Origin of the sequence: Nonomuraea monospora, from assembly GCF_039531895.1 — a bacterium.
Taxonomy (GTDB): Bacteria; Actinomycetota; Actinomycetes; order Streptosporangiales; family Streptosporangiaceae; genus Nonomuraea; species Nonomuraea monospora.
The window spans coordinates 52,583-108,285 of sequence record NZ_BAAAQX010000041.1 but is presented as its reverse complement, the minus strand read 5'-3'; the positions used below and the strand labels follow the sequence as shown (position 1 = coordinate 108,285).

Annotated in this window: 54 protein-coding genes (1 of these 54 cut by a window edge); 26 read left to right on the top strand and 28 right to left on the bottom strand. The window is 72.9% G+C overall.

All coding sequences use genetic code 11. The features are described from left to right. The 4 genes in view from ABD331_RS49390 to ABD331_RS49375 are tightly spaced (at most 10 nt apart) and all read left to right on the top strand, a layout consistent with a single transcriptional unit that may run on beyond the window. Positions 1-1,142 carry the final stretch of an amino acid adenylation domain-containing protein gene (locus ABD331_RS49390; protein WP_344492218.1) on the top strand. 2,725 nt of this gene lie to the left of the window's left edge, so 1,142 of the gene's 3,867 nt are visible here — the last part of the coding sequence; its start codon lies off the left edge, out of view; the stop codon is at positions 1,140-1,142. Next, positions 1,142-1,372, top strand: coding sequence for a tautomerase family protein (locus ABD331_RS49385; protein WP_344492215.1), 231 nt, complete (start codon positions 1,142-1,144; stop codon positions 1,370-1,372). The genes ABD331_RS49390 and ABD331_RS49385 overlap by 1 nt, the downstream gene beginning before the upstream one ends. After that, positions 1,369-2,298, top strand: coding sequence for a pseudouridine-5'-phosphate glycosidase (locus ABD331_RS49380; RefSeq protein WP_344492212.1), 930 nt, complete (start codon positions 1,369-1,371; stop codon positions 2,296-2,298). The genes ABD331_RS49385 and ABD331_RS49380 overlap by 4 nt, the downstream gene beginning before the upstream one ends. Positions 2,299-2,308: 10 nt before the next feature. Beyond that, positions 2,309-3,445, top strand: a complete 1,137-nt coding sequence (locus tag ABD331_RS49375; protein WP_344492209.1) for an LLM class flavin-dependent oxidoreductase — start codon at positions 2,309-2,311, stop codon at positions 3,443-3,445. A gap of 39 nt (positions 3,446-3,484) precedes the next feature. Here the strand turns inward: ABD331_RS49375 and ABD331_RS49370 are convergent, their stop codons facing one another. After that, positions 3,485-4,303 (bottom strand): nitroreductase family protein, encoded by an 819-nt coding sequence (locus tag ABD331_RS49370; protein WP_344492206.1) that lies wholly within the window; start codon positions 4,301-4,303, stop codon positions 3,485-3,487. A gap of 81 nt (positions 4,304-4,384) precedes the next feature. Here ABD331_RS49370 and ABD331_RS49365 point away from each other — a divergent pair, with 81 nt between their 5' ends. The 6 genes from ABD331_RS49365 to ABD331_RS49340 all read left to right on the top strand — a co-directional run bounded on the left by ABD331_RS49365 (position 4,385) and on the right by ABD331_RS49340 (position 11,451). Next, the gene (locus tag ABD331_RS49365; RefSeq protein WP_344492203.1) at positions 4,385-5,584 is read left to right on the top strand and encodes an acyl-CoA dehydrogenase family protein; all 1,200 of its coding nucleotides are present in this window, start codon (positions 4,385-4,387) and stop codon (positions 5,582-5,584) included. 150 nt (positions 5,585-5,734) lie between these two features. Further along, positions 5,735-6,859 carry an acyl-CoA dehydrogenase family protein gene (locus ABD331_RS49360; RefSeq protein WP_344492200.1) on the top strand — a complete coding sequence of 375 codons (1,125 nt, stop codon included), beginning with the start codon at positions 5,735-5,737 and terminating at the stop codon, positions 6,857-6,859. Then, positions 6,856-7,899, top strand: coding sequence for a BMP family ABC transporter substrate-binding protein (locus ABD331_RS49355; RefSeq protein ID WP_344492197.1), 1,044 nt, complete (start codon positions 6,856-6,858; stop codon positions 7,897-7,899). Before ABD331_RS49360 ends, ABD331_RS49355 begins: the two co-directional genes overlap by 4 nt. Before the next feature lie 2 nt (positions 7,900-7,901). Beyond that, entirely contained in the window at positions 7,902-9,428 is a 1,527-nt protein-coding gene (locus ABD331_RS49350) for an ABC transporter ATP-binding protein (protein WP_344492194.1), read from the top strand. Further along, complete coding sequence (locus ABD331_RS49345) at positions 9,425-10,555, top strand: ABC transporter permease (RefSeq protein ID WP_344492189.1); 1,131 nt, start codon at positions 9,425-9,427, stop codon at positions 10,553-10,555. The genes ABD331_RS49350 and ABD331_RS49345 overlap by 4 nt, the downstream gene beginning before the upstream one ends. Further along, on the top strand, positions 10,543-11,451 hold the full coding sequence (locus ABD331_RS49340; protein WP_344492186.1) for an ABC transporter permease: 909 nt from the start codon (positions 10,543-10,545) through the stop codon (positions 11,449-11,451). Before ABD331_RS49345 ends, ABD331_RS49340 begins: the two co-directional genes overlap by 13 nt. Here the strand turns inward: ABD331_RS49340 and ABD331_RS49335 are convergent. Further along, positions 11,423-11,956 (bottom strand): OsmC family protein, encoded by a 534-nt coding sequence (locus ABD331_RS49335; protein ID WP_344492183.1) that lies wholly within the window; start codon positions 11,954-11,956, stop codon positions 11,423-11,425. The genes ABD331_RS49340 and ABD331_RS49335 overlap by 29 nt on opposite strands. A gap of 77 nt (positions 11,957-12,033) precedes the next feature. Between ABD331_RS49335 and ABD331_RS49330 the strand changes: the two genes are divergently transcribed. Then, positions 12,034-13,047: a helix-turn-helix domain-containing protein gene (locus ABD331_RS49330; RefSeq protein WP_344492180.1), complete on the top strand. Its 1,014-nt coding sequence runs from the start codon at positions 12,034-12,036 to the stop codon at positions 13,045-13,047. On the opposite strand, the gene ABD331_RS49325 is transcribed toward ABD331_RS49330, so the two are convergent. Continuing rightward, on the bottom strand, positions 13,004-13,822 hold the full coding sequence (locus tag ABD331_RS49325; RefSeq protein ID WP_344492177.1) for an SDR family NAD(P)-dependent oxidoreductase: 819 nt from the start codon (positions 13,820-13,822) through the stop codon (positions 13,004-13,006). The two genes, ABD331_RS49330 and ABD331_RS49325, sit on opposite strands and share 44 nt — an antisense overlap. Positions 13,823-14,349: 527 nt before the next feature. Here ABD331_RS49325 and ABD331_RS49320 point away from each other — a divergent pair. Then, positions 14,350-15,174 carry an alpha/beta fold hydrolase gene (locus tag ABD331_RS49320; RefSeq protein ID WP_344492174.1) on the top strand — a complete coding sequence of 275 codons (825 nt, stop codon included), beginning with the start codon at positions 14,350-14,352 and terminating at the stop codon, positions 15,172-15,174. A 55-nt stretch (positions 15,175-15,229) separates the two neighbouring features. After that, positions 15,230-15,682 carry a Dps family protein gene (locus tag ABD331_RS49315; RefSeq protein WP_344492171.1) on the top strand — a complete coding sequence of 151 codons (453 nt, stop codon included), beginning with the start codon at positions 15,230-15,232 and terminating at the stop codon, positions 15,680-15,682. 10 nt (positions 15,683-15,692) lie between these two features. On the opposite strand, the gene ABD331_RS49310 is transcribed toward ABD331_RS49315, so the two are convergent. Both ABD331_RS49310 and ABD331_RS49305 read right to left on the bottom strand, forming a co-directional pair. After that, positions 15,693-16,184: an SRPBCC family protein gene (locus tag ABD331_RS49310; RefSeq protein ID WP_344492168.1), complete on the bottom strand. Its 492-nt coding sequence runs from the start codon at positions 16,182-16,184 to the stop codon at positions 15,693-15,695. A 39-nt stretch (positions 16,185-16,223) separates the two neighbouring features. Then, entirely contained in the window at positions 16,224-17,015 is a 792-nt protein-coding gene (locus ABD331_RS49305) for a class I SAM-dependent methyltransferase (RefSeq protein WP_344492165.1), read from the bottom strand. On the opposite strand from ABD331_RS49305, the gene ABD331_RS49300 reads away from it, so the two are divergent. Then, positions 17,003-17,128: a hypothetical protein gene (locus ABD331_RS49300; RefSeq protein ID WP_344492163.1), complete on the top strand. Its 126-nt coding sequence runs from the start codon at positions 17,003-17,005 to the stop codon at positions 17,126-17,128. The genes ABD331_RS49305 and ABD331_RS49300 overlap by 13 nt on opposite strands. Before the next feature lie 2 nt (positions 17,129-17,130). On the opposite strand, the gene ABD331_RS49295 is transcribed toward ABD331_RS49300, so the two are convergent. Then, positions 17,131-17,589 (bottom strand): cyclophilin-like fold protein, encoded by a 459-nt coding sequence (locus ABD331_RS49295; protein WP_344492161.1) that lies wholly within the window; start codon positions 17,587-17,589, stop codon positions 17,131-17,133. Between the two features lie 114 nt (positions 17,590-17,703). On the opposite strand from ABD331_RS49295, the gene ABD331_RS49290 reads away from it, so the two are divergent. Continuing rightward, on the top strand, positions 17,704-18,558 hold the full coding sequence (locus ABD331_RS49290) for a helix-turn-helix transcriptional regulator (RefSeq protein WP_344492158.1): 855 nt from the start codon (positions 17,704-17,706) through the stop codon (positions 18,556-18,558). 17 nt (positions 18,559-18,575) lie between these two features. Here ABD331_RS49290 and ABD331_RS49285 read toward each other — a convergent pair whose 3' ends face one another. Next, a complete protein-coding gene (locus ABD331_RS49285) occupies positions 18,576-19,418 on the bottom strand; it encodes an SDR family oxidoreductase (protein ID WP_344492155.1) in 843 nt (280 codons plus the stop codon). A gap of 170 nt (positions 19,419-19,588) precedes the next feature. Between ABD331_RS49285 and ABD331_RS49280 the strand changes: the two genes are divergently transcribed. Together ABD331_RS49280 and ABD331_RS49275 are read left to right on the top strand one after the other, a co-directional pair. After that, positions 19,589-20,482, top strand: coding sequence for a helix-turn-helix transcriptional regulator (locus ABD331_RS49280; protein ID WP_344492152.1), 894 nt, complete (start codon positions 19,589-19,591; stop codon positions 20,480-20,482). Next, the gene (locus ABD331_RS49275; RefSeq protein ID WP_344492149.1) at positions 20,479-20,877 is read left to right on the top strand and encodes a hypothetical protein; all 399 of its coding nucleotides are present in this window, start codon (positions 20,479-20,481) and stop codon (positions 20,875-20,877) included. Before ABD331_RS49280 ends, ABD331_RS49275 begins: the two co-directional genes overlap by 4 nt. Here the strand turns inward: ABD331_RS49275 and ABD331_RS49270 are convergent. The 5 genes from ABD331_RS49270 to ABD331_RS49250 all read right to left on the bottom strand — a co-directional run bounded on the left by ABD331_RS49270 (position 20,826) and on the right by ABD331_RS49250 (position 25,707). Then, positions 20,826-21,221, bottom strand: a complete 396-nt coding sequence (locus ABD331_RS49270; RefSeq protein WP_344492146.1) for a MerR family transcriptional regulator — start codon at positions 21,219-21,221, stop codon at positions 20,826-20,828. The genes ABD331_RS49275 and ABD331_RS49270 overlap by 52 nt on opposite strands. 426 nt (positions 21,222-21,647) lie before the next feature. Then, positions 21,648-22,340, bottom strand: a complete 693-nt coding sequence (locus tag ABD331_RS49265; RefSeq protein ID WP_344492143.1) for an aspartate/glutamate racemase family protein — start codon at positions 22,338-22,340, stop codon at positions 21,648-21,650. 14 nt (positions 22,341-22,354) lie between these two features. After that, on the bottom strand, positions 22,355-23,728 hold the full coding sequence (locus tag ABD331_RS49260) for a UDP-N-acetylmuramoyl-tripeptide--D-alanyl-D-alanine ligase (protein ID WP_344492273.1): 1,374 nt from the start codon (positions 23,726-23,728) through the stop codon (positions 22,355-22,357). Between the two features lie 5 nt (positions 23,729-23,733). Further along, the gene (locus tag ABD331_RS49255; RefSeq protein WP_344492140.1) at positions 23,734-24,690 is read right to left on the bottom strand and encodes a D-alanine--D-alanine ligase family protein; all 957 of its coding nucleotides are present in this window, start codon (positions 24,688-24,690) and stop codon (positions 23,734-23,736) included. A gap of 105 nt (positions 24,691-24,795) precedes the next feature. After that, the gene (locus tag ABD331_RS49250; protein WP_344492137.1) at positions 24,796-25,707 is read right to left on the bottom strand and encodes an aldo/keto reductase; all 912 of its coding nucleotides are present in this window, start codon (positions 25,705-25,707) and stop codon (positions 24,796-24,798) included. 86 nt (positions 25,708-25,793) lie between these two features. Here ABD331_RS49250 and ABD331_RS49245 point away from each other — a divergent pair, with 86 nt between their 5' ends. Continuing rightward, positions 25,794-26,420, top strand: a complete 627-nt coding sequence (locus ABD331_RS49245; protein WP_344492134.1) for a TetR/AcrR family transcriptional regulator — start codon at positions 25,794-25,796, stop codon at positions 26,418-26,420. A 45-nt stretch (positions 26,421-26,465) separates the two neighbouring features. On the opposite strand, the gene ABD331_RS49240 is transcribed toward ABD331_RS49245, so the two are convergent. Beyond that, on the bottom strand, positions 26,466-27,551 hold the full coding sequence (locus tag ABD331_RS49240) for an NAD(P)/FAD-dependent oxidoreductase (protein WP_344492130.1): 1,086 nt from the start codon (positions 27,549-27,551) through the stop codon (positions 26,466-26,468). A gap of 102 nt (positions 27,552-27,653) precedes the next feature. Here ABD331_RS49240 and ABD331_RS49235 point away from each other — a divergent pair, with 102 nt between their 5' ends. Beyond that, positions 27,654-28,361, top strand: coding sequence for a sulfotransferase family protein (locus tag ABD331_RS49235; protein WP_344492127.1), 708 nt, complete (start codon positions 27,654-27,656; stop codon positions 28,359-28,361). A gap of 90 nt (positions 28,362-28,451) precedes the next feature. Here the strand turns inward: ABD331_RS49235 and ABD331_RS49230 are convergent, their stop codons facing one another. From ABD331_RS49230 to ABD331_RS49220, 3 genes are all read right to left on the bottom strand, one after another. Continuing rightward, the gene (locus tag ABD331_RS49230; RefSeq protein WP_344492124.1) at positions 28,452-29,636 is read right to left on the bottom strand and encodes a lactonase family protein; all 1,185 of its coding nucleotides are present in this window, start codon (positions 29,634-29,636) and stop codon (positions 28,452-28,454) included. A gap of 81 nt (positions 29,637-29,717) precedes the next feature. Further along, a complete protein-coding gene (locus ABD331_RS49225; RefSeq protein ID WP_344492121.1) occupies positions 29,718-32,738 on the bottom strand; it encodes an AAA family ATPase in 3,021 nt (1,006 codons plus the stop codon). A gap of 8 nt (positions 32,739-32,746) precedes the next feature. Then, a complete protein-coding gene (locus ABD331_RS49220) occupies positions 32,747-33,142 on the bottom strand; it encodes a hypothetical protein (protein ID WP_344492118.1) in 396 nt (131 codons plus the stop codon). A 317-nt stretch (positions 33,143-33,459) separates the two neighbouring features. On the opposite strand from ABD331_RS49220, the gene ABD331_RS49215 reads away from it, so the two are divergent. From ABD331_RS49215 to ABD331_RS49195, 5 genes are all read left to right on the top strand, one after another. After that, the gene (locus ABD331_RS49215; protein WP_344492115.1) at positions 33,460-34,386 is read left to right on the top strand and encodes an ABC transporter ATP-binding protein; all 927 of its coding nucleotides are present in this window, start codon (positions 33,460-33,462) and stop codon (positions 34,384-34,386) included. Then, positions 34,383-35,147, top strand: a complete 765-nt coding sequence (locus ABD331_RS49210) for an ABC transporter permease (protein ID WP_344492112.1) — start codon at positions 34,383-34,385, stop codon at positions 35,145-35,147. The genes ABD331_RS49215 and ABD331_RS49210 overlap by 4 nt, the downstream gene beginning before the upstream one ends. 25 nt (positions 35,148-35,172) lie before the next feature. Beyond that, entirely contained in the window at positions 35,173-36,435 is a 1,263-nt protein-coding gene (locus tag ABD331_RS49205) for a sensor histidine kinase (RefSeq protein ID WP_344492109.1), read from the top strand. Beyond that, positions 36,432-37,091: a response regulator gene (locus ABD331_RS49200; protein ID WP_344492106.1), complete on the top strand. Its 660-nt coding sequence runs from the start codon at positions 36,432-36,434 to the stop codon at positions 37,089-37,091. Before ABD331_RS49205 ends, ABD331_RS49200 begins: the two co-directional genes overlap by 4 nt. 122 nt (positions 37,092-37,213) lie before the next feature. Beyond that, positions 37,214-37,444, top strand: a complete 231-nt coding sequence (locus ABD331_RS49195; RefSeq protein WP_344492103.1) for a DUF6289 family protein — start codon at positions 37,214-37,216, stop codon at positions 37,442-37,444. 4 nt (positions 37,445-37,448) lie between these two features. On the opposite strand, the gene ABD331_RS49190 is transcribed toward ABD331_RS49195, so the two are convergent. The 9 genes from ABD331_RS49190 to ABD331_RS49150 form a co-directional block, all read right to left on the bottom strand. Further along, entirely contained in the window at positions 37,449-38,471 is a 1,023-nt protein-coding gene (locus tag ABD331_RS49190; protein WP_344492099.1) for an LLM class flavin-dependent oxidoreductase, read from the bottom strand. Positions 38,472-38,514: 43 nt separating this feature from the next. Beyond that, positions 38,515-39,585: a serine hydrolase domain-containing protein gene (locus ABD331_RS49185; RefSeq protein WP_344492096.1), complete on the bottom strand. Its 1,071-nt coding sequence runs from the start codon at positions 39,583-39,585 to the stop codon at positions 38,515-38,517. Positions 39,586-39,620: 35 nt separating this feature from the next. Beyond that, positions 39,621-42,290 (bottom strand): hypothetical protein, encoded by a 2,670-nt coding sequence (locus ABD331_RS49180; RefSeq protein ID WP_344492093.1) that lies wholly within the window; start codon positions 42,288-42,290, stop codon positions 39,621-39,623. Positions 42,291-42,382: 92 nt separating this feature from the next. Continuing rightward, on the bottom strand, positions 42,383-43,537 hold the full coding sequence (locus ABD331_RS49175; RefSeq protein ID WP_344492270.1) for an MFS transporter: 1,155 nt from the start codon (positions 43,535-43,537) through the stop codon (positions 42,383-42,385). 65 nt (positions 43,538-43,602) lie between these two features. Then, entirely contained in the window at positions 43,603-44,895 is a 1,293-nt protein-coding gene (locus tag ABD331_RS49170; protein WP_344492090.1) for a TfuA-like protein, read from the bottom strand. A gap of 1 nt (position 44,896) precedes the next feature. Then, complete coding sequence (locus ABD331_RS49165; RefSeq protein WP_344492087.1) at positions 44,897-46,018, bottom strand: YcaO-like family protein; 1,122 nt, start codon at positions 46,016-46,018, stop codon at positions 44,897-44,899. Next, entirely contained in the window at positions 46,015-46,923 is a 909-nt protein-coding gene (locus ABD331_RS49160; protein ID WP_344492084.1) for a SagB/ThcOx family dehydrogenase, read from the bottom strand. Before ABD331_RS49160 ends, ABD331_RS49165 begins: the two co-directional genes overlap by 4 nt. Before the next feature lie 209 nt (positions 46,924-47,132). Further along, positions 47,133-47,261, bottom strand: coding sequence for a hypothetical protein (locus ABD331_RS49155; RefSeq protein ID WP_262380127.1), 129 nt, complete (start codon positions 47,259-47,261; stop codon positions 47,133-47,135). A gap of 111 nt (positions 47,262-47,372) precedes the next feature. Further along, complete coding sequence (locus tag ABD331_RS49150; RefSeq protein ID WP_344492080.1) at positions 47,373-48,227, bottom strand: SDR family oxidoreductase; 855 nt, start codon at positions 48,225-48,227, stop codon at positions 47,373-47,375. A gap of 58 nt (positions 48,228-48,285) precedes the next feature. Between ABD331_RS49150 and ABD331_RS49145 the strand changes: the two genes are divergently transcribed. Further along, positions 48,286-48,876: a TetR/AcrR family transcriptional regulator gene (locus ABD331_RS49145; protein ID WP_344492077.1), complete on the top strand. Its 591-nt coding sequence runs from the start codon at positions 48,286-48,288 to the stop codon at positions 48,874-48,876. A 17-nt stretch (positions 48,877-48,893) separates the two neighbouring features. On the opposite strand, the gene ABD331_RS49140 is transcribed toward ABD331_RS49145, so the two are convergent. Next, positions 48,894-49,637, bottom strand: a complete 744-nt coding sequence (locus tag ABD331_RS49140) for a neutral zinc metallopeptidase (protein ID WP_344492074.1) — start codon at positions 49,635-49,637, stop codon at positions 48,894-48,896. A 105-nt stretch (positions 49,638-49,742) separates the two neighbouring features. Between ABD331_RS49140 and ABD331_RS49135 the strand changes: the two genes are divergently transcribed. Continuing rightward, entirely contained in the window at positions 49,743-50,321 is a 579-nt protein-coding gene (locus ABD331_RS49135; RefSeq protein ID WP_344492071.1) for a dihydrofolate reductase family protein, read from the top strand. A gap of 225 nt (positions 50,322-50,546) precedes the next feature. Here ABD331_RS49135 and ABD331_RS49130 read toward each other — a convergent pair whose 3' ends face one another. Together ABD331_RS49130 and ABD331_RS49125 are read right to left on the bottom strand one after the other, a co-directional pair. Further along, positions 50,547-53,633, bottom strand: a complete 3,087-nt coding sequence (locus ABD331_RS49130; RefSeq protein WP_344492068.1) for an RNA repair domain-containing protein — start codon at positions 53,631-53,633, stop codon at positions 50,547-50,549. After that, on the bottom strand, positions 53,633-55,588 hold the full coding sequence (locus ABD331_RS49125; protein ID WP_344492065.1) for an RNA ligase family protein: 1,956 nt from the start codon (positions 55,586-55,588) through the stop codon (positions 53,633-53,635). The genes ABD331_RS49130 and ABD331_RS49125 overlap by 1 nt, the downstream gene beginning before the upstream one ends. Positions 55,589-55,703 lie beyond the last annotated feature (115 nt).

The following is a 55,703-nucleotide window of genomic DNA, read 5'->3' as shown; positions in this document are numbered from 1 at the left end:
TGCTGCCCGACTACATGCTGCCGAACCGGGTGCTGATCGTGGACGCGCTGCCGCTCACGGCCAACGGCAAGGTGGACGCGGCGGCGCTGCGGTCGCTGGCCGGGGTGCGGCCTCCCGAGCCGTACGCCGAGCCGGTGACGAGGACCGAGCGGTGGCTGGCCGCCGAGTGGGGCAGGGCGCTGAAGTACGAGGAGGTGTCGGCGTCCGACGACTTCTTCGCCTGCGGCGGGAACTCGCTGACGGCGGTGGCGCTGATCAACCGGATCAACGCGGAGTTCGGCACGCGGCTGCCGTTCCAGGTGCTGTTCGAGTCGCCGCGGCTGAGCGACCTGGCGGGCCGGATCGACGCCGGGCTGGGCACGCCGTCCTCACGGCTGGTCCCCCTCTCGGAGCCTGGTGTGCTGGAGGGGCGGCCGGTGTTCTGCTGGCCCGGGCTGGGCGGCTACCCGATGAACCTGCGCCTGCTGGCCCGGCGGGCCGTCCCCGACCGGCCGTTCTACGGGATCCAGGCGTACGGCCTCAACCCGGGCGAGGTGCCGTACCCGACGATCCGCGACATGGCCGCCGCCGACCTGGCCGAGATCCGCCGGACGCAGCCCGAGGGCCCGTACACGCTGTGGGGCTACTCCTTCGGCGCGCGCGTCGCGTTCGAGACGGCCCGCCTGCTCGAACGGGACGGCGACCGCGTGGACCGGCTGGTGCTCATCTGCCCCGGCAACCCGCGCGTGCGGGCGGGCCGGACGGCCGCGGACCGCCCGAGGGAGGCGTCGTTCGCCGACCCGGAGTACGTGGCGATCCTGCTGTCCGTCTTCACCGGCACCGTGTCGGGCCCCGACCTGGAGCGCTGCCTGGAGCAGGTCCGCGACCAGGACACCTTCGCCGACTTCGTGCACGGCCTGCTGCCCGCGCTGGACCGGCCGCTGGTGCTGCGGATCGCCCGCCTGGTGGCCAGGACCTATGCCTTCCCGTACACGTTCACCGGCCTGAGCGCGCCCGTCACCGTCATCAGGGCCGCAGGGGACGACCGGCCCGGCATCGACGGCACCCTCATCGACCTGGCCACCGACCATTACGGCGCGTTGCGGGAGCCCGGCGTGGCCGAGCTGACCGCCGCGATCCTGACGACCTCGAAGGAGTCGTGATGCCCCACATCACCATCCAGCACTTCCCCGTGGACCTCGCGCCGGACCAGCGGCAGCGGCTGGCCGACACGCTCACCGCGATCGTGGTGGACTCGTTCGGCACCTACGAGGGCGCCGTGTCGATCGCGCTCGAACCCGTGGAGCCCGGCGACTGGGCGGGCACGGTGTACGAGCCGCGCATCGCCGCCCGCCCCGATCTGCTGATCAAGGCGCCGGAGTACCGCAGTTGACCGGCATCCCCCTGGTGGTCGCGGAGGAGGTGGCGCAGGCGCTGGCCGAAGGGCGAGCCGTGGTGGCGCTGGAGTCGAACGTGATCACGCACGGCCTGCCGTACCCGGACAACGCGGCCACCGCCGCGAAGGTGGAGGCCGCGGTCCGGGCGGGCGGGGCGGTCCCCGCGACGATCGGGGTGGACGGGGGGCGGCTGCTGATCGGCCTGGGCGAGGCGGACCTCGAACGGTTCGCCTCGGCCTCCGGCATCCCGAAGGTCAGCAGCCGCGACCTGCCCGTGGCGCTGGCGCGGGGCGGGCTCGGCGCGACCACCGTGGCCTCCTCGCTGGTCGCCGCCGAACTGGCGGGCATCCCGTTCTTCGCCTCCGCCGGGATCGGCGGGGTGCACCGGGGCGCGCAGGCCACCATGGACGTCTCCGCCGACCTCATCCAGTTCACCCGTTCCAAGGTGGCCGTGGTCTGCGCGGGCGCCAAGAACATCCTCGACCTGCGCCTCACCCTGGAGTACCTGGAGACGCAGGGGGTGCCGCTGGTGTCGTACCGGTCGGACGACTTCCCCGCCTTCTACTGCGCGTCCAGCGGCCTGCGCAGCCCGCACCGGATCGACGAGCCGGACGTCATCGCCCGGGTCGTGGAGCACCACTGGGCGGCGGGCGCGCGCGGCGCCGTCGTCATCACCACCCCACCCCGCCCTGAGGACGCCGTGGACTCCGCGCTGGCCGAGAGCGCCGTGCGCGAGGCGCTGGCCGCCGCCGAGCGGGACGGCGTCGAGGGCAACGCGATCACCAAGTACCTCATGCGAGCCGTGGACGAGGTCACCGGCGGGCGGACCTCGCAGGCCAACATGGCGGTCCTGATCAGCACGGCCGAAGTCGGCGGCGTGCTCGCCGCCGCGCACGCCCGCCACCGATCCGCTCTCCGATAAGGACGCTCACATGCCCGTGGAGTTTCTCGGCATCGCCTACACCAACAACGCCTCGGAGACCACCGCCCGGTCCGGGCTCTCCTTCGACAAGGACTACACGCTCAGGCTCGCCCGCGCGCACGAGGACCACGGCTGGGACCGGGTCCTGTTCGCGTACGGCTCCGACACGCCGATCCCGACGCCGGCCGCGGGGTGGCTGGCGGCGAAGGTGGAGGGGCTGCAGATCCTGCTCGCGCACCGGCCGAACGTGTCGTACCCGACGTACGCGGCCCGCTCGTTCGCGACGCTGGACCACATCAGCGACGGGCGGCTGACCATCCACTTCATCACCGGCGGCAACGACCACGAGCAGCGGCGCGAGGGCGACACCCTGACGAAGGACCAGCGCTACAGCCGCACCAGGGAGTACATCCAGATCGTCAAGAAGGTGTGGGCCAGCAGGGAGCCGTTCGACCACGAGGGCGAGCACTACCGCTTCCACGACTACGTCAGCGACGTCTTCCCCGTGCAGAGCCCGCATCCGGGCGTCTCGTTCGGCGGCTCCTCCCCCGCCGCGTACGCCGCCGGGGGCGCCGAGGCGGACGTCTACTGCCTGTGGGGCGAGCCGCTGGCCGACACCGCCCAGCAGATCGAGTCGGTGTGGGCGGCGGCGCGGGCGGCGGGGCGTACGGACCGGCCGCGCATCCAGGCGGCCTTCCGGCCGATCATCGCGGCCACCGAGGAGCTGGCGTGGGACAAGGCCCACCGCACGGTCGAGGCGATCCGGCGGCGGCGGGCCGTGCGGCAGCCGCCGCGCGGCCACGCGCCTGACGGGCCGGAGAACACCGGCGCGCAGCGGCTGATCGCCATCGCCGGGCGGGGTGAGCGCTTCGACCGTGCTCTGTGGACGCCCACGTCGGCCGCCACCGGTGGCGAGGGCAACTCCAACGCGCTGGTCGGCACGCCCGAGACGGTGGCCAGGGCGCTGCTCGACTACTACGACCTGGGGGTGGACATCATCTCCGCGCGCGGTTACGACCTGCTGGGGGACGCGATCGACTTCGGGCGGCACGTCATTCCGATCATCCGGGAGGAGGTGGCCAGGCGCGACCGCGAGGGGGCCGAGCGCGGGCCGCACCTGCTGGAGAAGATCGTCGCCGGCATCTGACAGGGGGGCGCCGCCCGGCCTGACCGGGCGGCGGCCGTCTCACCGGAGGGGGAAGCCCTGCCGGTGGAAGGAGTCGCGGATCGTGTGGCGGCCGTCGAGCCCGCCCTTGTCGGCGATCCGCCACGCCAGCCGGTCCAGCACCCAGTCGGCGGGCTTCTCCTGCTCGGTGTAGTACCGCCCGATCCGCTCGCGGTAGTCGGCGATGGCGGCCGGGTCCGGCCGGGTGTAGGTCTCCTGGTGCAGCACCACGTCCTGGCCGAGGCGCGGTTTGACGTCGGCGGGGTCGTCCGGCGCGGGCACCCCGATGGCCAGCCCGAACAGCGGGAACGTCCATGCGGGCAGCTCCAGTTCGGCGCACACCTCGTCCACCCGGTTGCGCAGCGCGCCGACGAACGTGATGCCGTAGCCGAGCGACTCGGCCGCGACGGCGGCGTTCTGCGCGGCGAGCGCCACGTCCACGATGCTGGAGACGGTCGAGTCGAGGTAGTCGGCGCCCTGGGCGGGCAGGTCGTGCGCCCGCGCGATCGACACCGAGCGCGACCAGTCGGCCACCCACACCAGGAACGCGCCCGCGTCCCTGACGAGCTGCTGGTCGCCCGCGTAGGTGGCCAGCCGGTCGCGGCGGGCGGCGTCCCTGACGCTGACGACGCTGGTGAACTGGAAGTTGGCGGAGGTGGACGCCGACTGCGCGGCGGCCACGATGAGCCGCAGCACCCGCTCGTCCACGGGCTCGGGCAGGAACGTCCTGACGGTGCGGTGGTCGAGCAGCAGCTCCACCACGCCGTTGCCGAGGTCCTCGTGCACTCCTTCCGCCGTGCCGAAGCGCCGCTCCAGCAGGTCTCTCACCGTACGACCCATCCCATCCTCCTAAAGCAGGACTTGCTAAATTCCGTACATGTCGGAATTATCTAAAGCTGTACTTTAGATCAGGAGGACCGCATGGTGAATCCCCGCAAGCAACCGATCCCCATCCCCACGACGACGGAGCAGGCTCTGGCGATCGCCCGCGAGGTGGCGGCCGAGCTTGCGCCCGGCGCGGCGGGCCGCGACACGCGGGCCGAGCCGCCCGCCGAGGCGCTGGCGCTGATCGCCGGCAGCGGCCTGCTGGGCGTCTCCGTCCCGCGCGAGCTCGGCGGCGGCGGCCTGGGCGGCGCCGACGTGATCGAGATCCTCCGGATCCTCGCCGTCGCCGACTCCTCGGTGGCGCAGACCCTGCTCCCCCACTTCGTGCTGCTCGGCGCCGTCACCGGCCTGGCCTCGGAAGAGCTGCGCGAGCGCGTGCTGCCCGACGTGCTGGCCGGCGGGCTGATCGGGAACGCCACCTCCGAGCGCGGCACCAAGCACGCCTGGGACCCGCACACGACCGTGGTCCTCGACGGCGGCGAGGCCGTGGTCAACGGCCGCAAGTACTACGCGACCGGTGCGCTGAGCGCCGCGTGGGTGTCGGTGCTGGCCAAGGACGAGCAGGGCCGGCTGGTCACGGTGTTCGTGCCGCGCGAGGCCAAGGGGCTGGAGCTGACCGCCGACTGGACGTCCTTCGGGCAGCGGGCCACCGTCAGCGGCAGCGCCGTGCTCGACGGCGTACGCGTCGGCGCCGGGCACGTGGTGCCGCTGTACCGGGCGTTCGAGGGTCCGGCCGTCGGCGGCGCGTTCGACCAGCTCCTGCACATCGCGATCGACCTCGGCATCGCCCGCGCGGCGCTGGAGGACGGCGGCGCGTTCGTCCGGGCGCACGCCAGGCCCTGGTTCGAGTCGGACGCCGAGCGGGTCACCGGCGAGCAGAGCGCGGTGGTCAGGTTCGGGCAGATCGCCGGGCGGGTGATCGTGGCCGAGCTGGCGCTGGCGCAGGCGGGCCGCCGCTTCGACGAGGTCGCCGCCGCCCCCGACGACCACACCACGGCGCTGCTGTCGGCGCAGGTCGCCGCGTTGAAGACGCAGGCCGCGCAGGCCGCCGTGGCCACCTCCAGCGACGTGTTCGAGCTGGCCGGCACCCGCGCCACCGACGCCGCCCACGGGCTCGACCGGCACTGGCGCAACGCCAGGACGCACACCCTGCACGACCCGGTCCGCTGGAAGGAGTACCACCTTGGCAACTTCCTGCTCAACGACGTCCGCCCGCCGCGCAACCCGCTCAACTGAGGGATCCCCGCCGTGTCCGTGACCCCAGACGTGCCCCCCGGCCCCGCCGCGACCCCAGACGTGCCCCGCGACCCCGCCGCGACCCCAGACGCGCGCCCCGATTCCGCCGCGACTTCAGCCCCGCCCCCGGGCCTTGACGCGATCAGGGCCGTGATCCGTGACCTGTACGATGACGCGCCGCGCCGCGAGCAGGAGCGCGAGCTGCCCGCCAAGCAGGTGCGCGAGCTGGCCGAGGCGGGCCTCGGCGCGCTGCGCGTGCCCGCCTCGCACGGCGGCCCAGACCTGCCCGTCACCACCCTGGCCGAGCTGCTCGTCGAACTGGCCGCCGCCGACTCCAACCTCAGCCAGATCCTGCGCGGCCACCTGGGCCTGGTGGAGCTGCTGCGGCAGCGCCCCGCCGGCCCTGGCCGCGACCGGCTGCTGCGCGCCGCCGCGGCGGGCGAGCTGTTCGGCCCCGCCGGGACCGAGCGCTCGGGCGCCGACCTGCGGACGCTCTCGACGTACCTGGCCACCGAGGGCGAGGCACTCTACCTGCACGGCGAGAAGTTCTACACGACCGGCAGCCTGTTCGCCGACCGGCTCAACGTGCTCGTCCGCTACCGCAACGGCTTCGCCTCGGCGATCGTGCCCCGGCACGCGCCGGGCGTCGAGATCACCGACGACTGGGACGGCTTCGGGCAGCGGCTCACCGCCAGCGGCACGGCCGTGTTCACCCGCGTCCCGGTGGACCCGGAGCTGCTGTTCCCGCACGAGGACACGTTCACCAACGACTACCTGGACGCCTTCTACCAGTTCGTGCACTCGGCGACGCAGGCGGGCATCATCCGTCGGCTCGCCGACGACCTGTCGGAGCTGGTGCGCGGCCGGGTGCGCAGCTACCCGCTGGCGCCCGTGCCGTCGCCGCGCTCCGACCCGCAGGTGCTCGCGGTGGTCGGGCAGGTGCACAGCCACGCGTTCGCCGCGCGGGCGGCCGTGCTGTCGGTGGCCGAGGCGCTCGACGCCGCCGGGCGCGACCCGGCGCTGCTGCCGGAGGCCGTGGTGCGCTCGGCCGCCGCGCAGGTGCTCAACACGCGGCTGGCGGGCGAGGCGTCGTGGACGTTCTTCGACGCCGCCAGCGCCTCAGCCGTCAAGACCTCGCTCAACCTCGACCGGCACTGGCGCAACGCCCGCACCGTCTCCTCGCACAACCCGGCCATCTACAAGGCCGCGCTGATCGGCGAGTACGCCGTCAACGGCACCCTGCCCGGCGGCTTCCTGAACAGAGGCATCTCATGAGACCCCGCACCAGGGCCCTGCTCCTGCCCCTGCTCCTGGCCCTGCTCCTGGCGACCGCCGCCTGCGGCAGCGGCACGCCGCAGGGGCAGCGGAAGCAGGGCCCCGAGTTCATCTACATCACCGACGCGCCCATCGGCGTCAACCAGTTCCTGGAGCTGGGCAAGACCGGCACCGGCGGCGCGGCGGCCGCTCTCGGCGGCACCTCCAGGACGTTCGAGAGCAACGACACCGACCAGTCGCGCCGCACCAACATCGAGGCCGCCGTCGCCGCCTGGCCGAAGGCGATCGTGCTCATCACGTTCGAGTTCGACGACCTGTCGGTGGAGTACGCCGAGGCGCACCCGCGCCAGCAGTTCGTGCTCATCGACTCCTGCCCCGACGGGGAGATCCCGGCCAACCTGCGGTGCGGGGTCTTCAAGGAGTACGAGGCGTCGTACCTGCTCGGCGTGGAGGCCGGGCTGCTCACCAGAAGCGGCAGGATCGGCACGGTCGCGGCCATCGACATCCCGTTCTTCCACCGCTGGTCAGACTCGTTCGCGCTGGGCGCCAGGAGCGTCAACCCGAAGCTGACCGACCAGCAGCTCTTCGTCGGCGGCGACAACCCGGTGGGCGACCCCGCGCGGGCCAAGGAGCTGGCGCTGACCATCACGCAGTCGGGCGCCGACCAGGTGTTCGCCGTCACGGGCGGCGGCAACGGCGGGGTGTTCGAGGCGGCTAAGGAGAGCGGCGCGCTGGCGTACGGGGTGGACGTCGACCAGTGCCCGCAGGCGCCCGGCAGCATCGTGGACAACGCGATCAAGCGCATCGACGTGGTGGTCAAGGACCTGCTGACGGCCGTCGTGCAGGGCAAGGCGGGCGGGACGAGCACCGCGTACGGGCTGGCCGAGAACGGCTCTACGGTGACCAGCCTGACCGACGGCGCGGCGTCCGGCCAGTGCGTGATCATGAAGCATCCGGACATCCTGGAGCGCGTCCGCCAGGCTCGCGACAAGATCGTCAGCGGTGAGATCGTGGTGCCCGACCCGGTGCGGGCCGGCTGAGCATGGCCGCCCTGGAGCTGCGCGGCATCACCAAGAGGTTCCCTGGGGTGCTCGCCAACGACGGCATCTCGCTGACCGTCCCCGCCGGGCAGGTGCACGCGCTCATCGGCGAGAACGGCGCGGGCAAGTCCACGCTGATGTCCATCCTGTACGGGCTGCTCCGGCCGGACGCCGGGCACATCCTGCTCGACGGCGCCGAGCGGACGTTCGCCTCCTCGCAGGACGCCATCCGGGCGGGGCTCGGCATGGTGTTCCAGTCGTTCAAGCTGTTCGAGGAGCACACCGTCGTGGAGAACGTGGTCTTCGGGGCCGAGCCGCGGCGCGGCTGGCTCCTGGACCGCCGCCGCGCCCGGCGCGAGGTCGCCGGGATCTCCCGCACGTTCGGCTTCGACCTGCCGCTCGACGCCCTCGTCCGCGACCTGCCGGTGGGCGTGCGGCAGCGCGTCGAGATCGTCAAGGCGCTCTACCGCAGGGCGGAGGTGCTCATCCTGGACGAGCCCACCGCGGTCCTGACGCCGCAGGAGGCGGAGGCGCTGTTCGCGGTGCTGCGGTCGCTGGCCGCGTCGGGCCGGTCGGTCATCTTCATCACCCACAAGCTGGAAGAGGTGATGGCGGTCGCCGACCGGGTCACCGTGCTGCGTGACGGGCGGGTGGTCGCCACGCACGACGTCGCCCGTACCTCGCCGCGGAAGATCTCCGCGGAGATGACCGGGCGGGAGGTCACGTTCGCCGAGCGGCGGGCGCCGCGCGCGCCCGGCCGGGTCGTGCTGGAGGTGTCCGGCCTGCGGGCGGCGGCCGGCGACGGGACGCGGCTGGACGGCGTGTCGTTCCAGGTGCGCGCCGGGGAGATCGCCGGGATCGCCGGCGTGGCGGGCAACGGGCAGGACGTGCTGGCCGCCGCCCTGGCCGGGCACGCCGCCGTCACCGGCGGGACGGTCACGCTGCTCGGGCACGACGTCACCCGGGCGGGCAACGCGGCCCGCCGCGCCGCCGGGCTCGGCCACATCCCCGAGGACCGCAACCGCGACGGCACCGCCGCCCAGGGCGACGCGATCGTGAACCTGGCCATCGGCTACCACCGCGAGCCGCCGCTGCTGCGCTCCGGCCGGCTGCGCTCCCGCGAGCTGCGCGCGCACGCCGAGCGGCTGATCGGCCGGTTCGGCGTCAGGATCGCCTCGCCCGGCACGGCGGTGGGCACGCTGTCGGGCGGGAACGCGCAGAAGCTCGTGGTGGCCCGCGAGCTGGGCAGGCCCACGGACTTCCTGCTGGCCGAGCAGCCGACGCGCGGGGTGGACATCGGCTCGATCGAGGCCATCCACGCCGAGCTGGACGCCTATCGCGCGCGGGGCGGGGCCGTGCTGCTGATCTCCAGCGAGCTGTCGGAGATCCGCAACCTGTGCGATCGCGTCCTGGTCATGTTCGAGGGGCGGTTGACAGCCGACCTGCGGACGGACGACGTCACCGACACCGGCCTCGGCCTCCTCATGACGGGCCTCTCCGCCGACGACCATCAAGGGGCGCCGTCGTGAGGACGGACGGAGGCAAGAAGTGGCAGCGTGTGGGGCGGGGCGTCGACTCGGTCCTGGCGGAGGGCACGCTGGTCGCGGCGGCCCTCACCGTCGCGATCGTCGCCGCCCTCCTCCTCGCCACCGGCTATGCGCCCCTCGACGTGTACGCCACCATGCTCACCGGCTCCCTCACCGGCGCGGGCCTCGTCTCGACGCTCCAGCAGGCGGTCCCCGTGATCGGCCTGGCGCTGGCGCTGTGCTTCTCCTTCCGGGCGGGCGTGTTCAACCTGGGCGGCGAGGGCCAGTTCGTGATCGGCGGCTGCGCCGGCACGATCGCGGCCCTCACCCTGCCCGGCCCCGGCCTCGTGGTGATCGTCGCCTCCCTGGCGGTGGCCGCGCTGGCCGCGACGGCGTGGGCGGCGATCCCGCCGCTGCTCCAGGAGCACCTCGACGCGCCGATCTTCGTCACGAGCCTGCTGCTCAACTATCCGGCGATCGCGCTGACCTCGTACGCGGTCAAGACCTGGCTGAAGGACCCGGCCAGCTCCCTGATGGCGACCAGGCGGGTCGGCGAGACCCGCAGGATCGGCCCGCTCGCCGACCCCGAGTCGGGCCCCGGCCTGGCGATCGCCGCCCTGTTCGGCCCGGACGGCGCGGTCACGCTCATCACGTCGGGCCTGAGCTGGTCGCTGCTGGTGGTCGCGGCCGTCCTGGCGTTCACCATCTTCGTCAACACGCGGCTGCCCATCGGCCTGGAGGCGCAGGTTCTCGGCCTGAACCCGCGCCTGGCCCGCCACACCGGCGTGGACGTGGCCCGCGTGGTGCGCGTGCACATGCTGATCGGCGGCGCCATCGCCGGCGTCGTCGGCACGCTGGTGGTGCTGAGCAGCCACTACCGCTTCATCGACGGCGCGCTCGACGGCACCGGCTACGCCGTCACGGCCCTGCTGGTGGTGCTGCTCGGCCGCAGCCGCCCGTGGGGCGTCGTGGCGGCCGGGTTCTTCTTCAGCGCGCTCATCGTGGGCGGGCAGGCCATGGAGCGCGAGTACGGCCTGTCGTCCTACCTGTCGATCATCATTCAGGCGCTGGTGATCTTCCTGGTGACCCTGCGGCTGACCCGGGCCTGGAGGCGCCGATGGACGTCCTGACCGCGCTGCTGTCGGAGGGGACGCTGGCGTCGCTGACCCGGGCGCTGGCCCCGCTGCTCCTGCTGGGCATGGCCGGGCTGCTGTGTCACCGGGTGGGCGTGTTCAACATCGCGCTCGAAGGGTTCATGCTGATGGGCGCCTTCGCGGCCGTGGCGGGCAGCGCGGTGACCGGGCAGGCGTACCTGGGGGTGGTCGCGGCCGGGCTGAGCGGCGGGGCGGTGGCCACGGCGTTCGCCGTCGGGGTGGTCTGGCGGCGCGGCGACCCCATGGTGCTGGGCATCGCGGTCAACCTGCTGGTGGCGGGGCTGACGACGTACCTGCTGTGGGCGGTGTTCGGGGTGCGCGGCACCTTCCAGTCGCCGGAGGTTCGGCCGCTGCCGCAACTCGGTGCGGCCGTGGCCGGGCTGCCGGTGCTCGGGCCCGCGCTGGCGACGCTGAGCGTGCTCGGCGTGCTCGCGCTGGCCGGGCTGCCCGCCATGAACGCCTTCCTCGACCGTACGGTGTGGGGGCTGCGGCTGCGCGGGGTCGGGCTGGACGCGGAGGCGGCCGGGTCGCTGGGCGTGGACCCGCGCCGCTACCGGTTCCTCGTGATCACCTTCGCCGGGGTGCTGGGCGGCTGGGCGGGGGCGCAGCTCTCGCTCGGCTCGGTGGCGCTGTTCACCGAGAACATGTCGGCCGGGCGCGGCTGGGTGGTGGTGCTCGCGCTGCTGCTCACCAACGGCCGGGTGTGGCCGCTGGTGGGGGTGCTGGCGGTGTTCGCGCTGGCCGACGCGGTGGGGATCAGGCTGCAGACGTACGGGTTCCCCGTGCAGCTCTCGGACGCGGCCCCGTACCTGGCGACGCTGGCCGTGATCGTGGTCGTGGGGGTCACGCGGCGCCGTGAGGCACGTCGATGAGGCGCAGGGTGGCCAGCACCGGGGTGGGCCGCCGGATCGTGTTGGCCACGGGCGAGCCGCCGACGACGCGGTCCCACAGGTCCCTGACGACCTCGTCGTCGGCCTCGGCGCCGACCGTGCCGATGACCTGCAGCGCCATGTGGCCGGCCGTGTCCGCGGCGGGCGGGTGGCCGGGCTGGAGCAGGTTGTCGAAGCCGCCGGTCACCTCGACGCTGAGGTGGCGCAGCACGATGCCGCGCACGGTCGCCTGCAGCACCATGCCGGCGGCGACGCAGGAGCCCAGCGCGCCCAGCACGTGCTCGTACGCGGTCGGCGCGGTGTCGGCGGCGCCGAAGTCGACGGTCTCGTCGGCGTCCATGCGGTGGCCACGGGCGGTGGTGACCGTGTGGAAGCCGTCGTCCCACGTGGTGAGCGTGGTCCAGGGGCGGCTGACGGGCTGGATCCGCAGCGCGTCGGTCAGCCTGGCGCCTGCTTCCAGGCGGAGCGGGGAGTCGATGCCGTTCACCGGGTGATCCCATCTGTTGATAGCCTGCTCGACGAGTCCGGGGGCCCGGACGATCCACGACGGCGAAGGTCTGACACGTGAGCTCAGCCCAGTTCGGCATCGGTCGGCTCGACGACCTGTTCCGCGGGCTCATCTGGGGCGAGAACGTGGTCTGGTCGCTCACCGACGGCCCGCCGCCCGGCTTCGTCGCCGCGGTGGCGGATGCGGCCCGCGCCGCCAACGCCGACGTGCGGCTCTTCGGCCTCGACGGCGCCCGCCTGGCCGCCAGGGACGGCGGCGACGACCGGGTGGACGCGAGCCGTCGGGCGGTCTACGTCCTCGACCTCACCGACGCGGGGGGCGACGACCTGGAAGGCCTGGTCAGGGAGGTCGCGGGGCAGGTGTTCCGCGGGCAGGCGGTGGCCCACTGGTTCGTGCCGGGGCCCGGCGACCCCAGCGACGGGCTCGCGCAGTGCGTGATCGCGGTGGACAAGGACCAGCTCCGCGTCGAGCGCGCCGACGCCAGGCCCAGCACCATCCGGGGCGTGCTGCTGCCGTTCGGCCTCGACGCCGACGGGCTGCTGCGGGTCGGCTCCGCGTCGGCGGCGTCGCTGCTCGGGCGCGGCATCCGGGCCGTGCGCAAGGAGCGCAACTGGAGCCAGAGCCAGCTCGGGGCGCTGATCGGGGTGTCGGGCAGCGCGATCTCGCAGGCCGAGCGGGGCCAGCACGCGCTGTCGCTGGAGAGCGTGCTGGAGCTGTCGGAGAAGACCGGCATCCCGCTCGACCAGCTCCTGCGTGACACGCCCGCCGCCGAGGCGTACGTGCACCGCCCGCGCGACGCCGACGCGCCCGGCGTGCTGGTGGACGACCCGCGCCACGGCCTGCGGATGGCGAGCCTGTCCATCCCGCCGCGCGGCTCGGCGGCCCCGCCGACCGCCGGTCACGGGTCGTGCCTGCTGCTCGTGGCCGACGGGTTCGTCCGGGTCGTGCATTCGTCCTCCAGGTACGTGCTGCGGCACGGTGACGCGTTGCGGGTGACGGAGGGCAGCGTGCTCAGCATCAGGAACCTCAGCGACGCGAACGCGCTGATCTTCTGCGTCTCCTACGGATGACCGCCGCCGCGGGCACGGCGAGGTCCGGCGGCGGCAGCAGGCCGAGGCTCGCGTCGAGGCCGCCGTCCACGACCAGCGTCGCGCCGGTGACGTAGGAGGCGGCGGGCGAGAGCAGGAACCTGATCGCCTCGGCCTGCTCGCGCGGCTCGGCGTAGCGCCGCAGCGGCACCCGCCGCGCCGTCCGGCGCTCGCCCGGCCCGCCGCCCATCCGGGTGCGGGTCAGGCCGGGCGCGACGGCGTTCACCCTGATGCCGGCGGCGGCGTAGTCGAGCGCGGCGGCGCGCACGAGGTTCAGCACCGCGCTCTTGGACGCGTTGTACGCCCACGTGCCCGGGTCGGCCCGCAGCCCGGCCACGGAGGCGGTCACCACGATCGCGCCGCCTCCCGCCTGCCGCAGCGCGGGGACGGCGGCCCTGATGCCCAGCATCGGCCCGCGCAGGTTGACCGCGAAGATCCGCTCGGCCGCCGCGACCGCGCGCGGGTCCTCCCACGGCAGCGTCCCGCCGGTCCCGGCGTTGAGCACCACGCCGTCGAGCCGCCCGTACGTCTCGACGGCCAGCTCCACGGCGGCCCGGTTCGTCCCCTCCTCCGCCACGTCGCCCGCCAGCGTCACCACCCCGGCCAGGCCGCCCAGCTCGGCCAGCGCGCCGCCGTCGAGATCGACGGCCACGACGCGGACGCCCTGCGCGAGCAGCAGCTCCACGGTGGCACGGCCGATCCCGGACGCCGCCCCGGTGACGAGCACCGCGGCGTCCGCGGTCAGATCCTGGCTCATGGCCTCGACGGTACGAGCAGCACTCCCCAAAAGTCAACATTACCTACTGGCTTTACATGAAATTCTGCCGTGCCTCCTTGCGGACCCGGCGGTGGCCCGGCTAGATTCCTACTATGCCTACGGGGAAAACCAATAATGCCGTGTTCCCCGGCCTGGCTCTCGCGGGAGGGGAAGGACCGGACCGGCGGGATCGCCCTCAACGGCGCGGGCGAGGAAACCGGATCGGAGGGCACATCGGGGCCGGGCCGGCCGACGACCGGCAGGATCGTCGCAGGGCCTGATCAGGTCACGGGCGGCGCGGTGCCACCATGCGGCACCGCGCAGAACGCGCCAGGCTGGGGCGCCCGCCCACCCGGCCCCGTCCCCCGCCCCTCGACCGGCGAACGAACCTCTTCCCACCAGCCGATCGAGATCGTCAGATCTCCGCCGCCGTTCCAAGTGCAGTCAACTGACCGATTTCGGGCCAGGGGCCCCGCGCCTAACTTCTGAGGCACAGCGAACAACGCCCACCTCAGAGAGGGGCCGAGATGCCCTACATCACCGCCGACGACGGCGCCCAGATCTTCTACAAGGACTGGGGCACCGAAGGAACCCCGGTCCTGCTCAGCCACGGCTGGCCGCTCAACTCCGACGCCTGGGAGGCGGCCGCCCTCTTCCTCGCCCAGCACGGCCACCGCGCCATCGCCCACGACCGGCGCGGCCACGGCCGCTCCGCGCAGACCTGGCACGGCAACGAGATGGACACCTACGCCGACGACCTCGCCTGCCTGATCGAGCAGCTCGACCTGCGCGATCTCACCCTGGTCGGGCACTCGACCGGCGGCGGGGAGGTCGCCCACTACCTGGGCCGCCACGGCAGCGACCGCGTCTCGAAGCTGGTCCTGGTCTCCGCCGTGCCGCCGCTGATGCTGCGCGGCGAGGACAACCCGGACGGCCTGCCCATCGAGGTCTTCGACGCGATCAGGGCCGGCGAGGCCGCGAACCGCTCCCAGCTCTACCGCGACCTGGCCGACGGCCCGTTCTTCGGGCACAACCGCGGGCAGGACGTGCCCCAGGGGTTCCGGGACGCGTTCTGGCTGCAGAGCATGGCGTGCGGGCACAGGGGCGCGTACGAGTGCGTCGCGGCCTTCTCCGCCACCGACTTCCGGCCGGACCTGGCCAAGATCAACGTGCCCACCCTGGTCGTGCATGGGGACGACGACCAGATCGTGCCGTTCGAGGTCGGCGGGAAGCGGTCGGCCGAGATGATCAGCGGCGCCGTGCTGAAGGTGTACGAGGGCAGCGGGCACGCGCTGCCCGACACCGACCGCGACCGCCTGCACGCCGACCTGCTCGCCTTCGTGAACTCCTGAAGCCACCGGAGAACCGGCCGGGGATCCCTTCCCGTCGAAAGGAACGACCACGCCCATGACCAGCACCCAGCTCGACAATCTGGCGACCGCCGCCTTGCAGGACGCGCTCATCGACGTCGCCGAGCTGGCCTCCCAGGCCAGGCAGGCGCACTGGAACGTGCGGGGCGCGACGTTCCTGCCCGTCCACCGGTGGCTGGACGAGCTCACCGGGACGCTCCGCGCCCACGCCGACGCGCTGGCCGAGCGCATCGCCACCCTGGGCGGCTGGCCGGACGCGTGCAGCGAGACGCTGAGCGAACGCAGCACCCTGGAGTCGCTCCCCTTCGGCCGGCTGACCACCGGCCAGGCGCTCGCCGCCATGGACGCCGGCCCGGGACGGGTCGCCGCCGTCGCCGCGGCGTGGCTACGCAGCCCGGCGATGGGCGACGACCCGGTGACCGCCGATCTGCTCACCGGCCTGTGCCGCGACGTCCAGGCCCAGCAGTGGCTCGCCCGCGCCCATCAGTGAGCGGCGTCCGTCACCTGGAGGCGGCGGCGATCAGCCCGTCGAGCCAGGCCTGGTGGCCGTTGAGCATGGGGTTGGGGCGCTGGGCCGCCAGCTCGGCCGCCGACGGGCCGAGTTGCGACTCCTGGGTGAGGATCCTGACCCGATCTCCCGCCAGGTCCTCCAGCAGCCAGGCGTGCACGACGTCCAGCGTGCGGTCGGGCATCCAGGCCCGCCACGCGAGCCGGGCCGCCCTGCCGGAGCCGGGCGGCTCGCACTCGATGACCTCGGCCTCCAGCGGCGGGAAGCCGAACGTGGCGAAGCTGAACCGGTCGCCCCTGTTCAGCCGCGACCCGTTCGGGGTGCTGAGGTCGGAGACGTTCTCGTAGTAGCCGGGCCAGGTCGCGGTGTCGTGCAGGAACGGCCACACCTGTTGGGCGGACAGTCCCTTGACGAACGTCTCGTTCGACACGAAGTTGTCGGTCGTGCCCGGCGTGTACCGCTCCGGAAAGTGGATCTCCTCCACAGGCGTTCTCCCTACCCGATACTCCGAGTAGTCATTTCCTCACTCACCGGGTTCAAGCGCCTCCAGGACGAAAGCCAGGAAGCCGACCTTGCCCTCGTAGTCGGGATACTCGTCAGGGAACAGCTCACGCGCCGCCGGATCCACCTGCGGCTCGTCGAGGACCGCGACCCGGAAGCCGGCGGCCTCGAAGGCGTCGATCATCGCGTGCAGCGGCCGCCGCCAGAAGGTCATCGGGTGGGACTTGCCGTCGAACGTCCACTCGTCGGTGTAGCTGGTGGTCGAGAAGTAGCTGGGCCGGGGCGGGGGCTGGCCCACGTGCTCCACGTACGGGTGGTTCACCGACATGATGAGCCGCCCGCCCGTCCTGAGCACGCGCCGGATCTCGGCCAGCGCCGGCCCCCAGTCCTTCAGGTAGTGCAGCACCAGCGACGCGACCACGTCGTCGAACGCGCCGTCGTCGAACGGCAGCGGGTCGCGCAGGTCGACGATCCGGAGGTCGGCGTCGTCGCCGAGCCGCCGCCTGGCCAGCGCCAGCATCCCGGCGCTGAGGTCGGTGGCGGTGACGACGGCGCCGCGCTCGCGCAGCGCGGCGGCCAGGGGGCCCGAGCCGCAGCCGACGTCCAGGATCCGGCGGCCGGCCACGTCTCCGGCGAGGGCCATGATGGCGGGGCGCGCCCAGTACGCGTTCATGATGTTGTTCTCGGTCTCCGCCGAGTACGCCTCGGCGAAGGCGTCGTAGTTGTTCACCTGGGCCGGGTCCACAGGCCCGGTGGCGGCCGACACCCACGAGGGATGCCCGGTGGTCACGGGTACGTCGGATGAGCGTTCCATCGTCACACCCTAACGATCACAACCCCGACATACCGCACGTCCGCAAGGTGGTGCTCAACGGCGTGGCCGTGCCGTTCGAACGCGCGGGCTCGCTCGTCCACGCCGCCGCCTGACCTCACCGCCGCTCGAACCGGACCGTGACCTGGCCCCTGGCCGAGGCCAGCCTGTCCAGCCCTGCGTCGACGACGCCGAGCCGGACCAGGCCCGGGCCGGGCACGGTCTGGCCGAGGTCGTCGTAGTAGACGGCGATCGTCCCGTTCGACGGCCAGAGGTAGACCTCGCCGGGGGCGGGGTCGTGCACCGGAGCGCCGTCCCTGGCCGTGATGGCGTGCGGCAGGCGTCCCACCTTGGCCTGGCCCCAGGCGTCCGTCAGCCGCAGGGTCAGCGGCAGCATCGCGGCGAACTGCCGGGACGACGGTGTGCCGGTGTCACCGCCGACCCGCAGCACCAGGGCCGTTCCCACGGTGCCGGCCGCCTGCGGGCGGGCGGCGGGCGCGGGCGCGCACCCGGCCAGGACGGCGGTCAGCAGAGCGCAGGCCAGGCGGCGGAGCCGGCCGGTCACAGCATCGGTCATGGCGTCGGTCATGGCGTCCAGCACAACCGAGCGGGCCGGGGCTGGGGAGTCACTGCTGATGGGTGTACTGACAGTGCATCCCACGCGGCCCCCGCGCTGGCGTACGGTCGTGGCATGGACAACCGGTCCGAAGTGCGCGAATTCCTCACCTCGCGCCGCGCCAGGATCACGCCCGCGCAGGCCGGGCTGCCCGTCGCCGGGCGGCGCCGCGTGCCCGGGCTGCGCCGCAGCGAGGTCGCCGCCGTGGCCGGGATGAGCGTGGAGTACTACGCCAAGCTCGAACGCGGCCACCTGGGGGGCGTGTCGGCCGGCGTCCTGGACGCGCTGGCCCGCGCCCTGCACCTGGACGACGCCGAACGCGCCCACCTGCTGCGCCTGGCGCGCGAGGCCGACGGCAGCAACGCCGTCCTGCGCCGCCGCAGGCCCAAGCAGCCGGTGGCGCGCCCCGGCCTGCAGTGGATGCTCGACAGCATCACCACCGCCCCGGCCATCGTCGGCAACAACCGGTCGGACCTGCTGGCCGCCAACCACCTCGGCCGCGCCCTGTACTGCGACGTCTACACCGACCCGGCCCGGCCGCCGAACTTCGCCCGCTTCACCTTCCTCGACGGCGCCGCCCGCCGCTTCTACCCCGACTGGGACCTGGCCGCCGACATGACGGTGGCCAACCTGCGCACCGCCGCCGGGAAGGACCCGCACGACAAGGCCCTGCACGACCTGGTGGGCGAGCTGTCCACCCGCAGCGACGACTTCCGCCGCAGGTGGGCGGCGCACGACGTCCGCACCCATGGCGCCGGCGTCAAGCACTTCCACCACCACGCCGTCGGCGGCCTCGCCCTCACCTACGAGAGCATGGACCTGCGGGCCGACCCGGATCTGTCCATGACGATCTACGCCGCCGAGCCCGGCTCCCCCTCCGAGGACGCGCTGCGGCTGCTGGCCTCCTGGGCGTCCGTGGAAACTCGCTGATCACGAAAAGGGCCGGGTCAGGCCGCTGCGTCGTCGTGCGCGGTGGCGGCCGACTTGTCCCGCCAGGGGGCGACGTCCCGCTCGATCCGGTCCAGCTTGACCTGGAGCCGCTCCAGGGTGTCGGGCCCCAGGTACAGGTGGCCGGGCAGCTCGTCCTGGCAGGTGACCTCGTAGATCAGCGCGGCCCCCTTGGCGGGGTCGCCGAGCTGGGTGTGGTTGGCGGTGCCCGCCCAGTCCAGGGTGACGTGGGCGGGGGTGCCGTCGTAGGCGTCGATGCGGTGCGCGGCGGTGGACAGGGAGCTGGCGTCGAGGAAGTCGGTGCGGAAGACGCCGGGCTCGACGACCATGCACTGAATCCCGAACGGCGCCAGCTCGGTCGCCAGCGCCTCGCTGAGCCCGGCGACGGCGAACTTCGAGGCGGCGTACATGCTGACCCCCGGCTCGCCCTCGAACCCGGACCGCGACCCGATGTTGACGATCTTGCCGTGGCCCGCGGCGCGCATGCCGGGCAGCACGGCCCGGGTGAGGTTGATCAGCCCGAACACGTTGAGGTCGAACAGCGAGCGCGCCTCGGCGTCGGTGATCTCCTCCAGCGCGCCGAGCAGGCCCCGGCCCGCGTTGTTGACCAGGACGTCGATGCCGCCGAACCGCTCGACGGCCGCCGCCACGGCCGCGGCGATCTCCTCGCCGCGGGTGACGTCGAGCCGGACGCCGAGCACCCGTCCGGACTCCCGGAGGTCCTCCGGCAGGGAGCCGGGGTCGCGGACCGCCGCCACCACGTTGTCGCCGCCGGCCACGGCGGTGCGGGCGATCTGCAGGCCGAGGCCCCGGGAAGCGCCGGTGATGAACCAGGTGGACATGTGAGACTCCTTCGTACGGATCAGGGACGAGGCCGGATCACCGGCCCTCGCACTCCACTGAACCAGCCCTGACCAGCCGGAAAGGGCCGCAGAATGGCCCAAGCCATCGGGGGACAAACTGGGCCACCCTCACGTGACGACGCCCGGGAGGCGGGCGCGAGACTGGTGACATGGACAGTGACCACACCAGCAGCCCGCTGGCCGAGTTCCTGCGCTCGGCCCGCGCCCGCCTCAGCCCGCAGGAGGCCGGGCTCGACGAGCCGATCCTGGGCAGGCGCCGGGTGTCCGGGCTGCGGCGCGAGGAACTGGCGCGGCTGGCCGGGGTGAGCGTCGACTACTACACCCGCCTGGAGCAGGGCCGCAGCCGCAGCGCCTCTCCCGAGGTGCTCGACGCGCTGGCCTCCGCCCTCCGGCTCGACGAGGCCGAACGCGACCACCTGCACATCCTCGCCCGCCCCCAGCCCGCCCGGCGCAGGCGCCGCCCCCGGCCGCAGCGCGTCCACCCGGCCACCTGGCGGCTGCTGGACGTCCTGGAGGCGGCCCGCAGGCCCGCCTTCGTGCTGGGCCGCCGCCTGGACGTCCTGGCGCACAACCGGCTCGCCGGACGCCTGATCACCGACTTCCGCGCCCTGCCCGCCGCCGAGCGCAACCAGGCGCGCTTCGTCTTCCTCGACCCGCACGCCCGCGAGCTGTACGCGAACTGGCCCGCCGTCGCCGCCGACACGGCCGCCATGCTGCGCCGCGACGCCGGCCGCCACCCCGACGACCCCGCGCTCAGCGCCCTCGTCGGCGACCTGGCGATCCGCAGCGCGGAGTTCCGCCGCCACTGGTCCGACAACAAGGTCCACCAGCGCACCACCGGCAGCAAGGACTACCACCACCCGCTGGTCGGCGACCTCACCATCACCTACCAGGCGCTCACGCCCGCCGACGACCCCGACCAGATCCTGTTCGTCTACGACGTCGAGCCGGGCAGCCCGTCCGAGACCTCGCTGCACCTGCTCGCCCAGTGGAACGAGCAGCCCGGCGGCGACTTCGCCGAGCTCCCGCGCGACCGCCGGTGATCGCAGACCCGCGTGGGCCGGGCCTGGTCGCGGAGCTGGAGCCCGCGATCAACCCTGTGCTGGCGGCCCTGCTGTACGTGACGTTCCTCCAGGTGCCCGCCGCCGAGCTGGTCCGGTCGCTGCGTGCTGGACGGTTCCTGGCGGCGGCGCTGGCGGTGAACTTCGCCGTCGTGCCGCTCGTCGTCGCCGCCATGTTCGCCTTCCTGCCCGCAGACCAGGCGGTACGGCTGGGCGTGCTGCTGGTGCTGCTGACGCCGCTCGCGCTGGCCCTGCCCGACCGGCTCGCCGTCGCCTCGGTGGTCGTGGTCGCCCAGACCCTGGTGGAGGTGGTGGGCATGGTCGGCTACGTCCGCCTGGTGCCGAGGCTGCTGCGGTCGGGCCCGAGCCGGCAGTGACCGGCGCGGCAGTCGCGCAGGCTCCGCGCCGCCGCGCGCCGGACCGCGGCCAGTTCGGCCATCCTGGCGTCGATCCGCTCCACCACCGCCTCCAGCCGCCACCGCTCGCTGTCGCACGTCGCCCCGCCCGCGTCGTGCGCGGCCAGCGCGTCGGCCACCTCGTCCAGGGTGAAGCCCAGCTCCTGCAGCCCCTTGGCGAAGCGGATCCGCTCCACGGCCGTGGCGTCGAAGACGCGATACCCCGACGGCCTGCGCTCGGCGGCGGGCAGCACGCCGCGCCGCTCGTAGAAGCGCACGGTGTCCACGCTGACCCCGGCTTCGGCGGCGACCTGCCCGATCCGCATCCGGCCTCACCTCTTGACTCTGGAGTACGGTCCAGACTTTAGGGTCGGCGCGGAGGCCGCCGCAAGAGCGCCTCTCCACCGAGGAGGCCCGCCATGGAGATCCCGCCCGCGTCCACCCCCGTCGTCTGCGACATGACCGACGCCCCCGACACCCCCCAGCAGCGCCTGGACGAATATCACCGGCTCTTCGACCGGCACCTCGCCGCCCGCGAGCGTACCCCCGGCGGCATCCGCTTCCGGTTGCGCGCGGAGCCCGGCGTCGAGCGGCAGGTGCGGGATCTGGCCGCCCGCGAGAAGGCGTGCTGCGCGTTCTTCGCCTTCGACGTCACCACCGACGGCGACCAGGTGGTCTGGGACTGCGCCGTCAGCGACGACGACGCGGCGCGCGCCGTGCTGGAGGAGCTCTACCGCCTGCCCGACGCCGCGTCACCCGCCGAGGGCGAAGCAGGCCGCCTCCTCGGCGTGCAGCCGGGCGCTGGGCAGCACGGGGACGGCGGTGTCCTTCTCGCTGATCAGCAGCTCGATCTCCGTGCAGCCGAGGATCACCCCCTCCGCCCCGGCGTCCGCCAGGCCGGCGACGATCAGGGCGAACGCGTCCCTGGATGACTCCCGCAGCACCCCCCGCACCAGCTCCTCGAAGATCACCCGGTGGACCAGCTCCCGCTGCTCACGCGGCGGCACCACCACCTCGAGCCCCTGGGCGGCCAGCCGATCCCGGTAGAACGGCTGCTCCATGGTGAACCGCGTGCCCAGCAGCCCGACCCTGCGCATCCCCCTCGCGCGGGCCTGCGCGGCCACGACGTCGGCGATGTGCAGCACGGGCACGCTCGCGGCCCGCGCCACGTCGTCGCTCACCCGGCTGAAGGTGTTGCTGCACACCAGCAGCACCTCGGCGCCCGCTTCCTCCAGTTTCCTGCCCGCCCCGGTCAGCATCGTGCTCACCTCGTCCCAGCGGCCGGCGAAGACGAGGTCCTCGACCGTCGTGTAGTCGACCGACCAGATGAGGCTGTTGGCGGAGTGGCTGCCGCCGAGCCGCTCCCGTACCCGCTGGTTGATGATCTGGTAGTAGATGACCGTCGACTCCCAGCTCAAGCCGCCGATCAGCCCGATGGTGCGCATGAGACTCCGTTCCTCTAACTCGCGCCGGACAGCGCACGGGCGCAGGCGCTGAGCCCGATCTCGCTGGACGCCTTCACGAACACCACGTCCCCCGGCTCCAGCAACGCCCCGGCCAGCCCGATGGCCCCGGCCACGTCCGCCACGGTGTGCACGGCCACGCCCTGGCCGGCGGCCCGCGCCGCGTCCGCCAGCGCGCGCGGATCCCCCTCGCCGACCGCGATCAGCACGCCGAAGCCCAGCTCGGCGACGAGCGCGCCAATCTCCGCGTGCCGGGCGCGCGAGGCCTCCGCCTGCTGCCCCATCGCGCCGAGCACCGCCACGGTACGGCGACCGCCCGCCAGCGCCCGCACCGCCCGCAACCCGGCCCTCATCGACTCGGGATTGGCGTTGTACGCGTCGTTGACGACGGTGACGCCGTCGGGCCGTTCGGCGATCTCCAGCCGCCCTCCGGACCGCCGCCGCGCCGCGTTCAGCCCGCCGGCGATGTCCGTGACGTCCAGCCCCAGCGCGCTCGCCACGGCGGCGGCGGCCAGGGCGTTGCCCACCTGGTGCTCGCCCATCAGGCCGAGCCCGATCGCGGCCCGGCCGGACGGCGTCACCAGCTCGAACGCGGCCCGCGCCCGATCGTCCAGCCGCACCCCCTCGGCCCGCACCGACGCGCGCGCCGACCTGCCGTACCACACCACCCCGGCCCTGGTGCGGCCCTCCATCGCCGCCACGTAGGGGTCGTCGGCGTTGAGCACCGCGATCCCGTCCGGCGGCAGCGCCTCGACCAGCTCGCCCTTGGCCTGGGCCACGTCCGCCAGCCCGCCGCCCATCCGCTCCACGTGCGCGGAGCCGACGTTCAGCACCAGCCCGACCCGGGGCGGCGCGAGCCCGGTCAGGTACGTCAGGTCGCCCTTGCGGCCCGCGCCCATCTCCAGCACCAGGTACCGGGTCGCGGCGTCGGCACGCAGCACCGTCAGCGGCAGCCCCAGCTCGTTGTTGAAGGACCTGTCGGTGGCGACCGTCGCCCCGTGCCGTTCGAGCACCTGTGCCAGCAGGTCCTTGGTCGTGGTCTTGCCCACCGACCCGGTCAGCCCGATCACGACCGGGCCGATGCGGCCGAGCACGTGCCTGGCCAGCAGGCCGAGCGCGACCTGGACGTCCTCGACCACCAGGGCGGGCACGCCGACGGGCCGGGAGGCCAGCACGGCGACGGCGCCGGCGGCGACCGCCCGCTCCGCGTAGTCGTGACCGTCCACGCGGGCGCCCGCCGTCGCGGCGAACAGGCCGCCGGGCGCCACCTCACGCGAGTCCACCGCCGAAGGCGCCGTCACCGGCGCCTCCGGGTCGCGCACGTCCGCGAGCCGGGCGCCGGTCACCCCGGCGATCTCCCGCAACGTCATGGGGATCACGAGCCGCTCCTGACCAGCGCCAGGTCGATCAGCCGCCGCAGCAGCTCCCCGTACGGGACGCCGCTCGCGGCCCACGCCCTCGCGTACACGGAACGGGCCGTGAAGCCGGGCATGGTGTTGATCTCCCCCACGTACAGCCGGCCCGTCCCCTCCTCGTACAGGAAGTCGACCCGGGACAGGCCGTAACCGCCGATCGCCCGGAACGCGCGCAGCGACAGCTCCCGCACCTCCCCGGCCACCCGTTCCGGCAGCACGGCCGGGATCGTGGCGATCTCGGCAGGGCTGAGGTATTTCGCCTCGTAGTCGAGCCACTCCCCCGGCACGATCAGCTCACCCGGCACCGACACCTCAGGCGCGTCGTAGCCGCCCAGCACGCCGCAGATGAGCTCCCGCGCCGACACGCCCTGCTCGACGACGACCACCCGGTCGTGGGCCAGCGCCGCGTCCACCCCGGCGCGCAGCTCCTCCATGGAGGTGACCCGCGAGATGCCGATGGAGGAGCCCATGTTGGCCGGTTTGACGTACATCGGCCAGTCGAGCGGCTTCACCAGGCCCCACGGGTCCGTGGTGGTACGCCACTCGTGCTCGGTGAACCACACGTGCGGGGTGACGGGGATGTCCTCCGCCAGGAACGTGCGCCTCATCGCGACCTTGTCCATCGCCACGGCCGAGGCCAGCACGCCGCAGCCCACGTACGGCAGGCCCAGCGTCTCCAGGTGCCCCTGGACGACGCCGTCCTCGCCGAACGGCCCGTGCAGCACGGGGAAGACCACGTCCACCGGCTCCTGCCGCAGCTCAACCGGCCACCTGCCCTGCCGGTCGATGATCACGGGGACGGGTTCGTACCGGTCTCTCGGCAGCGCGTCGAGCACGGCCTGCGCCGACTGTAACGACACCTCGTGCTCGGCGGACGGGCCGCCTGCCAGCACAGCCACGCGCAAGCGTTCAGTCACGATCTTCTCAGCCTTCCTCGGTGGAACTGATCCCCTCCACTGTCGGCCGGTCGTATCCGCGACTCGTCATCGCTGTGTCATGGCTGTGTCACGGCGGGGTCGTCGTCAGCGCGGGAAGGCGAACGGGCGGGACGGGATCGCGTCGAGCGCGGCCAGGGTCTCCTCGTCGAGGGTGATCGCGCCCGCCGCCAGGTTCGCCTCCAGGTGGCTGACGTCGGCGGTGCCCGGGATGAGCAGCGTCCGAGGGGAGAGGTGGAGCAGCCAGGCCAGCGCGACCTGCGCCGGGGTGCACCCCAGGCGGCCGGCGGCGGCGAGCACGGCCGGCTCGTCGGTCACCTTGACCATTCCCGGCAGCGCGCCGCCGAGGGGGAAGTACGGCACCCAGGCGATCCCCTCCGCCTCGCACAGCCGGAGCACGTCCTCCTCGTCGCGGGAGACGAGGCTGTAGGCGTTCTGCACGCACACGATGCCGGCGGGCAGGGCGCGGCGCAGGATGCCGGCGGTCACGCTGCTCAGCCCGATCGCGCCGATCTTGCCCGCCTCGCGCAGCGCGATCAGCTCCGCGAGCTGGTCGTCGAGGTCCACCACCTGGTCGGCGGGGGCGGGGACGGTGATGCCCGCGTCCATGCGGCGCAGGTTGACGACCGGGATCCGCTCCAGCCCGAGCGTGGCGAGGTTGTCCTCGACGCCGGCGCGCAGCTCTTCTGGACGTTGCGCCACGCGCAGCGGGGCAGGGCCGCCGGGATCGGAGACGGCGCCGACCTTGCTGACGATCAGGACGTCGTCCCCGGGACTGAGCGCCTCGCGGATGATCTCGTTGACGTAGCCGTCGCCGTAGAACTGGGCGGTGTCCACATGGTCCACGCCGAGGTCCACCGCGTGGCGGAGCACGGAGATGGCGGCGGGGCGGTCGTCGTGCAGGCGGGCGAGCTGCATCGCGCCGTAGCCGACACGCGCGACCGTGCGTCCGGCCAGCTCGCCGGGGCCTCCGGGACGCGGGGCGGGTTGGGACGTCATGATTTACCTGCTCTCATGAGAGAATGCCAGCAAAACGGAGGGACCTCCGTTACATCCACCGTAGCACTACCGGAGGTGCCTCCGTTTTGACCGGCCCCGCCACGCCGCCACCGCCCCACACCCCGCCCGGCTCACCGGAGCCCGCCGACCGGCCGGTCCGCCGGGACGCGCGGCGCAACCGCGACAAGCTCATCGCCGCCGCCCAGGCCGCCTTCGCGGCAGCCGACGGCCCCGTCGCGCTGGAGGCGATCGCCCGCCAGGCCGGAGTCGGCATCGGCACCCTGTACCGGCACTTCCCCACCCGCGAGGACCTCGTGGACGCGGTCTACGCCGCCGAGCTCGACGCCGTCACCGCGAGCGTCCCCACCCTGCTCGGGCAGCACCCCGCCGACGTCGCGCTGCGGGCCTGGATGGGCCGCTACGCCGGGTTCGTCGCCACCAAGCGCGGGATGATGGACACCCTGCGCACCGGGTTCGCGTCCGGACGCATCGCCCCGCCCTCACGCGAACGGGTCACCGCCACGATCGCCGCCATCCTCCAGCGGGGCGCCGAGGCGGGCACCCTCCGCGCGGACGTGGACCCGGACGACGTCACCACGCTGCTCATCGGCGTGTTCGCGGCCATCGCGGGCGGCGCCTCCGACGAGCAGGTCGGCCGCCTGCTCGACCTCCTCACCGACGCGGTCCGCCCGCGAGCCGCCGCAGGCCCCTGATCGACGGCCTCGGCCCCGTCGCCGCCGCAGGCTCCTGATCGCCTGTCAGGGGGTGAACCGCTCCGGGCGGAAGCCGTCCAGCAGGTCGTCCCGCTTCCCGCCGAGGATCTCCGCGGCGAGCAGCCGTCCGATCACCGGCCCGAGCGTGATGCCGCTGTGCGTGACCGCCTCGTAGTAGCCCGGCACGGACGGCACCGCCCCCACCGAGGGGAACCCGTCGCCCGGGATGGGCCGGAACGCCACCCGCGTCTCCCCGACGCGCGCGCCGCCCAGCCCGGGAACGACGCGCCGCGCCGAGGCGTGCAGCAGCCGCCCCAGCTCCGCGGGCTCCTCGCCGGTGTCGATGAGCGCGTCGATCTCCCGGCTGTGCAGGACCACGGAGGCGTCCCCGTCAGGACGGATCTCGACGTGCGGCGCGTGCATGACCCGCCCGATCGGGACGTCCGCACAGCTCAGCCGGGTGACGACGCCGGGCTCCCTGCGCATCGGCAGGCGCCGCCCGACCAGCGCGGCGACCTGAGCGGCGCTGGGGCCCGCCGCGTTCACGACGGCGTCCACGCCGAGACGGCTCCCGTCGGACAGCACGACCGCCTCGACGCGCCCGCCGGCGCCGGTGCCGATCTCGCGGACCCCGGCTCCGAACCGCCGCTCGGCCGCCGCCTGGCCGACCAGGCGGCCGACGAGACGACGCCCGTGCACCCACGCCTCGTCGGGATAGAACACGACCGGCGCCTCGTCGGGCAGCGCGAGAGCGGGTTCCAGCCGCCGCGCCTCGGCCCCCGTGCGCACCTCCACCCCGTAACCCCAGGCGGCCAGCAGCTCGGCCGTCTCCAGGAGCCTGGCCTCCGCCGCCGGGTCGTCCGTCCAGCGCAGGTGGCCGCTGGGGTACCACCAGGAGCTTGGCCCGATGGCGGCGGCCAGCTCGCGACAGGCCACCAGGCCCGCGACGTTCAGCTCGTAGTAGGCCCTGGTCACAGTCTTGTTGCTGGCGTTGACCCACGAGAAGGACCAGTTGGTGACGCCTTCGCCCGGCTGGGCCGCGTCGATGAGAATCACTTCCGCGCCCTGCCGGGACAGGTTCCAGCCCACGGCGGCCCCTAGGATGCCCACTCCGATGACCGCGACTCGCACCGGCCCCTCTCCCATGAACATTTCCTACCACCCACAGGCGTTGCCAGGCCATGATCACACCACCATGATCGGATCCAGGCCGACACCGCATGGAGGAACGACATGCTGAACGTGATCGGCGCGGGATTCCCGCGCACCGGTACGAGCTCGATGAAGGCGGCACTGGAGCGGCTGGGCTTCGGGCCCTGCCACCACATGTTCGACGTCGGGTCCGACCCCGACAGGGCCCGGCGGTGGGCGCCCCTGGCCGACGCCGGCACGGCGCCGGACTGGGACCACGTGTTCGAGGGCTTCCGCTCCGCCGTGGACTGGCCGGCCTCGTTCTTCTGGCGGGAGCTGGCGGACGCGTACCCGGAGGCCAAGGTGATCCTCACGGTACGCGACCCGCACGCCTGGCTCGCGAGCATGCAGGCGCTCATCGCCAACGGGCCCGCGCGGTTACAGGCCGACAGGCTCGCACCGGAGATGGCCCCTCTGGTGGAGAACATGAACACCACCCGTCCGCTGCTCGAACGCATGATCCGGGAGGGGCTGGGCAGCGATCGGGCCTTCGGCGAGCCGCTCGACGAGAAGGACAGCCTCCTGGCGTTCGAGCGGCACGTGGCCACGGTGAAGGAGAGCCTGCCGCCCGAGCGGCTGCTGGTGTTCGACGTGCGGGAAGGGTGGGAGCCGCTCTGCCGTTTCCTCGGCGTGGACGTCCCTGATGGGGAGCCGTTCCCGCACCTGAACGACAGCCAGGTGATGGAGCAGTCGATCGACAGGCTGCTGCAGGGGGAGAACATCGGGCTGCCGTTCCACCCCGCGAGCTGACGCCGGCACTCGCCTCGCGCGTTTCCACTACGTGCGGGCGGGGTCCGGCAGCAGCTCGACTGCCCGCCACCTCCTGGGGTTCTTCGCCGGCTAACGCGGCCCGATCCCGCCGAAGGTGACGGACTGGAACAGCGGGCGCAGGCCGCCGGTCTTGACCGGGCCGTGGATCAGCTTGAGGTCGCCGTCAGGCTCCACGGCGAACGTGAGGAGCTCCGATCGCAGCGTGCTGACGTAGGCCCGCTGCCCGTCGGGGCTCAGCGCGACGCCGACCGGGCCGCGGCCCGCCTCGAACGGTGCGCTGGGCACGGGCTTCAGCGAGCCGTCGTCGCTCTTGATGGTGAAGCCCCAGACCTTGGTGGCGGCCTCGGGGTCGGCGTTCAGCGCGCCGCTGGTGACGTACAGGTGCTCGCCGTCGGGCGCGACGGCGGTGCTGGAGGGCACGTCGGGCGCGGTGTACGGCGAGCCGGGAACGGCCTTCAGCGAGCCGTCGGCGCCGATCGCGAAGCCGAAGAGCTGGCGGGGCGACACGCTGGTCAGCGACTCGCAGGCGACGTACAGGTAGCGCCCGTCGGGGGTGACCGACAGGCCCTGCCCGCCGCGCTCGATGGGCACGGGCTTGCCGAGCCTGCTCAGCTTGCCCTCCGGACTCACCTCGAAGACGACGACGAAGCCGGGCGGCCCGGTGTTCTCCGGGGTGACGGACGGGCGGCCGTGGCTGACGAACAGGAAGCGGCCGTCGGGGGTCATGGCGAGGCCGCGCGGGCTGTCCTCGCCGGTGGAGACGGGGGTGCCCAGCGCGTACAGGCTGCCGTCCAGGCCGACGGAGAACGCCGACACGGTGCCGTCCTCGGTGTTGGCGGTGTAGAAGCTCCTGCCCGAGGGGGCGATGACGCTGCCGAACGGGAAGTCGCCCGTCCGCACCGGCGGCGCGAGCACCGTGAGCCTGCCGTCGTCCCCCACCCGGTACTGGTGCACGCTGTCGTCCAGTGCCGTCGCGACGTAGGCGGTACGGCCGTCGGCGGAGAGCTGGAGCTGCCGCGGCTGGTCCCCCGTCCGGATGAGCGGCTTCTCCAGCGCCGGCCTTCCCGACAGGTCCAGCCTGAACAGCGAGATGTCGTCGGAGTCGCCGTTGGTGACGTAGAGCGTGCCGCCGCCGACGGCGGCTCCGGCGGGCGCGCCGGCCAGCAGCACGCTCGCGGCCAGCACGGCGAGCGCGGCCAGAGCCGGGCGGGATCCGGGCGTGGCGGGCCTGCGCGGGGAACGGGTCGATCGCATGAGGTCTCCCATCAGGGTTGTCCGCAGGCCGGTAGTCGAACACGCCGCGTCTTCAAGGCCGCTTCAGTACGGCTTCACCCCTCAGTTCCGCTGGAGCGTGTACGTCTTCGTCTCGCCGGGAACGAACGGGTTCTGCGAAATCACCTCCAGGCTGTCGCCGTCCGCGCTGAGCGTGAACGTGGCCGCGCCCCACTTGAAATCGCAGTTCTGGCCGCTGGAGCCGTGCACCCAGCGGGTCTCGCCCTCGTAGACGGGCCCGTTCCCGGACAGGTGCACCTCCGCGCCGCCGTGGGGGAAGGTGCAGCCGCTGTTGGGCTCCACATGGTCGGACCCGCGCCTGGTGCCTTCGTAGGAGCCGCCGCCCACGTCCTGGAAGTTCAGGTATCCGCCCCAGTTCCCGGACAGGTCGGGTGGCGGCTTCGGGGTGACGGTCAGCTCGGTGCCGGCGGAGCGGCCGGCGGCCCGGCCCGTGACGGTCAGGCGGTACGTGGCCGGTTGGGCGGGCGCGTGGCCGCGCAGCGTCACGTGGCCGTTCCCGCCTGCGGTGGCGGTGGCGACGAGGGTGTCGCCGAGCGTCAGGCGGACGGTCTCGCCCGCCTCGAAGCCCGTGGCGGTCACCTCCAGCGCCGCCTCGGCCCGCACCGACGACGGGACGCTGGTGAGCCTGATCGGGGGTGCGGGGCGCTCCCGGACGGTGAGCCCCGCCTCGGCGCGGCGTTCGGGGGTCTTGCCCTGGGCCGTGATCGTGTAGGCGCCTGCCGCCTGGACGGTGGCGCCGGGCAGCACTGCGATGCCCCTGGAGTCGGCGGTGCGGGTGCCGAGGTCGCCGCTGCCGCCCTGGCCCGTCCAGGAGAACGTGATCCGTTCGCCGGGGTCGAAGCCGGTGGCGCGGGCGTCGGTCGAGCCGCCGCTCTCGACGACGGGGTTCGAGAGGGTGAGGTGGGGGGTGGCGGGGCGTGGTGTGCTGCGATCTCGGGGTGTGTTGTCCTCCGTGTCGGGCGGGGGTCTGCGGTCCGGCCCGGGGTCGGGAGAAGTCCTGCGCCCGGTGTCCGACCCGGTGTCCGGCCTGGTGTCCGGTCCTGTGTCCGGCGGGGTGCGGCGGATGGTGCCCGGGCCGGTGCCGGGCGAGGGCCGGTTGCCGGACTCGACCGGCGGATCAGCCGTCCCGAGCGGCGGATCAGCCGTCCCGAGCGGCGGATCAGCCGTCCCGAGCGGCGGGCGGGCGTTGCCGGAGGAGCGTGGGCCCGCCGCGACCGGGGTGATGACCGTCGCGGGCTGCTCGGCGGCGCTGGGCCTGGCCAGGTGCACGCCGATGGCGGTGGCCGCCGTCACCACCACGGTGGTGGTGACCGCGATCGCGAGGGTCGGGGCGCTGAAGAGGGATCCGCCCTTGCCGAAGAAAGCCAGCGCCCCCGCGGCGCCCAGCCCGCCTCCGCCGAGGCCCAGGAGCAGGCCGAGGGCGCGTTCCCGTACCTTCTTCTCGCTCTCGAAGTAGGCCACGTCGTCGGCCGCGCCCGCGTTCGTCGCCGCCGTCAGGCCGAGGGCGAGCGTCCGGCCCCAGGCGCCCCAGCGCAGGGAGCGGCCGAGCAGCGGCGCGGCGGCCCTGGCCAGGGTCCTGGCGGGGTCGTGCGCCTCCTCCTGCACCGCCGCCCGCAGCACGGCGACGATGACGGCGGCGCTCGCCGCCACCTCGGCGCGCGTGGCGGACCTGACCCAGGCGGTGAGCCGGGTGGCGTAACCGGCCGCGTCCCGCCTGCCGCGCCGGATCGGCGCTTCGCCCGCCAGCCGGTGGCCAGGGCCTGCGGGCTCGGCCAGGCGCAGCCGCCGCAGTTCGGTGAGGGCGGCGTCCGCGTCGTCCGGGGACGGGAGGGCGGCCAGCGCGGCGAGCACCGGCGCGGAGACCGGCACCCCGGGCAGCGCGGCCAGCGCGCGGGCCGCCGCGGACCTGTCGCCGTCCAGGGACGCGACCAGGGCTCGGGCGGCGGTGCCGGGGTCGGCCGCGACGGGCAGGACGCCGTTGGTGCGCATGAGGGCGGCGGCCTGGAGCAGCGTCCTCGGGTGACCGTTCGCGGCCCGGCACAGCTCCCGAATGGCGGCCCGCTCCTCCCCGCTCAGACCACCACCCGCAGCCGAAACCACCCCGGCACCACCCGCAGCCGAAACCACCCCGGCACCACCCGCAGCGGGAACCACCCCGGCACGACCAGCAGCCGGAACCGCCTCGGCAGCGGCCGGAGCCGAGGCCGCCTCGCCGCTGGCCCAGCCGCCGCCCGCCTCGCCGCCGGCCCGACTCCCGCTCACCTCGCCGCCGGCCCAGCCTGCGCCCTCCCCGGCACCGGTCCGGTCCGCGACCGCCTCGCCGCCGGTCCAACTCCCGCTCACCTCGCCGCCGGCCCAGCCTGCGCCCTCCCCGGCGCCGTTCCGGTCCGCGACCGCCGCGGCGCCGGTCCGGTCCGCGAGCGCCGCGGTGGTGGTCAGGGTTACGGCGTCGGCCTCCGTCAGACCGCCGAGCGGCAGGACGTGCCCCTCCGCGCCCAGCAGCCGCTGCGTCGAGGCGAGCAGCAGCCCGGCCCCCGGGGTGGCGTCGAGCAGCCGCTCCAGCGACTCCGCCGTCCCCTCGTACCCGTCGATCACGACGAGCGCCCGCACCTTCCCCATGAGCTGCCGCAACCGCTTGGGCGGCGGCAGATACCCGGGGCTGTCGTAGCACGCCTCGAACAGCTCCTGGACGATGTCCTCGGTCTCCAGCCCGGCGCCCGACAGGTACACGACGTCCTCGCCGGCGTCCGCCGCGTCGCGGGCGACCTTGCTCAGCACGGCCGACTTCCCGATGCCGGGCGGCCCGTAGACCAGCACGGGCGCGCCGCGCTCGGCGAGCCAGCCGCGGACGCGCGCCAGGTCGCGCTCGCGCCCGATCAGGCTGGCCGCGCTCTGCGGCAGGAAGCGCGGGTCGGGACGCTCCCGCCTGCGCACCGGCACCGGCCCGCCCTCGCGCTGGGTGACGATCGTCCGCTCGTCGGTGTAATGGACGATGTTGTTGTCACCGACGAGTACGGTTCCGTTATTGTCACCGTTGATGCCTATTTGGACGGCCTCTGACACGTTTCCTCCTATTCCCCTCGATGGATGCGGGCGACGTTGTGATCGCCGATGATCAGATTGCCGTTGTTGTGTCCGTCGATATGCACGTTCGTCCCGCCCGTGGCGGCGTTCCGCAGCTCGCGAAGCAGGCCCTCGACCTCGCCCGCGCACTCCGGCCGTCTCGTCAGCAACTCGACGATCCGCCCCTGCCAGTGGCCCGCCAGCACGTGCGCGGGGATCTGACTGTCGCGCAGCGCCTGGCCGGAACGTTCCAGCGCGGCCTCCTCCACCGGCACGCGCTCCGGGTCGCCGCCGCTCATGAGCCGGGCGATGCGGGCCCGCGCGCTCGCCCAGCCGTCCGAGACCATGGCCTGTACGAGGGCGTGTCCCGTCGCCCCGGCAAGAGCCAGTAACTCCAGATCCATCGCCGGTACCCCTTTTCAAGCTAATAACCGATATTTCCGGAAAAGGGGGGACGGGGGCGTTCTGTCCGCGCCCCTTTAAGCCGGGCGGAAGCCCCGTCCCACGCCTTCATGCCGAAAATTCAACACGCGTCCGCCGCCATGTGCGGCGCCGGAGAGGCACGCCGTACAGATCCGTACAGCCTGGTCGATCCACCGATCGGTGGATCGAGCCCCGCCGTCCGGACGGCAGCCGATTCCCGTCCACCGGCCGATACCGGAGACGGCCCTGCTCGAAGCAGGGTTGAGGGGTAACGCATCCGGCTCGGAAGGGACCCCGCATGCCACCCGTGATCGAGGTACGCGACCTCCGCAAACGCTACGACGACAAGATCGCGGTGGACGACGTCTCGCTCACCGTCCAGGAGGGGGAGATCTTCGGGATCCTCGGCCCGAACGGCGCGGGCAAGACGACGACCGTGGAGTGCGTCGGGGGCCTGCGCACCCCGGACCGCGGCGAGATCAGGGTGCTCGGGCTCGACCCGCTCCGCGACCGCGCCGGGCTGACCCGGCGGCTCGGCGTGCAGTTGCAGGCCGGCCACCTCCCCGACCGGCTCCAGGTCGGCGAGGCCCTGCGGCTCTACAGCTCCTTCTACCCCGGGCCCGCCGACTGGCGCGCGCTGCTGGACGCCCTCGGCCTGGCGGACAAGGCGAGAACCAGGTACGCCAAGTTGTCCGGCGGCCAGAAGCAGCGGCTGTCGATCGCGCTGGCGCTCGTCGGCAACCCGGAGGTGGCGATCCTGGACGAGCTGACCACCGGTCTCGACCCGCAGGCGCGGCGCGACACCTGGGACCTGATCGAGGGCGTGCGCTCGCGCGGCGTGACGATCGTGCTGGTCACCCACTTCATGGAGGAGGCCGAGCGGCTGTGCGACCGGCTGGCGCTGATCGACGCCGGCCGCGTCGTCATGGTGGACACCCCGGCCGGCCTCACCGCGCGGGCGCGCATCGAGCAGCGCATCCACTTCCGCCCGTCCAGGCCCTTCGACGACGCGCTGCTGGCGAGCCTGCCGGACGTCTCCGGCGTGACCCGCCGCGGCGAGCTGGTCGTCGTCACCGGCAACGACAACGTGCTGAACGCCGTCACCGCCGTCCTGGCCCGCCACCGGATCGTGGCCGGACGGCTGCGCGTCGAGCAGGCGAGCCTCGAGGACGCGTTCGTCCAGCTCACCGGCGCCCCCGCACAGAACGGAACCCGTACCCCATGACCACGCTGAACACCGCCCAGCACGGCTCCGCGACCTGGCGGCTCATCATGACGGAGTGCACGCTGAGCGTCCGCGACAAGGTCGGCCCCCTGTGGGGCATCGGCTTCCCGCTGATCCTGCTGATCATCCTGGGCAACGTCCCCGACCTGCGGGAGCCCGTGGACGGCGGCGGCCTGACGTACTTCGACCTCTACGTGCCTGTGCTCATCCTGTTCAACCTGGCGATCCTGGCCACGGCCGCGCTGCCGGTCACGCTCGCCGGCTACCGCGAGAGCGGCGTGCTGCGGCGCATGCGGACCACGCCGGTCGGCCCGGCCCGCGTGCTCGCCGCCCAGCTCGTGGCCAACTTCGCCGTCGCGGTCGTCGCGATGGTGCTGTTCCTGGCGGTGGCGCGGCTCGGCTTCGGCGTCGGCCTGCCGGAGCACCTTCCCGGTTTCGCCCTCGCCTGGCTGCTCGCGGCGGCGGCGCTGCTCGCGATCGGCCTGCTGATCACCGCGCTCGCGCCTGGGCGCGGCCCGGCCACGGCGATCGGCACGGTGCTGTTCTTCCCGATGATGTTCTTCGCCGGGCTCTGGATCCCGATCTCGCAGCTGCCGCCGCTGCTCCAGGGCATCGCCCACTACACGCCGCTCGGCGCGGGCATGGGGGCGTTCCAGGACGCCTACCAGGGCGTCTTCCCGTCCGCCTGGCCGCTGCTGACGCTGGCGGGCTACGCGGTGGGGTGCTCATGCCTCGCGGTCCGCTGGTTCCGCTGGCAATAGAATCGCGCGAGGGGAGAGGGGAGCCTTGAGCGGGAAGACCTCGCAACAGCCGCCGTTCCTGCTGGTCGGCGTGGTGCCGTACGCGCTGCTGGCGCTGCTCGTCGCCATCCTGCTGGTCGTCGAGGACTGGTCGGACGGCTCCCTGCTCGTCGACCTGGGCCTGTGCGGGCTGGCCGCCGCGTGGATGCTCGGCATGTTCACCCTGCGTCCCGGCTGGCGGGACCGGCCGCGGATCATGGGGGTGTTCGTCGCGGGGCTGCTCGCGATCACCGCGGTGCTGGTGGCCCGCCAGCCCGCCTTCGGGCTGTTCACCCCTGCCGCCTACATCTACTCCTTCACGGTGCTGCCCTGGCCGTGGCGGCTGCTGGGCGTGACCGGCGCGGCGGTCCTGGCCGGTTCGGCGCAGTCCTCCGCCATCCCCGCGACGGACGCGTTCGGCCTGCTGATGCACCTGATCATCATCGGCTTCAACGTCGCCATGATGTGCGGCTGCGCCTGGGTGCTGCGGATCGCCGAGCGGGAGGAGGAGCGGCGCGAGCAGACCCTGGAGGAGCTGAGCCGGACGAACCGGCTGCTGGAGGCGACGCTCGCCGAGAACGCCGGCCTGCACGCCCAGTTGCTCGCCCAGGCCAGGGAGGCGGGGGTGCTCGACGAGCGCCAGCGGATGGCCCGGGAGATCCACGACACCCTGGCGCAGGGCCTGACCGGCATCATCGCGCAGCTCCAGGCGGCCGAGCAGCTCCACGAGGTCCCTGCGCAGTGGCGGCGGCCGTTCGACGCCGTCAAGAACGTGGCCAGGCAGACGCTGTCGGAAGCGCGGCGGTCGGTGGACGCGCTGCGGCCCGAGCCGCTGGACGGCGCGCGCCTGAGCGACGCGCTCGCCGACGTCGCCGGCCGCTGGTCGAAGCTGCACGGGCTGCCCGTCCAGGTCACCACGACCGGCACGGTGCGGCCGATCGCGGCGGACGCGGAGTTCGCGCTGCTGCGCACGGCGCAGGAGGCGCTGGCCAACGTGGCCAAGCACGCGGGCGCCGCCAGGGTCGGGGTGACGCTGTCGTACCTGGAGCAGGAGGTGGCGCTGGACGTACGCGACGACGGCGAGGGCTTCGACCCGGCCCGGCTCGACGCCACCGCGGGGCCGTCCCCCGGCGGCGGCGGTTTCGGCCTGGCCATCATGCGGCAGCGCGTCGAGGCGCTGTCGGGCACCCTGCGGATCGAGTCCGAGCCCGGCGCCGGCACCGGGATCTCGGCCTGCCTCCCCTTCCTGCCGGCCGGGAGCCGCCCATGACCGAGCACACCATCCGGCTGCTGATCGCGGACGACCATCCCGTCGTCAGGGACGGGCTGAGCAGCATGTTCGCCTCCGCGCCCGGGTTCGAGGTGCTGGGCGAGGCCGCGGACGGCGCCACCGCCGTCCGGCTCGCCCAGGAGCTGCGGCCCGACGTCATCCTGATGGACCTGCGCATGCCGGGCATGGACGGGCTGGCCGCGATCACCGAGCTGGCCAGGCTCGGCCTCACCGCGCGCGTGCTGGTGCTGACCACGTACGACACCGACACCCACGTGCTGCCGGCGATCGAGGCGGGCGCGACCGGCTACCTGCTCAAGGACGCGCCGCGCGAGGAGCTGCTGCGGGGCGCGCGGGCCGCGGCCGGCGGCGAGAGCGTGCTGTCCCCCTCGGTGGCGGCCCGGCTGATGAGCCGGGTCAGGAAGCCCGCGCCACAAGTGCTCAGCCGGCGGGAGCTGGAGGTGCTGGAGCTCGTGGCGGCCGGGAACACCAACCGTGAGGCGGCCGCCCGGCTCTTCATCACCGAGGCCACCGTCAAGTCGCACCTGCTCAACATCTACGCCAAGCTCGGGGTGAACGACCGGGCCGCCGCCGTCACCGAGGGGTTCAACCAGGGGCTGCTCGTCCCCCGGGGCCCGGCCGGTGGGGGATCCTGAAGGGCCCGGTGAAGATCTTCTTCACACCCTGCTGACCAGGAGACACAAACCGCCAGCTCTTGATCAATCGCATGGGGCGGCCGATCATCGAGGAAGATCCCCCCACCCATGGAGGAACCCCCATGATCCGCCGCCTCCTGCTGGCCACCGTCCTCGCCCTCGCCGCCGTCACCGTCTCCACGGCCCCCGCCCAGGCCCGCGCCTGCAAGTACAACTACACCTGCGTGACCGTCTTCTACAGCGACTCCACCCGCACCACCGTGGTCGGCGAGAAGTACGAGGACTGCACCGGCGTGGTCGACATGTGGGGCGTCCGCACCGGTTACCTGGAGTTCTACGAGAGCCCCTGCTGAGCCGTCAGCGCCAGCCCAGCGCCGGAGCGACGTGCGTCAGGACCGACGAGAGGAGATGCGCGTTGTAGTCCACGCCGAGCTGGCTGGGCACCGTCAGCAGGAGCGTGTCGGCGGCGGCGATCGCCTCGTCGCCGGCCAGCTCCTTGACGAGCACGTCCGGCTCGGCGGCGTACGTACGGCCGAAGACGGCCCTGGTGGTGGCGTCGATGAAGCCGACCTGGTCGGAGCTGGTGCGCTCGTGGCCGAAGTAGGCCCGGTCGGTATCGTTCACGATCGGCATGATCGAGCGGCTGACCGACACCCGCGGCTCGCCCTCGTGGCCGGCCTCCTTCCACGCCTCCCGGTAGGCGGCGATCTGCTCGGCCTGCTGCACGTGGAACGGCTTGCCGTTCTCGTCGTCCTTGAGCGTGGAGCTCATCAGGTGCATGCCCAGCCCGGCGGCCCACTTCGCGGTGGCGTTCGAGCTGGACCCCCACCAGATCCGCTGCCGCAGCCCCGCCGAGTGCGGTTCGAGGCGCAGCAGGCCGGGCGGGTTGGGGAACATCGGCCGCGGGTTCGGCTGCGCGAACCCCTCGCCGTCGAGCACCTTCAGGAACACCTCGGCGTGCTGCCGCGCCATGTCCGCCTCGGTCTGACCCTCGGCCGGCTGGTACCCGAAGTAGCGCCAGCCGTCGATCACCTGCTCGGGTGATCCCCTGCTGATGCCGAGCTGCAGCCGCCCGCCCGCGATGAGGTCGGCCGCACCGGCGTCCTCGGCCATGTAGAGAGGGTTCTCGTAACGCATGTCGATGACGCCGGTGCCGATCTCGATCCGGCTCGTCCTCGCGCCGACGGCCGCCAGCAGCGGGAACGGGCTGGCGAGCTGCTGGGCGAAGTGGTGGACGCGGAAGTAGGCGCCGTCGGCGCCCAGCTCCTCGGCGGCCACCGCCAGGTCGATCGACTGCAGCAGCGTGTCGGACGCGCTGCGCGCCTGCGAGTGCGGCGACGACGACCAATGCCCGAAGCTCAGGAAACCGATCTTTTTCATACGCAAGTCAACCTTCCCCACGTCAAAGACATTCCGGCGGAGATCAGCCAGTCGCGGAGGGCAGCAGGTGGTCGCGGACGAACGCCGTCACGTCGAGCTCCTCATCGCCGTTCGTGCTGGTCACGAAGACGAGGTCCGCGCCGGGGATCACGTGCACGAACTGCCCGCCGTACCCCCAGGCGAAGTACATGAAGCGCCCGGCGACGGTCCGCGTCCACCAGCCCTCGGCGTAGCCGAAGGTGTCATCGACCCGCGTGGTACGGGCCTGCGCCGCCCGCACCGCGCTCCTGGGCACCAGCTCCCGGCCCTCCCACCGGCCGCCGTGCAGGTAGAGCAGGCCGAACTTGGCCAGCTCCCGTGGCGTCAGGTAGAGGTTGTACCCGCCGGAGTAGACGCCCTGCGCGTCCCGTCCCCAGTGCTCGGCCGTGACGCCCATCGGCCCGAACAGGTACCGGTGGGCGAACTGGCAGGTGCCCATGCGGGTGGCCCGCTGCAGCACGGCCGACAGGACGTGCGTGTCGCCCGTGCTGTAGTTGTACGTGGCACCGGGCGCGGAGACGAGCGGGCGGCCGATAATCGCCCGGACCCGGTCCGGTTCCCGCTCGATCCGGTACTCGGTCACGTCCTCCGTCCAGTCCAGGCCCGACCTCATGGTCAGCAGGTGCCGGACGGTGATCTTCTGCTTGGCCGGGTCGCCGCCGAAGTACTCCGGCAGGTACCTGGCCACCGGGTCGTCCAGGCCGCCGAGGTGGCCCCGGGCGACGGCGAGGTGGGCCAGCGCCTGGAGAACGCTCTTCGACGCCGAGTGGACGTTGCCGCTCCGCCGTGCGCCGCCGCCGTGGAAGTACCGTTCGGCCACGAGCCGCCCGTGCCGGACGACCAGCGCGCTGAGCAGCGACGCGTTCTCCCCGAGCCGGTCCAGGCCCTCGTCCAGCAGGGCGGGGTCCATCCCCGCCGCCTCCGGCGGGGACGGCGGCCAGTCCGCGTCGTCGTTCACGGGATCCGGGTACGCCGGGTCGTCCTCGTAGAACGTGCGGCCGTCGCCCGCGATGCGTTCGCAGTCGACGGCCGCCGTCGCGCCGGAGCACCCGGCCGACGCCAGCAGCGCCAGCACCGGCACCACCCGGATCAGCCGCCGCCCCAGGGCTGTCAGGGCTTGAATCCGAACATGTACGTGTTCGGCGTCCCCGGATCGCCGGACGTCACCGGCTTGGCGATGGACCAGGTCCTGATCCCGAGCTGCCCGAACGCCCCGTACGCGGCCGGCTGGTCGGGGGCGGCCCCGTAGTAGCGGGTGACCCGCCCGACGAGGCCCTCGACCGGGTCGTGGCTCATCGGGATCGCCAGGTCGAACAGGGCGCCCTGGTCGTAGGGCCCGGCGTCGGTGAACTCGCCGTCCTCCCTGATCTTGGTGCGGCCCGCCTGCGGGTCGGCGGAGGCCAGGCCGTCGTCGCTGGAGTACTCGACCTGCGGGTCACCCGCCCGTACCGTCACGTACTCCTGGCGCGGGGTGGGGTCGGCGTTCCAGTTCAGCACCCTGCGCAGCGTGACGTGCGGCAGGTCGGCGGCCTCGCCCGTGGTGCGCACGGTCACCTTGACCTGGTAGAGCTCCTTGACCGGCGAGGGGCCGAACTCCTGCTCCAGCGTGGTCGTCCCGTACGGGCTCTCCACGGTGACCACGGACTTGGCGGTCGTGTCGGTGGACTCGAAGCTCACCGGTGTCACCCGGTTGGCGACCCCGGGCGCGCCGGAGATCCAGGGGCCGCGCGCCCACCCGGAGTAGGCGGGGACGCCGCCGGGGTGCGAGACGTTCACGCCCCAGCCCTCGCACTTGCACTCCTCGTTCTGGTCGACGTGCGCCAGCCCTTCGCCGCCGGTCGGCAGGTAGCGCAGGCCGACCGCCGTGGTGCCCTCGCCGGACGACGGGGCGCAGCCCTGCTCGTGCAGGGTGCCGTACTTGTTGACGCCGAGCGCGACGGTCCCGTTGGAGATGCCCGCCGCGTCGATGCCGTCGAACGCGGTCTCCCAGTGGATCTTCGCGTCCGGCTGCCGGTAGTCCACGAGGTCGGCGCGGAAGTGGGTGAAGACGAGGGTGAGCGCCTGCACCTGGCTCGCGCACGGGCCCATGGTGAAGCGGTGGTGGGCGTCGGGGACCGGGGTGCTGCCCTCGTCGGGGACGGCCCGGGCAGGGAAGTTCCCCCACAGGATCGGCGTGAGCTGGACGCTGCCCGCCTGCTCCTCGACCTTCGCCTTGATGTCGACGATCCACGTCTTCCAGGCGCCCGACGAGGTGGGGCCCGGCACCATGATGTCCACGTACGCGCTGCCGCCCTCCTCCAGCACGAGGTCGCCGGACGCCTTGCCGTCGCCGCTGAGCCTGCGCACGTCGCGGGCGGGGCGCGGCATGGCGGGGAACGGGTCGGCGGCGGCGGTCCTGGCGTCCCGGCCGAGCAGGTCGCACCAGGCGGGGATGTCGGGGTCGGTCAGGTGCCAGACGGCGCCGGGCGAGGGGCCGCCCCTGGCCTGGCCGCAGAGCTGGTAGGCGGCGATGCCGAAGTCGATCATCTCGTGCACGATGCTGCTGCCGAGCTCGGCGACCACGGCGGAGATCACCAGGCCGGGGTCGGCGTCCTCGGAGGTGTCGATGCGCTCCCAGACCTTGCGGACGGCCACGGCGCCGAAGCGTTCCTCCAGGAACTCGGCGAAGACGAACCCGCCGTACTGCCGTCCCTGGGCCAGTCCGTCCCAGTGGGTGATCGACTCGTGGGGGCGGCCGAGGAAGTCGGTGATGTTCGAGGCGTAGGCGTAGCGCTTGCCGGTGGTCGGCAGGTAGGCGTCGTCCTTGACCGCCTGGTGGGTGGCCCACTCGGCGGTGGACTCCATCCAGGCCTGCAGCGGGATGAGGTTGCCCGGGATGTTGGCGATCGACCTGGGCGGCTTGTAGGCGTACTGGATGACGTGGAACACCTCATGCCTGGCGGTGGACCATTCGTCGGCCTGGTGGCCCATGAAGATGGAGCTGCGGCCGATGAGGTCGGTCGGCGGCGTGAATCCGTCGTGCGCGCCCGCCCCTTCGGGCCCGAACACGACGAGGATCTTGTCGGTGCCGGGCCGCCGGTAGCCGAGCGCGGTGTAGGTGTCGAGGGCCATCTCGAAGGAGACGGCGGCCCGCTGGATGTAGTTGGGGATGCCGTCGTCGGCGATGCCCTCGCGGAAGTCGGTGACGGCGCCGTCGTAGGAGTTGACCGGGCGCGGGCCGTCCAGGTTGTACCAGATCTCGAAGCCGGCGGTGAGGTGGCGGCAGTGGAAGGTGCCGATGGCTCCGGCGCGCAGGTTCTGCCCGCACTGGACGGGCGGCACGGCCAGGGCCGCCGCCTCGCCGCGCTGGGTCGCCTCGATGCCTTCGCCCGTCGTGGCCCATCCCTGCGGGACGGGGCGCGCCTGCTCTCTGGGCTTGTCCTCGTCGAAGGCGTGGTTGGCGACGCGGTTGCGGATGCCGTTGCGCACGGAGTGCGGCAGCCGCTCCATGACGCTGTCGATGGCGAGCCCGAGCACCGCCCGCTCCTGCTCGGTGATGTGGTCGTCGCGGTAGCGCTGCGGCGGGTTGCCCTGCCAGCCGAGCTTGGCGTAGCCGTGGTTGACGAACGGCTGCTCGTTCAGCCTGCCGTCGCGGACGTCTTCGAGCAGCGCCCGCAGCCCTGGGCTGAACTGCGAATAGTCGTCGCGCGGCTCAACCGTCCCCGCGCTGGAGGTGCCGGTGAGCAGGCCTCCGCATAAGACCGCCACCACGGTCGCGATGATGACCCCGAGTCGCCCCATGTTCTCTCCTCATGTCGGCCCCCGCACCGAAGCATGAGGTCGCCCGGCGGCTCTGTCCCGGCCTGTCACCCGATTGTGATCCCGGGACGCGCTCATCCGACGGGCTGGAACTCGAACTTCCGCCCCACGACGAGCACCGTCGACGCCAGCAGGCCGGTCGCGGCGGCGAGGGCCAGCCAGCCGAGCGACCCTCCGGAGGAGACGACCAGGCCGAGCACCGCGGGGGCGGCGGCCGACGCGAGCCCGTGCAGCGTCCCGAAGGCCGCGCTGTACTGCCCCTGCGACTCCCCCGGCACCACCCTGAACTGCAGGTCCATGGCTCCGGCCGAGAGCAGGATCTCGCCGAGCGAGTAGACGACGACGAACCCCAGCACGAGGACGACCGCGAGGGCGAGAGGCGCCCGCGCCAGCCAGGCGAAGACGAGGTAGGACGCCCCGATGGTCACCCCGCCCGCGAGGAACGACAGGACGGCGCCGCGCCCGGAGTTGACCCGGCCGTTCGCGTAGATCTGCAGCACCACGCCCAGCACGGTGTTGACGACCAGGGCGATGCCCGCCAGCCAGGTCAGCCGCGGATGGGTCACCGCCAGCCAGAGCGGCACGGCGAAGGGCAGGACGTGGTTGTGCACCGAGATGAACGCGGACACGACCGCGAACGTCATGAACCGCCGGTCGCGGTAGACGTGGAACAGCCCGGCGGGCCGCCGGCCGCCGCTCGCGGGGCTGCCTGGCACGTCGAGGCCGCCGGTCAGCAGCGCGCACCACAGGAAGGTGACGAGGTTGACCGCGATGGCGAACAGGTACGCCCACCGCGCCCCCACCGCGAGCACCCCCGCGCCGGCGAGACCGCCCAGGGCGAGACCGGCGGTCAGGAACGTGCGCAGCGTCGCGCGCGCCATCACGGCGTCGGCGCCGGCCGCGCGGCGGATGAGCGCCACGTTCGACGACATGCACAGCCCCTGCCCGACGCCGGCGAGCAGGCCCGCCAGGACGAAGACGACGACCTCGCCCGCGGCGAGCATCGCCGTCATCCCGGCCAGCGACACGATCAGACCGGCCTGGAACACCTGCCGGGGGCCCTTGGTGTCGGCCAGCCGGCCGCCGGCCAGGTCTGCCGCCATGGCCGCCAGCATCGCCGCGAACAGCACCGCCGACACCAGGCTGAGCGGGTGGCCGAGCACGGAGGTGAAGTACAAGGCGCTGATCGTGGCGTACAGGCCGTTGCCGACGGCGTTCACCCCGGTGATGAGAGCCAGCAGCGTCAGGGCGCGGGAGCCGCGTACGGTACGCCACGCGCGCGCATATGCCGATATCAGGGATTCCTCCCGGAAATGTCCAGAGAAAGTGCCACGGTTTCCGGATTGTATTTCGCGAGCAGATAGTACGGTCGCAGCGCGGCGAGCAGGACGTCGGCGCCGGGAATTCCCCGCATTCTAGCGGCGATCTCCAGCTCGTCCCGACGGACACCGTAGAGTTCGCTCGCCAATTGCGCCAAACGTTCGTCAGGGACGCGTTCGGCGGAGAAGCCGGGGAGCCGGGATTCGGCGTTCAGATTGATCGCGGTGGCGAGCGCGCGCACGTCCCGGGCTCGCGCTTGAAGCTGCGGTGAGCGCAGTCGGCGGGCGGCCTCGGCGTCCGGGGTGACGTCGGGCAGCATGCGGAACGCCCTGGTCACCGCCTTCCTGAGCAGGATGGCGGGCGGCTCGCCGGTGCGTTCCGCCTCGGTCAGCCAGGGGCGCAGGCGGGGCAGGAGCGTGGTGTCGCCGGGTGTCAGGTAGCCCTCGTGGCAGGCGTGGTTCAGAACGGGATCGGGGAATTCGGCTGGTGCTTCCGGCCCGCATCGGGAGGCGCATTCATCCCGGATCGCGTCTTCGACCAGCCTCGCGTGGAGTTCTTCGTAGCCGCGGCCGAAAAGCTGAAAGACGCGGAGCGGGTGCCCGCTGATCTCCTGGCCCAGTCGCCAGGCGTGCAGATAGATGGTGTTCGGCACGTCGGGGCGTTCCGGGGAGATTTCCTTGGACATCTCTTCGATGAGGAGGATGGCGTCGTCCTTCTTGGCGTCGATCCACGCGGATTTCAGGGGTTTTCCCGCGAGGCGTCCGAACGTGCGGTCCATGTAATGGACGGCACGCATCTCCCGAATCAGCTCTCCGGCTTCTCGCGGCGACATTCTTCCCAGCTCGACCAGGCGTTCCACGGTGTAGCGCAGCGAGACGAGCGGGAACGTCAGGCACCGGTACCCGTGCTCGCGGTCGGTGTGGACCACCGCGACCTCGTCGTCCGCCGTCAACCTGCCGGAGGCGAAGTCGGCGTAGACGCGGCCGACGCCGCGCATGCCGAACGGCGCCAGTTCGGCGGCCCGGAGCGCGCCCATGCTGGCCGCGCCGAGCACGGCGGCCCCGCACTGGAGCGCGTACAGGATCTCCTTGTGCTGCACCGACCTGACCTGGTGGAACAGGCCGTCCACGATGCCGATGACGTCGCCTGGCCCGGGTTCGAGTGCCAGCAGGTCGCCTGCCTTGACGGGCGGGAGAATGCGGATGCCGTCGCCGGCGTGTTCGCGCGCGTCGGGGAGGCTGGGGCCGACGAAGAGGAAGCGGCGCACTCTAGTGTTCCTTCCTGGCCGTGCCGGGGACGACCACGTGGATCACCGGGATGCCCAGGTCGGGGCGGGTGTGGTCGACGTAGAGCGGTTCCGACCGCGTCCGGGCGCGCAGGCGGGTCGCGACGACGTCGATGTCGGCGCGGAGGGAGGCGCCGCTTTCGTCCCGGCGCGTGTACGGGGTCTGCGCGGCCTGCGCCCAGCGGGCGGCTCTCGCGTCGATGCCCGCGTGCGAGATCCTCGCGGACGTGTAGACGGAGGCGGGCAGGTCGTCCCTGGCGCCGGCGATCGCGGTGAGGCGGGACTGCGCCGCCTCGGTGAGCGCCCGGCTCAGCGCGACGTCACTGTCCAGGTGGCAGCCCGAGCCGCGGAAGACGACCGGGAAGTCGTGGCTCAGGATCAGCACCTTGAAGCAGGGCAGCCCGTAGGCGTTGCCGACGTCCTCGATGCGCAGGCTGACGCGGGCGTCGGCGAAGCGCCTGACCAGCTCACCCGGATAGCCGCCGACCGATCCTGGGAGGATCGGCACCCGTTCGCCGCCCGAGGCCAGCGCGTCGCGTTCCGCCACCTCCAGCAGCCCGTGCAGCAGAGCCTCTTCGAGGGTGTTGCCGCCGGCCAGCCCGTTCGTGGACGGCCGGAACAGGGGCACGGCCCAACGGTCGCGCACGGTGCCGTCGAGCCGGACGACCTCGTACGGCACCCACCTGGGGCGGCCGTCGCCGGGCAGGACGGGCTCGGCGGGCACCCAGTCGAGGCGCGTCCGCGCGGTCAGCAGGCTGCCGTAGGCGAGAGGCAGCCGTGCGGGGTCGTAGGTGAGCCGCAGGCCTTCCGCGGTGTCGCTCCGCACGCCCGCCGGGGCGCTTTCCGCGTGCCACAGCTCGATGGACTCCATCACCGCCGACGCCTTCGCCAAGGCGTCGGTGAGACCTTTTCCCTGCGAGACGGAGAGGGTGGTGGACATGGGTCTGCACGCCTGCCACACCGGGATGCCGATGTGGTCGAGGCCGGTGATGTCGGCGATCCGGGTGATGCCGATGCGCTGGAGATGGGGCGCGACCCGGCGCAGCGTCTCCTCGGGCGGGACGGTGCGATGGGTGCCGTCCCGCACCGCCTTCTGAGGGCTCATGGGGTGCCTATCACCGCGCATCCCATGACGAGCTCCGTGGCGCCGTCCAGCTCCAGGAGCTGCGTGAGGGTCTCGTCGCGCAGCGCCGCGGTGAACGTGCAGGACAGGCCCATCGCCGCGGTGAGCAGGTAGACCGTCTGGCTCAGGTGGCCCACGTCGTAGTGCAAGATGCGGTAGGAGCGGGAGATCTTGTACTTCCACTTGTTCCTGGCGAACACGCTGGTGAAGAAGACGTACGCGGACGCGTCGCGGGCCCACGCCTGGTCTCCGCACACCCGTACCAGCAGGTCGTCGGACAGGGGCGTGGTCAGGCGGTCGAGCTGCCGGTTCCTGGCGTCGTAGTGGTACAGGCCCGCCGGGACGCCGGCCACCCTGCGCGCGTAGACGTACAGCTCGGTCGGATGCCTGCCGCCACCGGACGGGCTCGTCTTGAGCGTCGTCCCGCTGAGCTCGCTGCTCCTGATCGGCGACGCCGTGATCGACAGGAGCGCGGCGAGCTGGTCGCGCGGGACGGCGCCGCCCGAGTACGTGCGCACGCTGCGCCGGGCGTAGAGCAGCGTCAGCAGATCGCGCTCGACGAGCGTGCCGGCGGGCGGGGCGCCGTCCGCGAACGAGACGCTGTCCAGCGCGTTCGCGTGCTTCTTGAACGCCGGGGGCGGCGGGTCGGCCGCCAGCTTGCTCCTGAGCTGCTCGTCCTGCTCGGCCTCGGACAGGAACAGGTTCGAGTCGAGGAACTGGGTCGAGTAGTGGAACGCCCTGGCGATCGGCGACCAGGGCGCCCACGCCGCGTTCAGCCGCCTTTCGCGCAGGTCGCGCGCGGAGCCCAGCTCGACCAGGATCTCCGCGCCGATGAGCGCCCTGATGACGCGCTCGGCGCGCTCGCGGTCGTCTTGGCCCGCGAGCACCGGCGCTATTTCCGTCGGCTGCCTGAAAGCCGCGATGAATGACTCCGTGCCGGCCGCCAGAGCGACTTGCCGGTGGCTCAGATAATCGTCCCAGACGAGATATCCGTCGTCCACGTAAAGGATGCCGCAGGATGAGGTCCGATACATCGCATTCCTCTGGTCGAGGAGTTGGGACGGCAGGGGGATGCCGCCCCAACAGCCTTTTCCGGCTACTGGATCTCGATGCTCTTCCAGTTGGGGCTGTAGGAGTCGAGGGACTTCTCCGTCTGGGCGTAGCCGTCGGCGCGGGCCTCGAAAGCGAGGTCCTCGTCGGTGGGGAATGCGATCTGGTTGGGCATTTCGAATCCTTCCCGCGATCATCATCTTGCTGGCCATTCGAATTTAGCAAGCGACCGGAAGGAGCGTCAAAGCAATTAATTCCCAGTGCATTTACTGAGAAATATCGGTATTTAATTCGCGGTCTTCGGGTAGTGCGGGCGCAGGCCGGCCGCGATGACGCGGTCGAGCAGCCGGTCCGGCAGGATCCGCGCCAGGCGGGTGAGGAGCGCCGCGTCGCGGCCGATGGTGTAGCGCGTGCGGGGCTTCGCGGCGGTCACCGCCTTGGCGATCACCCGGGCGGCGTCCTCGGCGGACGTGCCGTTCGCGGTGTGCGCGGCGGCCTGCGCGACGACCGCCCGCACCAGCCGCCCGTAGCGGTCGCGGTGCTCCGGCGGCATGGCCTCGGCCAGGCGCGTCGTGGTGGCGATGCCCCGGTCGGCCATCCTGGTGCGGATGCCGCCGGGCTCGACGACCACCACCCGCACGCCCAGCGGCGTCAGCTCCCTGCGCAGCGCGTCGCTGACGGCCTCCAGGGCGAACTTCGTGCCCGCGTACGGGCCGTAGGTGGCCATGGCGATCCGCCCGCCGACCGAGCTGATGTTGATCACCCGGCCTGAGTGGCGGAGCAGGGCGGGCAGCAGGGCCTGGGTGACGGCGACGTGCCCGAACAGGTTCACCTCGAACAGCCGGCGCCACTCGTCCAGCGGGAGTGCTTCGACCGGGGCGTTGACGGAGACGCCCGCGTTGTTCACCAGCGCCCGCAACGCACCCGGCCGCGCGGCGACGCGGGCGGCCAGCTCTTCGACGTGGGCGGGCCGGGTGATGTCGAGGATGACCGGCTCGACGCCGGGGGCGCGCAGCGCGTCGGCGTCCTGCTCGCGGCGGACGCCCGCGAGGACGTGGAACCCCTGGCGGGCCAGCTCGCGGACGGTGGCCGCGCCGATCCCCGTCGAGGCTCCGGTCACGACGACCGTTTCAGATGACATTGTCACCTGAATGAAGGTAGACAGCTCAGATGACAGTGTCAACTGTATGATGGTCGGCATGATCAGCCGAGTGGAGTCCGCCGCCGCGACCCGGCGCGCCCTGCTGGACGCGGCCACCGAGCTGCTGGACGGCGGCGGCCCGGAAGCGGTGACGCTGCGGGCCGTCGGGGCGCTGGCAGGAGTGACGCGCGGGGCGCCGTACCGGCACTTCCCCGACAAGGACAGCCTGCTGACCGCCGTCGCGACCGAGGCCCTGGACCGGCTCGCACAGCAGGTGCGGGCCGTGCGCGCCGAAGGGCTGCCCCCGGCCGGCACGCTGCATCGCGCCCTGTCCGCGCTGATGACGATCGGCCGCCACCGGCCGCATCTCTACCGGCTGATGTTCGCCTCCCCCACCGGCGACCTGGAGGCGATCCGCGCGGCCGAGCAGGCGGCCGACCGCGCGCAGGACGAGTTCCTGGCCGTCATCGGCGAGCTGGTCGGCGAGCGCGACACCCGCCGGTTCGCGGCGCTGCTGCTGACCAGCGCGCACGGGATCACGGACATGGAGGTCAGCGGGCACCTGTCCGCCGACAAGTGGCACGTCACGGCCGAGGAACTCGTCTCGACCCTGGTGTCCATGATCGCCCGGCAGGCGCGCGACGCGTAGCGCCTGCCGGGCGCCTCTCAGGAGACCTTCGACGAAGGAACCGTCCAGGTGTTGCAGGACTTCGGGTCGCCGGTGCGGAAGCCCGCCCGCATCCAGCGCCTGACGTTGTCGTCCCTGACGTATTCCACGACCTGGTTCCAGTCCTTGGCGCTCCGGCCCCTGATCGGCCAGACGCTCTGCATGAAGGCGCCGCCGAGGCATTCGACCTGGAGGTACATGCGCCGGTTCTGCTCCTGGTGCTCGGCCTTGCTGCCGGCCCGCAGGTCCTCGGCGGCGTCGTACAGACCGGTCAGCTTCTGCACGTGGTAGCCGTAGATCAGCGCGGCCTGGTTGAAGAGCAGCAGGTCGGACGGGGACGCGAGCCAGGACGGGCCGAGGATGAAGGAGATCGTACGGTCCCAGTCGCAATACCAGGCCTCCGAATCCCGGCTGATCGCCTCATCGGAACCGCAGTAATTCTTCGGCAGCCGCTTGACGTACCGGACTTTGACCGGTTCATAGGGCAGGCCGGCCTTTTTCAGATACGGCCCCCACGTGTTCTCCAGGCAGCGCAGCACCTCGTTGAGGTAGGCGCGGGCCTGCTCGTCGTCGTACGGCTCGACCGGGAGTTCGTCGCACGTCGTCTGCGGCAGGGGGCCCGCCTGGTAGAGGGCGTTCTTGGTGAGGACGGGATTTCGCACCGGGAACGCCGAGGCGTTCGCCGTCCCGGCTAAAGGAGTGATGAGGGCGCACGCGAGCGCCGCGATCTTGAGGGCTTTCACGTCGGGCGAGAATAGGGCCGTTCGCAGTCGGTGTCCACTTACCCGCTCAGTTTTGCCGCGCGATCCGGTCTCTACTCCGACAACAGCATCTTCGAGGAGAGCGACATGACCGTCACCTACACCTTCGACGTCTTCTCCAGCCTCGACGGCTTCGGCGCCGCCGGCGGCGACTGGACCGGCTACTGGGGCAAGCAGGGCCCCGAACTGCTCGGCCGCCGCCTCGCCCTGTACAGCGAGGAGCAGCGGATGGTCTTCGGAGCCAACACCTACCGGGCGTTCACCCGCATGCTGGCCGAGAGCCCCGAGGACGCCGAGGTGCGCGACCCGTGGGTGACCCGGATGACGAACCTGCCGGCGACCGTGGTGTCCTCCACCCTGCGCGGGACGCTCGACTGGCCGGACGCGACGCTCGCCAGCGGCGACGCCGTGGACGTCGTGGGGCGGTTGAAGGAGGAGTCCAAGGTGCCGTTGCGGTCGCACGGCAGCCTGGCGATGAACCGGGCGCTGATGGGGGCTGGGCTGGTGGATCGCGTTCAGGTGACGATCTTTCCGGTGATCACGGGGCGGACGGGGCTGGATCCGATCTTTCGGGGTGCGCTTGACTTCGATCTGGAGTTGATCGAGAGCCGGACGCTCGACGGTGACATCCAGGAGCTCATCTACCGGCCCACCTTGCACGGCTGACCTCCGCGCACCGTCGCCGGCCTGCGGCGGGCGCTTTCACGGACCGCTGTGGATCAGCGGGGTCCGCAGGTCGGCCCGGTCAGGATGGCGGGCCCGCAGCTCAAGCCGTGACCCCGGCGCAGCGCCACCCCACGCAGCGCCACCCCACGCAGCGCCGACCGGGGCAGGGCCGACCGGGGCAGGGCCGACCGGTGCGGCGTGACGCGTTCGGGAGGCGGTGAGGGGTCAGCGCAGGGTGGGCACTGCCCCGCCGTCGGCGCGTTCGACCGTGACGCCCGGCAGACCCCTGGCCCACTGAGCGGTGATCGCGCTGAGCCCGGCGGCGGTGGGCGGCGTGCGGCCCAGGCCGATCGCGTACCGGACCTGAGGGGAACCGCTCTCGAACGGGCGCGGCCAGGCGTGCACGTCCGGCACCCCGGCCTCCTCCAGGGCACCGATCAGCTCCAACATCCGTCCCCTGACCCGGCCGAGCAGCGCGTCGAGTCCCCCGGCGCTCACGGTCACCACCGCCCAGGCCGCGTGACGGCGGTGCAGGGGCGGCGGGACGGCCAGTTCCACCGTGCAACCGGACTCCGCAAGCTCCCACGCCCGATACAGCTCCTGGGTGAGCAGTTCCAGACCGCCGGGGCTGACCTGGCGAGCGCAGTTGCGGACGGGCTCGCTGGGCGTCATCACCACGATCGGAGCGGGATCAGAATCGGGGTCCGGGACGGGGGTGAGGGTGATCGGGTCGCGCCAGTCCCAGGCGGCCCACGTACCGAAGAACGTGCTGAGCGAGTCACCGCCGTCGTGCACGATCCGTGCGGCCATCACCATCCAGGCCAGGCCGGGGAGCCCGCCGAACGGAGCCGAGTCCAGGCCCCGCGCTCGCGCCCACGCCTTCACCTGCCTGGTCAGAAGGACAAACCGGGCGTGGTTCTCGCCGGTCGCGGCCCGGATGGCGTCGGCGTCACTGATCGCGCTCAACGCGGTCGCCGCCGCCTCGCCCAGCTCTGCGCGGCGGTCCACGGCCTGCGATGGTGGCAGGGAGCCGGTCGGTACTACGGTCACGTCCACATCCAGGCCGCCCGTACATAGCCGCAGGCCCGGCACCCGGGCGCCCACGACCTGCCGCAACCGGGTCACCTCGGGCAGCGCCGTGCGCACTCGCGCCTCGATCTCGGGCAGATCGGGCTCGCCGGGCAGGATCGCTACCAGGTCCAGGTCCGCGTTCGGCAGCTCGCAGCCGACGCGACGGGAACCTACGACGTGCACCATGCCGGGCTCCAGCACCTCCGCCAGCGTGCCCACAAGCGCCCGTGTCTCCCCTCCCACCAGCGCGCCGACCCCAGCCTGCCCCTCCGCCAGCGTCCCGGCCCCCGGCTGCCCCTCCGCCTGATTCTCCGCCGATGCCTCCGCCAGCGAGGTCACGTGCGCCCGCGTCTCCCCCTCCGCCAGCGCCCCAACCCCCGCCTGCCCCTCCGCCAGCGTCCCGGCCCCCGGCTGCCCCTCCGCCTGATTCTCCGCCGATGCCTCCGCCAGCGTGGTCACGTGCGCCGCCCGCGTCTGCCCCTCCGCCTGGTTCTCCGCCAGGCGACGCGTCAGGCCCATGACGTCCCGAGCAGGCTCGTTCTCCTCAGCGCCCCGCTCGGGGACCCAGCGGAACTCACCCGTGCCCAGCCCGATCCGCGCCCTGACCCGCATGGGTTCGTCGCCCCGTCGCGACAGCAGCACCAGCTCCCCCACCTGCACCACCATCGCACCCAACCGGATCGGCCCCTCGGCCCGCCCGAGGGTCAGATGCGGGGTGAAGCCCTCAGGACGCCCCACGCACCGGGGAAACCGCCGCCGCAACGCCTCGTGCAGCCGACGCCACGGCTCCAGGTCACCGGCGGCCGGATCGAGCCAGGCGGTCACGTGCTCCCGATGCCGGAACGTCCGCACCCCCTCCAGCCTGGCCATGAACGGCCCCACCTCGGCAGCCGCCGCCACGAGCAACGGCGCCGCCGCCTCGAACTCCGACTCCGGCACGAACCCGAACAGCAGGTTCACGTGCGGCGGCCACCGGCGGATCTGCGGATCGTGCGCCCGCCGCACCTCCTGGATCGCGCGCCACAGCTCGTCCGGCGGGATCCACGCCACCGCCGTCCGCGCCGTCGGCGGCACGTCGAGCACCCCGCGGTCGCGAACGTCACCCGCGAGGTCGAGCACCGCCTCCACCGCGTAGTGATCGGAGATGAACAGCCCGCCAGGGTCCGGAGCGTCGCCGCGCAGCGCCGCCGACACCACCTGGGGCCGCCCCCGCAGCAGGATCCGGTCCAGGCGCGCGGCCCGCCCGGACCTGGAGGACAGCGCCGCGAGCGGATTGACGACCGGGTCGAACGTGGGCGTCCCGTCAGGCCCATGCGCCTCCGCCCAGGCATCACGCAGGCCGAGCGCCGCCGCGGGCGTGTCCGTGCCGTCGTTGAAGTCGCCCGCCAGGACGACGTCACCGTCCACTCCTGCCAGCCCTTCGGCGATCGCGCCCAGCTCGCCCCGCCGCCTGGACGGGCCGTCGGCGGTATGGTCGCTGGTCAGGTGGGTGACGGCGATGGTGAGGGGCCCGGTGACGGTGTCCACCACGACGGCGGCGATCGCCTTGTGCGGGCCCAGCCCGTGGCGGGCCGCCTCGCGCACGGGCAGTCGGCTGAGCAGGAGCAGACCGGCTTCGTCCACGTCCGGGCCGTACGGGTCGGTGCCGAGCGTGTACACCTCGCGCACCCAGGGGGCGGCCAGCAGCATCTGCAGGAGTGCGGGCTCTACCTCCTGCAGCGCGATCACGTCCGCGTCGGCCTCCGCCAGGGCCGCGAGCAGGAGGGGGCGGCGGCGGGCGGTGTCGATGCGGTCGCTGTCGTACCGGTCCCACAGCGTGTTCCAGGTCAGGACGCGCACGGCGGTGGGCGTGGCAGGCCCACGTCCTGCGAGGGCAGCCGCGTCCCGGGCTGGATGCGCGGCAGGGGCTTGGTCGGCAGTGGGGCGCCAGCCGGTGGCCGGGTTCCAGGCGTGCGGGGTCGAGGCGGTGAAGAACGGCGGGCGCAGCAGGCGCGCGTCCCGGACCCGGCCGGCCTCGCAGGTGTCGACCCGGTCAAGCCCCGTGGCACGATCCCACACCAGCTCACCGTCCGCCTCCACGAACAGCACCCGATGCCAGGGAATGTCCCCACCCGGCGTGAACGCGGACAGCGCGACACGCTTGGGAGCCGCCTCACGCTGCCCGACGCCCAGGACGAACCGGGACGCGTCGAACCTCGGGTCCCAGCGGATCCGGTGGTAGATCTCCTCGCTGGTACGCATCACGCCTCCCGTCCGTACAGGGCGCCGTCCACGTCGTCGATGGTGCCGCGCGCGCCGACGTACCAGGTGCGGTGGGCCTGACCGGGGTACGGCGGGACGAACCGCCGCCATTGCGCAGTGAGCACGTGCGGGGGCACCGGATGGGGACGGCGGGCGTTGCGCCGGTGCAGCTCGTCCTCGTCCACCAGCACGACCGCGTGCGTCGTCAGCGCGTCGCGGCGGCGCGCCACGGCGTGGACCAGGCCGCGCTGGTGCGGGTTGAGGGAGGTGGCGTCCCAGACGACGGTGCCGCCGGACGCGAGGGCGGCGTCGAGGCGGTCCAGTGCCTCGCCGAGCACCTCGCGGTTCGCCCGCTGGTCGGAGCGCGAGCCGCGGGCGTCGCGGAGGTCGTCCTGCGAGATGTACGCGTCGATGTCCGGCAGGCTTGCTGCGAACGTGCTCTTTCCGCTGCCCGACGGCCCGATCAGGTGCACCAGCCGGGGAAAGTGCCCCGACCGCCACCGCCACGTCGCCGCCACGGCCTCCTCCACCGTGGTGAGCTTGCCGGCGGCCCACGCGGCGCGCGCCTCAGCCCAGCACCGGTCGGCCACGTCCGGATCGAGGCCGGTCAGTGCCTCCCTAAGGCCCGCCCGCAACGGGCCCAGTGGGTCCTGGCTGAGCAGCCTGGCCTCCTCGGCGTGCAGCGCCGACCATTCGACCTGCTCACGAGCGTCGTCGGCGAGGTCTGACGGGACGGACGCCGCGACGGCGTGCAGCGCCCCCAGGTCGGCGGCCAGCGCCATCCGCCGCAGCCCGGTCTGCCGCTCCTCGTCCGGGAACGGCCGACGCAACCCGCCGTGCAGCCCGACCAGGTCCGCCACCCGCCGCGCCAACGGCATGCCCAGCGACCCCGCCAGCCGGGCCGCCACCCAGGGGCGCGGCCTGGTGTGCAGCATGGTGGCCAGGACCCCCGCCAGCCTCGCGTCCCCCCACCGTCCGATCGCGTCCAGCCGACCGGCCACCTCGGCCACCGCGCGCGTCTGGGCCTCGGCCGGGGTGAGCGCGGAGGAAGCAACATGAACGGAAGCAGGCGCGGAGCAAACGACGTCGGCGAAGGCGGGCGCTGAGGAAGCAACATGGGCGGAGGCGGGCGCTGAGGAAACGACGTGAGCGGAGGCAGGCGCAGAGGAAGCAACGTGAGCGGAGGCGGGCGCGTCGGCCGAAGCGCCACGGGCGGAAGCAAGCGCCTCTCTGTCCGGGGTGAGGTCCAGCGCGGACAGCAGGCCGCCGACGTCCGGGGCCGTGCCCGACCGCACCGACCACAGCGCCGCCCCTGCCCCCAGCCCGTTCGGCACCACCGCGGCATGCATCCAGTGCGTCCCCGTCCGTACGTGCTCGCGCCGCACCCACTTGGCCACCCGCCCCGCGAACTCCTCCCGCCCGAACCCCTCGGCGGCCCGCACGACGTAGCCCTCCTGCCGCTCCAGATCCAGCCGCAACCCTCGCAACACCCGCTCGTCGAAGACGCCACGCCACAACACAGGCGGCACAGGAACGCCCAGCCCTCGCAGGAAGGCGACGGTGCGGTCCCAGCCGAGGCAGCGGTCGCCGTCCCACACCGAGAACCCGTAGAACCAGCTCTCCAGCTCCTGGTAGGCGATGGAGTGGCGGGCGTACATGTTCTCCCCGCACACCCGCCATCCCGCCGGGATCCGCCCGCCGACCCGCCCCTGCAGGCCCTTGACCCAGGCGCGGACGGATGGTGGCCCGAGTCGAGCGACCGGGCGTGCAGGCCGTCCGCGTACAGGGTGGTGTTCTCGCCGTCGAGCTTCTCCGTGACGACGACCTCGCGCCCGCGCAGCCCGGACAGGTCGCCCGCGCGCACGTCGTCGGCGGTCGCGCCGGGCGACCAGGGCAGGTGAGGGGTACGCGGATAGTGCACGCGCATGATCCCTCCCCCGTCGATTGGAGGTCACTGTACAAGCGGCGCGACAAGGCTCTCCAGCCAATATTCAGCGGAGTGATGTCGAGGTACGGGTCCTCACCTACCGATCCCCAGCACGACCGGCTGCACCCCGTGGGGCGGCGCGG

Bases quoted from the DNA above. Each gene is read 5' to 3' on its own strand.
- ABD331_RS49325 (WP_344492177.1), bottom strand. From the start codon at position 13,822: ATGAGCCAGGATCTGACCGCGGACGCCGCGGTGCTCGTCACCGGGGCG.
- ABD331_RS49340 (WP_344492186.1), top strand. From the start codon at position 10,543: ATGGACGTCCTGACCGCGCTGCTGTCGGAGGGGACGCTGGCGTCGCTG.
- ABD331_RS49150 (WP_344492080.1), bottom strand. From the start codon at position 48,227: ATGTCATCTGAAACGGTCGTCGTGACCGGAGCCTCGACGGGGATCGGC.
- ABD331_RS49180 (WP_344492093.1), bottom strand. From the start codon at position 42,290: ATGGGGCGACTCGGGGTCATCATCGCGACCGTGGTGGCGGTCTTATGC.
- ABD331_RS49235 (WP_344492127.1), top strand. From the start codon at position 27,654: ATGCTGAACGTGATCGGCGCGGGATTCCCGCGCACCGGTACGAGCTCG.
- ABD331_RS49300 (WP_344492163.1), top strand. From the start codon at position 17,003: ATGAGCGTTCCATCGTCACACCCTAACGATCACAACCCCGACATACCG.
- ABD331_RS49295 (WP_344492161.1), bottom strand. From the start codon at position 17,589: ATGACCGATGCTGTGACCGGCCGGCTCCGCCGCCTGGCCTGCGCTCTG.
- ABD331_RS49135 (WP_344492071.1), top strand. From the start codon at position 49,743: ATGACCGTCACCTACACCTTCGACGTCTTCTCCAGCCTCGACGGCTTC.
- ABD331_RS49260 (WP_344492273.1), bottom strand. From the start codon at position 23,728: ATGACGTTGCGGGAGATCGCCGGGGTGACCGGCGCCCGGCTCGCGGAC.
- ABD331_RS49280 (WP_344492152.1), top strand. From the start codon at position 19,589: ATGGACAGTGACCACACCAGCAGCCCGCTGGCCGAGTTCCTGCGCTCG.
- ABD331_RS49285 (WP_344492155.1), bottom strand. From the start codon at position 19,418: ATGTCCACCTGGTTCATCACCGGCGCTTCCCGGGGCCTCGGCCTGCAG.
- ABD331_RS49200 (WP_344492106.1), top strand. From the start codon at position 36,432: ATGACCGAGCACACCATCCGGCTGCTGATCGCGGACGACCATCCCGTC.
- ABD331_RS49195 (WP_344492103.1), top strand. From the start codon at position 37,214: ATGATCCGCCGCCTCCTGCTGGCCACCGTCCTCGCCCTCGCCGCCGTC.
- ABD331_RS49270 (WP_344492146.1), bottom strand. From the start codon at position 21,221: ATGCGGATCGGGCAGGTCGCCGCCGAAGCCGGGGTCAGCGTGGACACC.
- ABD331_RS49375 (WP_344492209.1), top strand. From the start codon at position 2,309: ATGCCCGTGGAGTTTCTCGGCATCGCCTACACCAACAACGCCTCGGAG.
- ABD331_RS49305 (WP_344492165.1), bottom strand. From the start codon at position 17,015: ATGGAACGCTCATCCGACGTACCCGTGACCACCGGGCATCCCTCGTGG.
- ABD331_RS49315 (WP_344492171.1), top strand. From the start codon at position 15,230: ATGACCAGCACCCAGCTCGACAATCTGGCGACCGCCGCCTTGCAGGAC.
- ABD331_RS49350 (WP_344492194.1), top strand. From the start codon at position 7,902: ATGGCCGCCCTGGAGCTGCGCGGCATCACCAAGAGGTTCCCTGGGGTG.
- ABD331_RS49355 (WP_344492197.1), top strand. From the start codon at position 6,856: ATGAGACCCCGCACCAGGGCCCTGCTCCTGCCCCTGCTCCTGGCCCTG.
- ABD331_RS49165 (WP_344492087.1), bottom strand. From the start codon at position 46,018: ATGAGCCCTCAGAAGGCGGTGCGGGACGGCACCCATCGCACCGTCCCG.
- ABD331_RS49210 (WP_344492112.1), top strand. From the start codon at position 34,383: ATGACCACGCTGAACACCGCCCAGCACGGCTCCGCGACCTGGCGGCTC.
- ABD331_RS49290 (WP_344492158.1), top strand. From the start codon at position 17,704: ATGGACAACCGGTCCGAAGTGCGCGAATTCCTCACCTCGCGCCGCGCC.
- ABD331_RS49220 (WP_344492118.1), bottom strand. From the start codon at position 33,142: ATGGATCTGGAGTTACTGGCTCTTGCCGGGGCGACGGGACACGCCCTC.
- ABD331_RS49385 (WP_344492215.1), top strand. From the start codon at position 1,142: ATGCCCCACATCACCATCCAGCACTTCCCCGTGGACCTCGCGCCGGAC.
- ABD331_RS49370 (WP_344492206.1), bottom strand. From the start codon at position 4,303: ATGGGTCGTACGGTGAGAGACCTGCTGGAGCGGCGCTTCGGCACGGCG.
- ABD331_RS49215 (WP_344492115.1), top strand. From the start codon at position 33,460: ATGCCACCCGTGATCGAGGTACGCGACCTCCGCAAACGCTACGACGAC.
- ABD331_RS49230 (WP_344492124.1), bottom strand. From the start codon at position 29,636: ATGCGATCGACCCGTTCCCCGCGCAGGCCCGCCACGCCCGGATCCCGC.
- ABD331_RS49320 (WP_344492174.1), top strand. From the start codon at position 14,350: ATGCCCTACATCACCGCCGACGACGGCGCCCAGATCTTCTACAAGGAC.
- ABD331_RS49145 (WP_344492077.1), top strand. From the start codon at position 48,286: ATGATCAGCCGAGTGGAGTCCGCCGCCGCGACCCGGCGCGCCCTGCTG.
- ABD331_RS49155 (WP_262380127.1), bottom strand. From the start codon at position 47,261: ATGCCCAACCAGATCGCATTCCCCACCGACGAGGACCTCGCTTTCGAG.
- ABD331_RS49130 (WP_344492068.1), bottom strand. From the start codon at position 53,633: ATGCGTACCAGCGAGGAGATCTACCACCGGATCCGCTGGGACCCGAGG.
- ABD331_RS49250 (WP_344492137.1), bottom strand. From the start codon at position 25,707: ATGACGTCCCAACCCGCCCCGCGTCCCGGAGGCCCCGGCGAGCTGGCC.
- ABD331_RS49190 (WP_344492099.1), bottom strand. From the start codon at position 38,471: ATGAAAAAGATCGGTTTCCTGAGCTTCGGGCATTGGTCGTCGTCGCCG.
- ABD331_RS49365 (WP_344492203.1), top strand. From the start codon at position 4,385: ATGGTGAATCCCCGCAAGCAACCGATCCCCATCCCCACGACGACGGAG.
- ABD331_RS49265 (WP_344492143.1), bottom strand. From the start codon at position 22,340: ATGCGCACCATCGGGCTGATCGGCGGCTTGAGCTGGGAGTCGACGGTC.